The following is a 56,426-nucleotide window of genomic DNA, read 5'->3' on the forward strand; positions in this document are numbered from 1 at the left end:
GCTTCATCAGCCTTACAACCTGCTGAAGCGGGAGGCGAATCTTACAGCACTATGCGGCACTGTCAACCCCTTCCTCCGTCGCGCTTCGATCTGGACCGAAGCACCGGCAGCCTGCGCCGCCCTTCCACCGCCGCATCCTAGGATGCTTCCAACCACTCAACCCCTTGATCTACAAAGCGTTTTGCGTTGGCTACGCGCCGGAAGTGGTGCGCATTATAGGGGCCACGAAACTCACGTCAACGGTTTTTTGAACTTATTCGGCTTTATTGAGAACGATCCGAGCGAAAGCCTTCTTGCCGGCCTGGCACACGTGAGTCGCACCCAGCTTGAAAAGGAACTCGCGCCCGACCGGCTCGCCGTCGATACGCACACTACCTGCACCCAGCAGATCGCGCGCCATGGCCGCATTCTTCACAAGTCCAGCCTTATTAAGGACGGCAGAGATAGGCATGTCCTCGGAGAAAGCCAGCACTACTTCAGGCAGATCCTCCGGCAGCTCGCCCTCCTTCATGCGGTTCCCCGCAGAACGATGGGCGCTGGCCGCTGCCTCTTCGCCATGGAAGCGCGCGACGATTTCCTCAGCAAGCTTGATCTTGATGTCACGAGGATTGGCGCCCTGCTCCACATCAAGACGGAATGCATCAATCTCCTCCATGGAGCGGAAACTGAGGAGCTCGAAATAGCGCCACATGAGCGAGTCGGGCATGGAGACCAGCTTGTTGTACATCACGCCGGGCGTTTCTTGGATGCCCACGTAGTTGCCCAAGGACTTGGACATCTTCTTCACGCCATCCAAACCTTCCAGCAGCGGCATGGTGACGATGCACTGGGAAGACTGGCCGTAAGCGCGCTGTAGCTCACGCCCCATGAGAAGATTGAACTTCTGGTCCGTGCCACCGAGCTCCACATCCGCCCGCAGCGCCACGGAGTCATAGCCCTGCACCAACGGATAGAGGAATTCGTGGATCGCGATGGGCTGGCTGGAGGTGTAGCGCTTGTCGAAGTCGTCGCGCTCCAGCATCCGCGCCACGGTGTACTGGGACGCCAGGCGGATGAAGTCGGCCGGCGTCAGCGTATCCATCCAGGTGGAGTTAAAGGCGACTTCGGTACGCGCGGGATCGAGGATCTTGAACACCTGCGCCTTGTAGGTCTCGGCGTTCTCCAATACCTGATCACGCGTGAGGGGCGGTCGGGTCGCGCTCTTGCCACTCGGGTCGCCGATCATGCCGGTGAAGTCGCCGATCAGGAAGATCACCTGGTGGCCCAGCTCCTGGAACTGCCGAAGCTTATTAATAAGCACCGTGTGGCCAAGATGGAGATCCGGCGCGGTCGGATCGAAGCCAGCCTTGATGCGCAGCGGTTGCCCGCGCTCGAGCTTGCTGACCAGCTCGGATTCGACCAGGACCTCTTCGGCACCGCGCTTGATGAGCGCGAGCTGCTCTTCGACCGACTTCATGACGTTGCAACCATCGACAGACTGAAAAGGAACCAACCATACAAGATCGTTGACCAATTACAAGTTTTGCGCCTGCCGTTTGCTGCCAGATTGACGGTCAAACTTGCCTCACCTGGCTTTTGGTTATATTTTACCCAGTTATGTCATCTTCATTTTCACGTTCACAGTCATCTTCTTCTTCACTTTTTCTCAGTCACTTTCTCAGCCAAATCCATGACCCCTACCTCAAAAATTCCGCGTTACCCGAAGAGCCACATCGTGGCCGCAAGCGGCGTCGCCGCCCTCCTCAGCCTGGCCCTGCTGGTGTTTCCCTCCCGCGAAGTCGAGGCCAAGAAGACCTACATCAACCTGGAAATGGAAAACGACGCGGACGGCGCGCTCCGCGACAAGGATGACCTGCGACCGGATACCGTGATCGGTGACGAAGGCGATTCGCCCTTCGCCCGGATCGAAACGCCGGCCGAAGATACCCAGAACGCGACACAGGAGAAGCCGGTCGAGAAGCCGAAGGACGCACTCGCCAGCGGCGAGCCGGCCAAGCCTGCCGACCCCAGCCTGAAGTCCGTTCGCGTGGGTAATGGTGATACCCTTTCCACGCTGTTCAGCAAGGTCGGGCTTTCTTCCAATCAGTTGCATGACATGCTTGAGAGCAACAAGGACGCCAAGCAGTTCAGCAAACTGAAGATCGGCCAGGAGCTGCAGTTCACCTTCGCGACCAATGGCGACCTGCAATCATTGCGCTCCCAGCTCAGCGACCTGGAAACCATCAGCCTGACCAAGTCCGCCAAGGGCTACGACTTCAAGCGTGACCTGATCAAGCCGGACGTACGTGACACCTATGCCCGCGGCGTGATCAACAGCTCGTTGTTCACCAGCGCCAAGCGCGCCGGCCTCTCCCATGACCTCACCATGGACCTTGCCAACATCTTCGGCTACGACGTCGACTTCGCGCTGGATATTCGCGAGGGCGACGAATTTGAGCTGGTCTACGAGCAGAAGGTGGTGAAGGGCAAGCCGGTGGGCAGCGGCCAAATTCTCGCGGCACGCTTCACCAACCGCGGCAAGACCTTTACCGCGGTGCGCTACGTGGACAAGCAGGGCATTGCCAATTACTACCGGGCCGATGGCAGCAGCATGCGCAAGGCGTTCATCCGCACGCCTGTGGACTTCGCCCGCATCAGCTCGCGGTTCTCCATGGGCCGCTTCCATCCGGTCCTCAACAAAATCCGCGCCCACAAGGGCGTCGACTACGCGGCCCCGCGCGGCACGCCCATCAAGGCCACAGCCGACGGTCGCATCGCCTTCGCCGGGCGCCGCGGCGGCTACGGCAACGCGGTAGTCCTGCAGCATGGCAAGACTTACAGCACGCTCTATGGGCACATGCAGGGCTTCGCCAAGGGCATCCAGAGCGGGGGCAGCGTGAAGCAAGGCCAGATCATCGGCTATGTCGGCACCACTGGCCTGTCCACCGGGCCGCACCTCCACTATGAGTTCCAGGTCAACGGCACCCACGTGGACCCCCTCAGTGTGAAGCTGCCTATGGCCGATCCGCTGGCAGGCCCGGACAAGAAGCTGTTCCTGCAGCGGAGCCAGCCGATGATGGCGCGCATGGACCAGGAAAAGGCCACTCTGCTCGCGATGAACAAGCGCTGATCCCATGCTGCGCTACTTGGGCGTGATGTCCGGCACCAGCCTGGATGGGCTGGACATCGCGTTGATCGAACAGGGCCAGCAGACCCGTCTGCTGGCCACCCACTACCAGCCCATGCCGCCCGCCTTGCGGGAAGAGCTCCTGGCCCTGTGCAGCCCAGGCCCCGATGAGCTGGCCCGGGCCGCCCTGGCGGAACAGCGCTGGGTCACGGCGGTGGCTGAGGGCATCCAGGCGCTCTTGGCCGAACAACACCTCACGCCGGAAGCCATCCGGGCCATCGGCAGCCATGGCCAGACGGTTCGCCACGAACCCGTCCGCGGCTTCACTGTACAGATCGGCAACCCCGCACTACTGGCCGAACTCACCGGCATCACTGTGATAGGTGACTTCCGCCGCCGCGACGTTGCCGCCGGCGGCCAGGGCGCGCCCCTCGTACCGGCCTTTCACCAAGCGCTGTTCGCCGATTTGCAGACCCCATGCGCGGTGCTCAACATCGGCGGCTTCAGCAACCTCAGCCTGCTTGAACCGGAAGTCCCGGTGCGCGGCTTCGATTGCGGGCCCGGCAACATCTTGCTGGATGCCTGGATCCACGACCAGCGCGGCGAGCCCTACGATCGCGCCGGCGAATGGGCCGCCCGCGGCACGGTGCAACCCGCCTTGCTGAACGCCTTTCTGAGCGACGCGTTCTTCCAGGCCCGAGGCCCGAAGAGCACAGGACGCGAGCTGTTCAACCTAGACTGGCTCAAGGCCCACCTCGGGCGCCTTCCGGCGTACGCCCCCGAGGACGTGCAAGCGACCCTGCTGGAAATGACCGTGCGCAGCATGTGCGAGGCCCTACAGGCGGCCCAGCCGGATACCCGCACCCTGCTGGTCTGCGGCGGCGGCGCCCACAACACCACGCTGATGACGCGCCTGGCGCAGCGCCTGCCCGGCACCCGGGTGGACAGCACCGCCGCCCATGGCATTCCGCCGGACTGGGTGGAAGCGATGGCCTTCGCCTGGCTCGCGCACTGTTGCCTGGAAGGCATCCCTGCGAACCGGCCAAGCGTCACCGGGGCGAAGGGATTGCGGGTGCTCGGCGCGATCTACCCGGCCTGAAACGAAAACGCCGTGCGGAGCACGGCGTTCGCGGACAGCGGTAAACGGATTCAGATCGAGAAGGATTGCCCGCAGCCACAGGTGGTGGCGGCATTGGGGTTCTTGATCACGAAGCGCGACCCTTCCAAGCCTTCCTGATAGTCCACCTCGGAACCTGCCAGGTACTGGAAGCTCATGGGGTCGACTACCAGGCTCGCGCCGGCGCATTCGACGATGGTGTCGTCGTCAGCCACGTCCTCGTCGAACGTGAAGCCGTACTGGAAGCCGGAGCAACCACCCCCGGTGACGAACACCCGCAGCTTCAGACGCGGGTTGCCTTCTTCATCGATCAGGTTCTTCACCTTGCTCGCCGCGCCCTGGGTGAAGACCAAGGGGGTGGGAACGAAGGACTCGACGCTCATCTTGAAACTCTCCCGGCGTGATGCCGCCATAACCTGCAGAAAGACGCGGGCATTATCCGCTTGTCCTAGAAAATTGGTCAACTATTGAACGGTCTCTACGCTCGCCGGCAGCTCCAGCGGACGCGGGGCTTCCTTGACGGGGCACAACCGGCCCTCGATCTGCGCGCCCATGGCCATCTCCATCAACCCGTAGTGCAGGTTGCCGCGCACCCGGGCGCGGGCGCCCAGCTCGAGGTGCTCGCTGGCGAACACGTCGCCGATCACCTCGCCGTCGAGAATCACGTGGGGCGCGCGGATCTCGCCTTCAACCTGTCCCTCGATGCTGACCCGCACCAGCCCGTCCGCGGCGATCAGGTTTCCCTGCAGACGGCCATCCACCTGTACCGCGCCCTGGAAGCGCAATTCGCCCACCAGTTCCGCGCCGGCGGCGATCACGCTGGTCTTGCCGCTGAAGCGCTGCAGGTCCGCCTTGGGTTTGCCTTTCTTCCACATATCGCTCATTCCCCCTCCTTCCATTCGAATAGACGCTCCTGCGTTCCGCCCTTGCCCTCGACGTCGGCGCGGACCTTGACCTGGCGCGGCTCGAAGCCCGCCGGCAGGGTCAGCTCGGCGTAGCGGCCGGCCTCGGGAATCGCCTGAAAATGCTTGAAGCCGAACGGGATGGCCTTCTCCGCCAGGTCGGGCAGGCCCTGACTCAGGGGAGCCAGGTCCAGCTCGGTGTCCTTGCCGGCCTGCCGCCCGATCAGGGTGAGGCGCAGGCGGCCGGCCAGCGGCTTCTCGTCCGACCCCACCCGCCCCAGCATGACGCGGTAGCGGAAGCGCGCCGGCGTCTCGCCGGCATGCAGTTCGAAGGCGCCGATGCGCAGCCCTTCGCGGCGACTGTCCGGCGCCAGCACCCCCTGGTAGAAGGCCAGATCCTGCTGCAGCCGGAAGATCCGTTCCTCCAGGTCCTTGATGGTCTGCCGGTTCTGCTCGCCCGCCTGCCGGGCCAATTGCTCGCCGCTCTCCACCACGGCGAAGCGCTGGCGCAAGCGCTCCACCGTCCGCGCCTGCTCGATGGTCTGCCGCTCCAGCTGTTCGCGCTGCGCCTGCAACGTGCCGGCCTCGTGCAACTGCCAGCGCTGCCCGGCATAGAACGCCAGGGGCGGGCCGGCCAGCGCCACGACCAGCATCAGGCGCCGCAGGCGCTCGCGACGCGGGTCGTTGACGCGGACCTCCCACCGCATCAGGGCATCAGCGCGGCGTGGGACAGGCCATCACGCTCATCGAACCCGAAGAGGATGTTCATGTTCTGGATCGCCTGGCCGGACGCCCCTTTCACCAGGTTGTCGATCACCGAGAGCACCACCACCAGGTCGCCTCCCTGGGGCCGGTGTACGGCGATGCGGCAGACGTTGCCCCCCCGCACGCTGCGGGTCTCCGGATGGCTGCCGGCCGGCATCACGTCGACGAAGGGCTCGTCGGCGTAGCGCTTCTCGTAGAGCGCCTGCAGGTCGACAGCGGTATCCGCCACGGTGGCGTAGAGGGTGGCATGGATGCCGCGGATCATCGGCGTGAGGTGGGGGACGAAGGTCAGCCCTACCGGTCCGCCGGCCGCGCGACGCAGGCCCTGGGCGATCTCCGGCAGGTGCCGGTGCCCTTTCACCGCGTAAGCCATCAGGCTCTCGCTGGTCTCGCAGAGCAGCGAGCCGACCTTGGCGCCGCGACCGGCGCCGCTGACCCCGGACTTGCAGTCGGCGATCAGCCGGGACGGGTCGGCCAGGCCGGCCTCCAGCAGCGGCAGGAAGCCCAGCTGGGTGGCGGTGGGGTAGCAACCCGGAACGGCAATCAGGCGGGCTTGGCGGATGGCCTCGCGGTTCACCTCCGGCAGGCCGTAGACGGCTTCCGGCAGCAATGCCGGCGCACCGTGGGGCTGGCCGTACCAGCGCGCCCACTCCTCGGCGTCCTGCAGGCGGAAGTCGGCGGACAGGTCGATGAGGCGGGTACCGGTTTCCAGCAGCTCGCCGGCCAGGGCATGGGCGACGCCGTGGGGCGTGGCGAAGAACACCACGTCGCAGGCGCCGAGGGTGGCGCTGTCCGGCACGCTGAAGGCCAGTCCGTCGTAGTGGCCGCGCAGGTTCGGGTAGAGGTCGGCAACGCGGACGCCCGCCTCGGAGCGGGAGGTGATCACCGCCACCTCGGCGTGGGGGTGCTGGGCCAGCAGGCGCAGCAATTCGACACCGGTGTAGCCCGTGCCGCCGACGATACCGACCTTGATCATCACTTGCCCCTCGAACGAACCGACTGGAAAGGCGCGATGATAAAGCCGCATCGCCCCCCGGCCAACCGCCGCGGATGACGGCACTCCCCCGCGGCACTACTATCGGCGCACCGTGATGAGGAGATGACCCCCGATGCTCTACCTATGGATCAAGGCCCTGCACATCGTTGCCGTGGTCTGCTGGTTCGCCGGCCTGTTCTACCTGCCGCGCCTGTTCGTCTACCACGCCGCCAGCGAAGACCGCCCCAGCCAGGAACGCTTCTGCCTCATGGAGCGCAAGCTCTACCGCGGCATCATGCTGCCGTCGATGATCGTCACCCTGGTCTTCGGCATCTGGATGATCCTGCTCAACGGCGACCTCATGCGCCAGGGCTGGCTGCACGCCAAGCTGGTGCTGGTGGTCCTGCTGATCGGCTACCACCACGCCTGCGGCGCCATGCTCAAGCGCTTCGCCCGCGGCGAGAACCGCCGCAGCCACGTGTTCTACCGCTGGTTCAACGAAGTGCCGGTGCTGATCCTGGTCGCCATCGCGATCCTGGCCGTCGTCAAACCCTTCTGACCCTTCCGAGGAACCACCCATGTCCCTGCCCGCCCTGCTCGAAAACCGCCTGCGCCTGCCGCTGGTGGCCGCCCCGATGTTCCTGGTCTCCGGTCCCGAGCTGGTGCTCGCCTGCTGCAACCAGGGCGTGGTGGGCAGCTTCCCGGCCCTGAACCAGCGCGACAGCGCCGGCTTCCGCGGCTGGCTGGAGCAGATCGGCGCCGGCCTGCAGGCGGATGCCGCGCCCTACGCAGTGAACCTGATCGTGCACCCCAGCAACCCGCGCCTGCAGGCCGACCTGGCGATCTGCGCGGAGCAGCGGGTGCCCATCGTCATCACCAGCCTCGGCGCGGTGAAGGAAGTGGTGGATGCGGTGCACGGCTACGGCGGTCTGGTGTTCCACGACGTGACCACCCGCCGCCACGCGGAGAAGGCCGCCGAGGCCGGGGTCGACGGGCTGATCGCCGTGGGCGCCGGGGCCGGTGGCCATGCCGGCACCTGGAGCCCCTTCGCCCTGGTCGCGGAGATTCGCCAGTTCTTCGACAAGACCCTGCTGCTGGCCGGCTGCCTCAACCACGGCCACGAGATTCTCGCCGCCCGGGTGCTGGGCGCGGACCTGGCCTACATGGGCACCCGCTTCATCGGCACCCGTGAGAGCCAAGCCAGCGACGCCTACAAGCAGATGCTGACGGACGCCCGCGCCGCGGACATCGTCCACACCCCCGCCGTATCCGGCGTACCGGCGAGCTTCATGCGGCAGAGCCTGGAGCAGGCCGGCTACGACCTCGCCGCGCTGCGGGAAGCCTCCGCGGGCGGCCAGGGCCAGAAGCTCAAGCCGATCAACGACGAGGCCAAGGCCTGGAAGACCGTGTGGTCGGCGGGCCAGGGTGTCGGCGAGATACACGACCTGCCGCCGGTGGCGGAGCTGATCGCCCGCCTGGATGCCGAATACCGCCAGGCGCTGGCCGGCATCGCCCGGGGATGAAACGTCGCCACCTGCTGGGCGTTGGCGCCGCCGCGGGCCTGCTGGGCCTGTGGGGGCTGCGCCCGGCCGACCGTGGCAGCCCCTACAACGACTACTTCGCCGCGCTGAACCGCCTGCTGCGCCAGGAGGGCGGCGGCGTCGCCCAACTGGTGATCGACCTGGACCGCCTGGACGCCAACGCCGACCTGCTGCGCCGGCGCCTGGAAGGGCGCCTGTCCCTACGCCTGGTGACCAAGTCCCTGGCCTCCCTCGGCCTACTGGACTACCTCGGCCGCCGGCTGGGGCTGCAACGCTTCATGGTGTTCCAGGCCGCGCACCTACCGGCCCTGGCCCGGGCCTTCCCCGCCGGCGACCTGCTGCTGGGCAAGCCCCTGCCGGTGGCCGCCGCCCTGGGTTTCTACCAGCAGTGGCCGGCGGACCTGCCGTTCGAACCGGCCACCCAGCTGACCTGGCTGGTAGACAGCGTCGAGCGCCTGCGCCAATACGCCGACCTGGCACGGGCCTTGGGCCGCCGCCTGCAGGTCGCCCTGGAAATCGACGTTGGCCTGGGGCGCGGCGGCTTCGCCAGCCCGGAGACCCTGGGCGCGGCCCTGCAGGCCTGGCGTCAGGACGCGCCGCCGCTGCGCCTGCGTGGTCTGATGGGCTACGACGCCCAGGTGAGCGAGGCGCCCGTGTGGGTCGGCCAGGCCGACGCCCATGCCGCCAGCACGGCACGCTACCGCGCCTTCGCCGACGTGCTCAGCCTGTTTGCCGACCTGCGCCCGCCGCAGCCTCTGTTCAATGGGGGCGGCAGCCTGACCTACCCGCTGCACGCCGCCGGCGGCAGCCCCCTCAACGAAGTGGCGGTGGGCTCCGCCCTGCTCAAGCCACGGGCTTTCGACAGCGAAGCGCTGGCCGCCCACCAGCCGGCGCTGTGGATCGCCAGCCCGGTGCTGACGCTGCGCGACGGCCACGAACCGTTCCTGGAATCCCTGCAACCCGTCTGGCAGGCCTGGGACCCCAACCGCCAGCGCGCCCTCTACCTGGACGGCGGACGCTGGGACGCCGAGCCGGTCGCACCCGCCGGGCTCCAGCGGGACGCCCTGCCCACCCGCAGCATCGACCGGGAACGCCTGCTGGGTTCCGCGACCACTGCCCTGGAGGTGGAGGACTGGGTGTTCCTGCGCCCGGAACGTTCCGAAGGCTCCCTGGGCGAAGTGGGCGAGCTGCGCCTGCTGCGCAGGGGCCGCCTGGTAGGACGCTGGCAGCCACTGGGCAACGCCTGACCGGACGTCCCGCTCCGGATCGACTCCCCTGAGTCGGAGGCAGGGAGGCCGGTCCCCCCATGTGAGGGTGTGCAGGCCCTCGGCGGCGAAGTCTCCCTCTGCAAGGCAGCATCTGCCCTGCCCACGGTCCTCGCCGTCGATCACGATTCGGCCGCAAGCGCCCCGCCGACCGCCCGCGACACCGCGTCAGCGTTCGTCCGCGTCCGGTTGCCCGGTTTGTGCAATGGGTCCGCTGGCGGCGCTTGTGTCGTCCGGGCCGCCTCATTACTCTGCGTCACTCCGCCACCCTCACTGCTCCGCAGCCAAGGAAGCTCGCATGACCGACGCCCGCTACAAGATCGTCTTCGACGGCGAATTGATGCCCGGAGCCGCCCCCGATGCCGTCAAGGACAATCTGGCCCGGCTGTTCAAGAGCGATCGCGCGCGGATCGACGGCCTCTTCGGCCGGCGCGGCGTGGCCCTCAAGCGCGACCTGGGCAGCGACGAGGCGGACAAGTACCTCGAGGCCCTGCAACAGGCCGGCGCCAAGGTGCGCAAGGAAGCCGACCTGGCGGCGGCGCTGACCCTGGTGGCCGCCGAGGACGAGCCGAGCGTCGAGCCCTCGACCACCATGACCTGCCCCAAGTGCGGCCACCTGCAGCCCAAGTCCGCACAGTGCGATGCCTGCGGCATCGTCATCGAGAAGTACCTGGCGCGCCAGGCGCAACTGGCCGAGGCGCCCACCGCCCCCGTGGTCCAGGCCGCCTCCCCCTATGCGCCGCCCCAGGCGCAGGTGGGCGACGTGCTGCCGGATCATGGTGAGCTGAAGGTGTTCAGCGTGGAGGGCCGCATCGGCCGCCTGCGCTACCTGGCCTGGTACGTGACCCTGGCGCTGCTGACGATGCCGATCGCCTTCGTGCTGGCGTTCTCGGCCGCGCTGTCGCCCACCTTCGCCATGGTCCTGGGGGTGGTGGGCCTGGTGGCCTTCGTGGCCGTCAGCATCTGCATCGGCGCCCAGCGCCTGCACGACATCGGCTGGACGGGCTGGCTGCAACTGTTGCTGCTGGTGCCGATCGTCGGGGCTGTGTTCGGCCTGCTGATGATGATCATCCCGGGCAACGCCGACGCCAACCGCTACGGCCCGCCGCCGCCGCCCAACAGCCGCAGCGTGGTGGTCCTGGCCTGTGCCTGCATCCTGATGCCGATGCTGGTAGGCATCCTGGCGGCCATCGCCATCCCCGCCTACCAGACCTATGTCACCCGCGCCCACCAGACGGTGACGCCCGCCGCACCGGTCTCCCCCGCCCAGCCCTGAGTGGTTGCGGCGCCGCGCGAGCGGCGCCGCCCGGAGAGCCGCCATGTCCCGCTACGCCCTCGTCACCGGTGCCTCCAGCGGCATCGGCCTGGCCCTCGCCGAGGCCCTGGCCCGGCGCGGCCACAACCTGATCCTGGTGGCCCGCCAGCGCGAGGCCCTGGAAAGCATCGCCTGCGAGCTGGCCCAGCGCTTCGCGGTGGACGTGCTGTTCCTCACCTGCAACCTGGCCGAGCCGCGGCAGTTGAGCGGCCTGCTGCAGGAGCTGGAAGAAAGCGACCACGAGATCGACCTGCTGGTGAACAACGCCGGCCTCGGCACCTCGGGGCCGTACATCGAGCAGGACTGGGGCCGCGAGCAGCACCTCATCGAAGTGAACATGCTGGCCCTGGCGCGGCTCTGCCACGCCTTCGGCGGGCGCATGGCCGAGCAGGGCGGCGGGCAGATCCTCAACGTGGCCTCGGTGGCCGCGTTCCAGCCCGGCGCCTGGATGAGCAACTACAGCGCCAGCAAGGCCTATGTACTGAGCCTGTCCGAAGGCCTGCGGGAAGAGTTGCGCAGCCGCGGGGTGAAGGTCAGCGTGCTGTGCCCCGGCCCTACCCGCACCGCATTCTTCCGCGGCGCCGGCCTGCGCCTGGGGCGCCTGGAGCGCGGCACCCTGGTGATGGATGCCGAGCAGGTGGCGCGGATCGCCGTGCGGGGCCTTGAACGCAACCAGGCGATCATCGTGCCCGGCTGGCGCAACGCGCTGCTGGTCCTGGTTCACCGCCTGGCGCCACGCTGGCTGGTGCGCAAGGTCTCGGCCGCGATCAACCGCGCGGTGCTGCCGGTGGCGCCGCTGTAGGGCGCGTCAGTCGGCGCTGACCGTGCGCCCCCGGGCCCAGGCCCGCAACTCCCCCAACGCCTCGGCCATCACCACCGACAGCGGCGCGGTGGCGCCCAGCTGATTCAACAACAGCCCCTGATCCACCTGACCCTGGCGGGCCTGGGCGGCGTACAGCGCGCTGACGATGGCCTGCTCGATCTCCGCGCCGGAAAAGCCCTCGCTGGCCCGCGCCAGCACGTCCAGGTCGAAGGCCTCGGGCGCCAGCTCGCGCCGCGCCAGGTGGATGCGGAAGATGTCCGCGCGGACCGCCTCGCTCGGCAGGTCGACGAAGAACAGCTCGTCGAAGCGGCCCTTGCGCAGCAATTCCGGCGGCAGGCGGTGGACGGCGTTGGCGGTAGCCACCAGGAACACCGGCGACTTGCGCTCGGCCATCCAGGTCAGCAGGGTGCCCAGCACCCGCTGGCTCACGCCACCGTCCTGGTCGCCCTGGGCCAGGCCCTTTTCCATTTCGTCGAGCCACAGCACGCAGGGCGCCATCTGCTCGGCCAGGCGCAGGGCTTCGCGCAGGTTGCGCTCGGTCTCGCCGAAGTACTTGTTGTACAGGCAGGCGAAGTCCAGCCGCAGCAGCGGCAAGCCCCAGAGGCCGGCCACCGCCTTGGCTGCCAGGCTCTTGCCGCCGCCCTGCACGCCGACCAGCAGCACCCCGCGCGGGGTGTCGCGGCCCTCGCCGCCGAGAAAGGCGTGCTGCCGCTCGCCGAGCCAGCGCTTGAGGTTGGCCAGGCCGCCCACCTCGGCGAAGCGGGCGGTCTCGTACTCGAAGCCCAGCACGCCCTCCAGGTCCAGCAGCTTGAACTTGGTCTTGTTCAGCTCCGGCAGGTCTTCCTGGGTGATGGCGCCGTCGTCGCAGATGACGTTGCGCGCCAGGGCCCGGGCCTCGCCATGGCTGAGGCCGCGCAGGTTCTTCACCACCTGCTGCAGGGTGCGGTTGTCGGTGCGCACCCGCGCCCCGCGATTGCGCTCGCTCCAGCGAGTGGCCTCCTCGCGGACGATGGCCAGCAGCTCGTCCTCGCCGGGCAGCGACAGGCTGAAATGCGCGGCGTAGCGCTGTACTTCGGCCGGCAGGCGCAGCTGGTGCGACACCAGCACCACCGTGGGCCGCTGGACGCCCTCGGCCATGGCGATTTCCTTGAGCAGGCGGATCGGCTTGGGGTCGCCGGTGAGGAACGGGTGCAGGTCGCAGAGGACGTAGAGGCTGGACTGGGGATCGGCCTTGATCAGCCGCAGCGCGACGATGGGGTCGGTACTCTCGGCGTCCAGGGTGTCGCCGCCGAAGCCGAGGTGGCGGATGCCCTCGGTCACCGACCAGGTATACAGGCCGAGGCCACGCTTCACCGCGAGGCCAGTCAGGGTTTCCAGCACCCGGGGTTCGTCCCAGGACTCGATGACGATCAGCTTGACCTTCGAATCGAGCACCAGGCTGAGATCATGAATATCGTTCTTCACGGGACATCCTTGGCACGGGTAAAGGGACAGCGACACACGCTGCTACACTCGGGGGCGCCATCTTATCCGGAGAAGCGCCATGGACAACCTGTTCGCCAGGATCATCGCCCGCGAAATCCCTGCCACCATCCTCTACGAAGACGACCAGGTGCTGGCCTTCCAGGACGTTGCGCCTCAGGCGCCGGTGCATTTCCTGGTCATCCCGAAGAAACACATCGCCACCCTGAACGACCTGCAGGAGGCGGACAAGGCGCTGGCCGGCCACCTTCTGTACACCGCCCAGCGCCTGGCCCTGGAACTGGGCTGCGACGACGGTTTCCGGGTGGTGGTGAACTGCAAGGAGAAAGGCGGCCAGACCGTCCAGCACCTTCACCTGCACGTGCTCGGCCAGCGCGCCATGAGCTGGCCGCCGGGCTGATCGCGACACAGGCCCGGCCTGATGGTGACAGGGCCAGGCTGTCCGGGACTACCCGCCTGGGACTGCCCGTCCGGGACTCCCCGTCCGGGACAATCCGTCGCTGGGCCGAGGCCCGGGCGAATCCGGTACACTGCGGCGATCGACTTTCCCCGGAGCCCGGCCCTTGAGCACCGAACGCTACTACACCCCCGTCGACCGCCTGCTGCTGCAGGCCAACACCGCCCTGCGCACCTTGCTGCCGTTCTCCGGCCAGCCCTACCGCCCCTCTCCCGCCGACACCCGCGAAGACACCCCGCTGGCCGCCGACGAGGCCCGCCACGTGGCCGGCCTGATGCGCATCAACCACACCGGCGAGGTCTGCGCCCAGGCGCTCTACCAGGGCCAGGCGCTGACCGCCAAGCTGCCGGAAGTGCGGGCCGCCATGGAGCAGGCGGCCGAGGAGGAGATCGATCACCTGGTCTGGTGCGAGCGGCGCATCCGCGAGCTGGGCAGCCGACCCAGCGTGCTCAACCCGTTGTTCTACGGCCTGTCCTTCGGCGTCGGCGCGGTGGCCGGTCTGATCAGCGACAAGGTCAGCCTGGGCTTCGTCGCCGCCACCGAGGACCAGGTGTGCAAGCACCTGGACGAACACCTGGGGCAACTGCCGGCGGAGGACAGCAAGTCCCGGGCGATCCTCGAGCAGATGCGCGTCGATGAGGAACACCATGCCACCAACGCCCTGGAAGCCGGCGGCCTGCGCTTCCCGGCGCCGGTCAAGTTCGGCATGACCCTGCTGTCCAAGGTGATGACCAAAACCACCTACCGCCTCTGAGCGAATGGATCAAAAAAAGGGCGCCCGCGGGCGCCTTTTTTTTGAGAAGCCGGGTTCAGCGCGGCATGTTGCGGGCGTAGAAGATTTCCAGCATCTCGTGGCGCACCCGCGCCTCCACCTGCTGGCGCTGCTCCGTTGACAGCGAGCGGGTGGCGTCGCCGAACAGGTAGTTGTCCAGGTCGAAGTCCTTGAGCAGCATCTTGGTGTGGAACAGGTTCTCCTGGTACACGTTGACGTCGGTCATCTGGTACGCCGCCTGGGTGTCCTCGGAAAGGTAGTTCTGGATCGAGTTGATCGCGTGGTCGATGAAGTGCTTGCGCCCCTCCACGTCGCGGGTGAAGCCGCGCACGCGGTAGTCCACGGTGACGATGTCCGAGTCGAACTGGTGGATCAGGTAGTTGAGGGCTTTCAGCGGCGAGATCACGCCACAGGTGGAGACGTCGATGTCCACGCGGAACGTGGCGATGCCCTCCACCGGGTGGATTTCCGGGTAGGTGTGAACGGTGATGTGGCTCTTGTCCAGGTGCGCCAGGATGGTGTCCGGACGCGGCCCCGGCGATTCCTCGATCTGGCTCTCGGTGGGCGTCACCGGTTGCTCGGAGATCAGGATGGTCACGCTGGCGCCCTGGGGGTCGTAGTCCTGACGGGCGATGTTCAGGATGTTGGCGCCGATGATGTCCACGACATCGGTGAGAATCTGCGTCAGCCGCTCGGCGTCGTACTCTTCGTTAATGTACTGGACGTAGGCCTGCTGGTCTTCCGGCGTTTCCGCGTAGCAGATGTCATAGATGTTGAAGCTCAAGGTCTTCGTCAGGTTGTTGAACCCGTGGAGCTTGAGTTTGCTTTTCACCGTTGGAAACTCTCTTCTTCAGTGCGGCCACGCCGCGTGATCGAGCATGCCCGTCAGGTACGGGGTACCTGCGTAGGACGGTTTACACACCTCTTCGCATTGGCGATTGTGGTTGTCTGGTTGGGGGCACAGCGCCCCCGAAAGGCGGCGAATTATGCAGATCGCCGGGACCGACCGCCATAGCCTGGCGGTCTTTCGTGAATGCCATATGTCGCGGCCGCGCCGGGCGACGCAGCCAGCGGGACGAGGACTCAGGCGGGGAAGGCGGGCGCGTCCAGCTCGACGATCTCGTAGCTGTGACTGATGTCCACACCGCCGCGGCCGAGCATGATGGAGGCCGAGCAGTATTTCTCCGCGGACAGCTCCACGGCGCGCTTCACCTGGGATTCCTTCAGGCCGCGGCCCTTGACCACGAAGCGCAGGTGCACCCGGGTGAACACCTTGGGCTCGCTGTCGGCCCGCTCCGCCTCGAGGAAGGCCTCGCAACTCTCCACCGGCTGGCGGGCCTTCTTCAGGATGCTCATGACGTCGAAGCTGCTGCAGCCGCCCAGGCCGATGAGCACCATCTCCATGGGGCGGATGCCCAGGTTGCGCCCGCCGGCTTCCGGCGGCCCGTCCATGACCACGGCGTGACCGCTGCCGGACTCGCCGATAAACAGGGCGTCGCCCGCCCACTGGATGCGCGCTTTCATCGCAAGGCCTCCGTCGGAAAAAAAGTGGGCCAGCTTAGCACAGCGGACCGGCGAGACCCGGTGCTACCGTCCGGTCAGAAGTTCCCCGAGGACTGCTAGGCATGTCGCAAAATCGAACTGCCGACAGCGGACGGTCTGTTAAGCTGACCCGGCAGAAATGGCACACTAGCCGGATAACTATAAAAAATCGCCTGCTGGATAAGGCTTAACTTATTTTTTATTTCGGGACTCAGCATGGTCGCTATTACCCTTACCCCCAAGATCAAGAACCTCGACAAGATCCTTTCCCACTGCAACCGCCGCCGCTACACCGCCAAGAGCACCATCATCTACGCGGGCGATCGCTGCGAAACCCTGTTCTTCATCGTCAAGGGGTCGGTCACCATCCTCATCGAAGACGATGACGGCCGGGAAATGATCATCGGCTACCTGAACGCCGGGGACTTCTTCGGCGAGATGGGTCTCTTCGACAAGGAAGGGCTGGAGCAGGAACGCAGCGCCTGGGTCCGCGCCAAGACCGAGTGCGAAGTGGCCGAGATCAGCTACATCAAGTTCCGCGAGGTCACCCAGCAGGACCCGGACATCCTCCTCACCATCGGCGGCCAGCTGGCCGACCGCCTGCGCAAGACCACCCGCAAGGTGGGCGACCTGGCGTTCCTCGACGTGACCGGCCGGGTGGCCCGCACGCTACTGGACCTGTGCAAGCAGCCGGACGCCATGACCCACCCCGACGGCATGCAGATCAAGATCACCCGCCAGGAAATCGGCCGCATCGTCGGCTGTTCCCGGGAGATGGTCGGGCGTGTTCTCAAGGGCCTGGAAGAACAGGGCCTGGTGCACGTGAAGGGCAAGACCATGGTGGTCTACGGCACCCGCTGACACGACGCGTCACCTATGAAAAAGGCCGGCATCATGCCGGCCTTTTTCATGGGCGCCCGCCGCTCAGGGGAAGAACAGCCGCTTCAGCTCGACGCCAGGTTCCTCGGCGCGCATGAACGCTTCGCCCACCAGGAACGCCCGCACTTCGCTGACTTCCATCAGCTCCACGTCGGCGCGGTTGAGGATGCCGCTCTCGGTGACCACCAGGCGCTCGCGGGGAATCCGCGGCAGCAGGTCGAGGGTGGTTTCCAGGTCGACCTCGAAGGTGTGCAGGTTGCGGTTGTTGATGCCGATCAGCGGGGTGTCCAGGGTCGCCAGGGCGCGCTCCAGTTCCTCGCCGTCGTGCACTTCCACCAGCACGTCCAGGTTCGCCTGCCGCGCTACCGCGGCCAGCTCCTTCATGCGGCCGTCATCCAGCGCGGCGGCGATCAGCAGCACGCAGTCGGCCCCCAACACCCGGGATTCGACGATCTGGTAGGGGTCGATCATGAAGTCCTTGCGCAGCACCGGCAGCGCACAGGCCGACCGGGCCTGCTGCAGGTAGACGTCGGCGCCCTGGAAGAAGTCCACGTCCGTGAGTACCGACAGGCAGGTGGCGCCGCCCGCCTCGTAGCTCTGGGCGATCTGCGCGGGCAGGAACTCTTCCCGCAGCACGCCCTTGCTCGGGGAGGCCTTCTTCACTTCGGCGATCACCGCCGGTTCCTTGCGCTTGATCCGCTCCTGCAGCGCGGCGGCGAAACCGCGGGGCGCGTCGGTGCTGCGCAGCTGGGCCTCCAGCTCCGCCAGGGAGACCCGGGCGCGGCGTTCGGCGACTTCCTCGGCCTTGCGGGCGAGGATCTTTTCCAGCACGGTTGGGATGCTCACGCTTCATTCTCCTGACGAAACACAGCCGTAAAGGCCACCAGTTCTTCCAGTTTTTCCCGCGCCAGCCCGGTGTGCAACGCGTCGTGGGCGAGATGCACGCCCTCTTTCAGCGTAGCCGTGCGATCGGCGGCGTAGAGCGCCGCCCCGGCGTTCAGCACGATCATGTCGGCCGCCTTCTGCCCGGCTTCGGTCTTGCGCCGGCCTAACGCATCGCGGATGAGCTCAAGGGAAGCCTGCGGGCCTTCCACGGTCAAGCCGATCAGGGTCTGGCTCTTGATGCCCACGTCTTCCGGCTGGATGCGGTATTCGCTGACCGCGCCGTCCTTGAGTTCGGCGATATGCGTGGGCGCCGCCAGGCTGATTTCGTCCAGCCCGTCCAGCGCATGCACCACCAGCACGTGGCGGCTGCCGAGGCGCTGCAGCACCTCGGCCATGGGTCGGCACAGCGCCTGGCTGAATACGCCGATCACCTGGTGCACCACGCCGGCCGGGTTGGTCATCGGCCCGAGCATGTTGAACAGGGTACGCAAGCCCATTTCCCGGCGCGGGCCGATGGCGTGCTTCATGGCGCCATGGTGGGAGGGGGCGAACATGAAGCCGACTCCGACGGTCTCGACGCAGCGGGCCACCTGCTCCGGCGTCAGGTTCAGGTAGACCCCGGCGGCTTCCAGCAGGTCGGCGCTGCCGCTCTTGCCCGACACCGCACGGTTGCCATGCTTGGCGACCCGGCCGCCCGCCGCGGCCACCACGAAGGCGGCAGCGGTGGATACGTTGAAGATGTTCATGCCATCGCCGCCGGTGCCGCAGGTGTCCACCAGGTGGTCGCCGTCGATCCGCACCGGCGAGGCCAGTTCGCGCATCGCCTGGGCCGCGCCGACGATCTCGTCGATGGTCTCGCTCTTCATGCGCATGCCCATGAGGAATGCGCCGATCTGGGCGTCGCTGCACTGGCCGGTCATGATCTGGCCCATGACGGCGCGCATCTCGTCGGTGGTGAGGTCCAGCTGGCCGACGATACGGGTGAGTGCTTCGCGGATATCCATTTCAGCGCACCCCGCTCGCGTCGCGCTGCCCGCCCTGCTGGCGAAGGAAGTTCGCCAGCAGCTCGTGGCCCTGCTCGGTAAGGATCGATTCGGGGTGAAACTGCACCCCCTCCACATGCAGGGTGCGGTGGCGCAACCCCATGATCTCGTCCCGCTCGCCGCCCTCACGCTGGGTCCAGGCGGTCACTTCCAGGCACTCGGGCAGGGTGTCGTGACGCACCACCAGGGAGTGGTAGCGGGTGACGGTGAGGGGGTTGTTCAGGCCGGCGAACACGCCCTGGTCCTGGTGGAACACCGGGCTGGTCTTGCCGTGCATCACCTGGCGCGCCCGCACCACGTCACCGCCGAAGGCCTGGCCGATGCTCTGGTGGCCGAGGCAGACCCCGAGGATCGGCAGGACACCGGCGAAGTGGCGGATCACGTCGAGGGACACCCCTGCCTCGCTGGGCGTGCAGGGGCCGGGGGAAATCACGATGCGCTCGGGCCGCAGGGCCTCGATGTCGGCGATGGAAAGCTCATCATTGCGAACCACCTTCACCTCGGCACCCAACTCGCCCAGGTACTGAACGACGTTGTAGGTAAAGGAATCGTAGTTGTCGATCATTAACAGCATGGCGCTCAACCCTATGTTCTGTGGCGCTTATAACGATCCGGGGTGGTGGCCGCAGTCGCACCGCGGGGGCGGAACGGACACACATCGGCGGAAGGCAGTACGGAGGCCGGCAGGACGCCGGAGGGGGAACGGTCAGGCGCGCCAGCGCCAACGGGCGTGGGCCTTGATGAGGCGCATCAGAAGGGTGCTGGATGTCACGGAGAAGCATCTCGCTGGACGGCTGCCCCGAACAGTAGCCCAGGGAAGGGCCGCGATGCAATACGAAGTCGGCAGAAAGCCAGTATCGTCAAGAGATCGTGTACAGCGGCGAGCAGAATGCGTTAGCAGAAGAGATATGCGCCTGATACGTTAAAGTCAGCGCTATCGAATAAAGAACGAAGCCATACCACATACATATATAAAAAAGCCGGATGATTAAGCCGAGCTGACTTATTAAACGTTCATCAAATGTAAAGCCAGCCCCTATAAGAGGAGGCATCGCGTGTGCGATGCCTGGGGCCCACTCGAGTCAGGGATGACTCAATTTCGGCCGCCTTTGCGACCGGCTTCGGAGGCGCGCTCCCGGTCGTTCGCAAAGTTGCCGCCGCTGGCGTGACCACCCTTGCGGCCGGCTTCGGACGCCTTCTCACGATCATTGGCGAAGTTACCCGGGTTGCTATTGCCTTGACGGTTAGCCATGGGAGTTCTCCTTTAATATTGAGAAAGTTTCGTGGCGCGACAGTGCGTCCACGGTAACTGAGAAGTAATCCATGCCCCGGAGTTCTCGGGTCGAGACGAATGGTAGATGGCAACAAGCGGGCACTTCACCATCAGTCGATAGTGGCCCATTCGACTAAGCAGCTGTTCTGTCGCATTAATCGACTGGGTGGAAACTTCAGCTTAAGGACGAAATCTTTTCTCCAGATCCGTCGCACTTTCCTGGTGCGGACGTTCTCTAGGGAGGGAGGGTGCGCAAACCTGCCTCTTTTCCAAGAGTTCAACGACTCGCCTGAACTTCGCAAAGTAGAGTGTTTCTATTGATGACAAGCACCAGGAGAACCTTCATGGCCCGTGATGAACCTGCCGGCGCGACGCTCTCCACGCCCCCGAACCCGCCCGAGCGCAGCGCCCCCTCCCGATCCACAGACGACACCCGGCAACCCGCCCCGAACGTGCCCAAGCCGCGAATGACGTTCGGCCAGTTCGCCAAGAACCTGTCCGATTGGTGCGGTCGTGCCCGTACCTTCCAGCTGGCTATCGTCGCCATCGTTCTGTGGGCGTGCAGCGGGCCCTACTTCCACTTCAACGACACTTGGCAGTTGATCATCAACACCAGCACCACCATCATCACTTTCCTCATGGTGTTCCTGATCCAGAACACCCAGAACCGCGACAACGACGCCCTGCACATCAAGCTGGACGAGCTGCTGCGGGTCACCAAGGGTGCCCAGGATCAGTTGCTCAACCTGGAAAACCTGGACGCCCACCAGTTGAAGGCCTTGCGGGAGCAGTACGCGAAGATCGGCGAACTGGCGCGTCGGGAATGCAGCGAGGAAGAGCTGATCCCGGTGGCCATCACCCTCCATGAAGACGTCCCCGAGCAGGAGCCCCGCCAGGACGTGCGCCCCTGAGCTTCACCGAATTTTCATGGATCGAAGCCCTGCCGCTGCCTGTCTGAAACGAGGCGCCTCCGTGCCGTTCCGTGGACCGTCGACGTCGAAGCTCCGCGCGTCGCCCGGCCTTGCGGCATGGACAGCACGCGTGCCTCTTTTTTCATTCAGGACCTCTCCATGCCTCGTTCCGCCCTGCTCTGCCTTGCATTGTTGATGACGGGTTGTGCCTCGGTCACGGACACCACCCTGCCCAATGGCCGTGCGGCGGTCGATATCGATTGCTCCGGCCAGGCGCTGAAGTGGGATACCTGTTACGAGAAGGCTGCCGAAGTGTGCCCGACCCGCGGTTACCGGGTGCTCGGCACCAAAGGCGAGCCGGATGCCGAACCCTCCGAGGCGCCCCTGGGCATCGAGCCAGGGAAATTCGCCAGCCGAAGCATGGTGATCACCTGCAAGTGACCGGATAGCCACACGCACCACTCGCCCACCTAGTGAACCGCTTCGAACGCAAACGCTGCGTCGCTCCGGGCGATTGGCGCGTCTGGCCAGGTGAGCCCAGCCGGCACTTGGAGTATCCTCTCGCGTTTTTCACGCCCCGATCCGGTGCCCACGGGGCCGCGGGCAGGGAGCACTGGCGAGCGGACAAGGAGCCGACCCCATGGTGGATAACGCGCGCATGCGAGACGGGGCCGTGGCGGCCCTGTTCGCTTTCATCGGCCTCGCCTACCTGGCATTGACCATCGTCGGGACCTGGAACAATTACTCTTCCGTCCCGTTCTGGGACATGTGGAACGGCTACCTGGAGTTCTACGCCCATTCCTCCGAGGGCTGGGAACCCTGGTGGGCGCTGCACAACGAGCATCGCATCCTGCTCTCCCGGGCCATCTTCTGGGTGGACCTGCATGTCTTCCGCGGCTCGATGGTCCTGCTGTTCACCCTCAACGTGCTGTTCAGCGTCTGCATCTTCCTGTGCTTCTTCGCCACCCTGAGGCGGCTGGTGCCCGATGGGCAGCGGCGCATTACGGTGGCTGCCGCGGCGGGCCTGATCGCAGTGGCGAGCTTCTCCTGGATCCAGTCGGACAACTTCACCTGGGCGTTCCAGAGTCAGTTCTTCCTCGCCTACCTGGTGCCCTTGCTGTCCTTCTGCCTGCTGGCGTGGTCGGCCGAGCGCGATTCGCGCCCGCTGTTCGTCCTCGCGCTGCTGACCGGCATGCTGGGCGCCGCCACCATGGCCAACGGGGTGCTGGCCTCACCGGTGCTGGTGGTCCTCGGGCTGTTCCTGCGCCTGGGCTGGCGCCGTATCGTCGCCTTGCTGATAGCGGCGGCGATCGAACTGCTGGGATATTTCCACGACTTCAAGCTTCCACCCGATCACAGCACCCTGCTTGGGGTGCTCCATGGCATGCCCATGGACCTGCTGCGCTACTTGCTGATGTACCTGGGTGGGCCCTGGCACTTCGTTTTCCAGGGCAGGAGCCTGTGGTTCCCAGTCATCGGCGGACTGCTGTTGCTGACCGGGATCGTAGCCGTGGGCGTGAGCATGCTCCGGGCTCGGCGGGCCGCGCCGCTGCAATTGGCGTTGCTGGCCTTCCTGCTGTTCTTTGGCGGCACAGCTCTGGGCACTGCAGGCGGACGGGTAGCCATCGGCGTGGAGCAGGCCATGAGCAGCCGTTACCTGACCCCGCAATTGATGGCCTGGAGCGCGCTGCTGATTCTGCTGGTCAGTCAATTCCGCTCGTTCAGCAAGGCACTGCTGGTGGTCCTGGCGCTGTTCATACCCCTGGCACTCCTACGCTTCCAGCTGCTGACCCTGGAGCACCCGAGCAAGCTGTTCGACCACCAGGTGGCCGCCCTCGCCATCCAGATGAACGTGCGCGATCCCGACTATCTCGGGCGCGTGTATTTCAATGATCGACTGGTCTTTGACATGGCCGCGGAAGCCAGGCGCGACCATCTCTCGATCTTCGACGAGCCCCCTTATCGGGCCTATGCCCAGCACGCCGGCACGGTCATGCCACAGCCAGGCGCTGCCTGTCAGGGCTACCTGGACGACGCTGTGCCCCTCGCTTCGGACGGCACGGCTTATCGCATCACAGGCTGGCTGACCAAGGCGGACGACTTCGCCACGCCGGCCTTCCTGCTGGTGGCCGATGCGGATGGCCGGGTGATCGGCTCGGCACTCACCGGCATTCCGCGGCCGGACGTGGCCCAGGTCATCGACCCGAAGGCCGGCCAGTCCGGCTTCGTCGGCTACCTGGCCGGCGAAGGGCGCCCGCGCGGGCCGCTGACCCTGATCGGCCAGTCGCCCGCCTGCCAGGTCAGCGTGGAGCTGCCGGCCGCGCCATGATCGGCTTGAACGGTCGCCGGCCGGGCAACCCGCGCCGGCCTCACGCGACCCGCGGCGGATTCGGCGGCAGGTCGGCCGGGCCGTCCACGTCGGGGACACCGTCGTCCGGCGTCTCCGGACCGGGGTTGGGCCCGGGGCGGGGTTCGGGCTGGTCGGGCTCCTGGCGCGGGGGCGGCGGCACCGGCCAGTTGTCGGGGGTGTCCGGCAGCGGTGGGGTTCCGGTGTTGGGCATGGCGGTCGCTCCAAACGAGAAGGGGACTCCGCTTGGAGTCCCCTTCTCGCTCCGAAGTGCCGCTCGCGTCACGCCCGTGGCGACTGCTCGGCCAGGGCCACCGCGCGGAACATCGCCCGGCGCTTGTTGAGGGTTTCTTCCCATTCCAGGGCCGGCACGGAGTCGGCGACGATGCCGCCGCCCGCCTGGATGTGCAGCTCGCCGTCCTTGATCACCGCGGTGCGGATGGCGATGGCGGTGTCCATGTTGCCGTTCCACGCCAGGTAACCCACCGCGCCGCCGTAGATGCCGCGCTTGACCGGCTCCAGCTGGTCGATGATCTCCATGGCGCGGATCTTCGGCGCCCCCGACAGGGTTCCGGCCGGCAGGATCGCCCGCAGCGCGTCCATGGCGGTGAGCCCTTCGCGCAGCAGCCCGGTGACGTTGGAAACGATGTGCATCACGTTGGAGTAGCGCTCGATCACCATCTTCTCGGTGAGGCGCACCGAGCCGGTGGCGCTGACCCGACCGACGTCGTTGCGCCCCAGGTCGATGAGCATCAGGTGCTCGGCGATTTCCTTGGCGTCCGCCAGCAGTTCCTGCTCCAGGGCCAGGTCGGCCTCCTCGGTGACGCCCCGGGGACGGGTGCCGGCGATGGGGCGCACGGTGACCAGGTTGTCCTCGACCCGCACCAGCACCTCCGGCGAACTGCCCACCACGTGGAAGTCGCCGAAGTTGAAGAAGTACATGTAGGGCGTCGGGTTCTGGGTGCGCAGGCCGCGATAGAGGTCGATGGGCGCCACGCTGAAGTCGATGCTCATGCGCTGGGACGGCACCACCTGCATGCAGTCGCCGGCGAGAATGAATTCCTTGATGGTGTCTACCGCGCGCTCGTAGTCGCCGTGGCTGAAGCTGGAGCGGAACGTGGGCTCGGCCGGTGCGGCGGCGCCCAGGTCGAGGCCGCGGCGCGGCACGATGGGCTGGCGCAGCTGGTCCAGCAGGCCCGCCAGGCGCGCCTGGCCCTGCTCGTAGGCGTCCGCGTCGGCAGGGTCGGCGAGAACGATGGCGTGGAGCTTGCCGGCCAGGTTGTCGAACACCACCACGGCGTCGGACACCATCAGCAGGATGTCCGGGGTGCCCAGGGGGTCCGGGTTGGGGCATGGGCCCAGGCGTTTCTCCACGTAGCGCACGCAGTCGTAGCCGAAGTAGCCCACCAGGCCGCCGTCGAACCGCGGCAGGCCGGCCAGGGTCGGCACCCGGAAGCGCGCCTTGAAGGCCTCGACGAAGGCCAGCGGGTCCTCGCAGGTCTGCCGCTCCACCTCGACGCCATCGGTGAGCACCTGCACGTCGTGGCCATGGACCCGCAGCACGGTGCGGCACGGCAGGCCGATGATGGAGTAGCGCCCCCACTTCTCGCCGCCCTGCACCGATTCCAGCAGGTAGGTATTGGGCGCGTCGGCCAGTTTCAGGTAGAGGGACAGCGGGGTGTCGAAGTCGGCCAGGGTTTCGAAGGACAGCGGGATGCGGTTGTAGCCTTCAGCGGCCAGGCGCAGGAACTCGTCGCGGGTCATGATCAGCCTCGTGGCAAGGGCGGGAATCGGGTCGGGGGCAAACGGGGCCGCGGCGCGGCCGGAGATCGGTCAGGCGCGCCAGCGCCAACGCGCCATGGCTTTGATGACCTTGGTTCCGGCTGCGGTGAACCAGCGTTTGCAATTGACCACCACGATGCGATCTCTGTGCGGGGTGTCGTCGGGAAAGTCCGGCCACGTTAGCGCAGCGTCCCCGGTGGCGCAACCGGGCAGCAGCTGGCGCAGGTCGTCCACCACCAGGGCGGGGTTTTCCTCGCCGATGGGCCGGCCATGGTTGTAGCCGTACTGCAGCCCCACGCAGAGCACGCCGGCGGCGCTGGCCGCCAGCACGTCGTTGCGCGAGTCGCCGACGAACAGGGCGTCCGCCGCCTCGATGCCGGCCATGCGCATGACGAACAGCAGCGCCGCCGGGTCGGGCTTCTTCTGCGGCAGGGTGTCGCCGCCGATGATCCAGCGGAAGTAGCGGCCCAGTTTCATCTCGTCCAGCAGCGGCGCGACGAAGCGCTCCGGCTTGTTGGTGATCAGCGCCATCTCCACCTTCTGGCGCTTCAGCCAGCGCAGGGTGGCGTGCACCCCGGGGTAGACCTGGGTGCCGGCATGGTGGTCGGCATAGGCGTCCATGAAGATCTCCAGCGCCGCTTCTGCCTCGGCATCGTCCACCGCACTGTGCTCGAAGCTGTTGGCCAGGGCCCGGCGCACCAGTACCGGCGCGCCGTTGCCGATCCAGTCGCGGACCCGCTCGATGCCCGCCGGCGGCCGCCCCAGGGTCACCAGCATGTGGTCGATGGCGGCGGCGAGGTCCGGCACCGAATCCACCAGGGTGCCGTCCAGGTCGAACATCACCAGGCGCGGCAGGCGCCCGGGAAACAGCTGCTCGAAGCCGTTCATGGACGCGCCGACGCCAGGGCCTGGCGCATGGCGTCCAGTGCCCCGCGGTAGTCCGGCGCGTTGAAGATGGCCGAGCCGGCGACGAAGGTGTCGGCGCCCGCCTCGGCGATCTCGCGGATGTTCTTCACGTTGACCCCGCCGTCGATCTCCAGGCGGATGTCGCGCCCGGAGGCGTCGATCAGCGCCCGCGCCTCGCGCAGCTTGGCGAGGGTGCCGGGAATGAACGCCTGGCCGCCGAAGCCGGGGTTGACGCTCATCAGCAGGACCATGTCCACCTTGTCCATCACGTACTTCAGCACGTCCAGCGGGGTCGCCGGGTTGAACACCAGGCCGGCCTTGGCGCCGCCGGCGCGGATCAGCTGCAGCGAGCGGTCGATGTGCTCGGAGGCTTCCGGATGGAAGGTGATGTAGCTGGCCCCGGCGTCCAGGAAGTCGCCGATGATGCGGTCCACCGGCTTGACCATCAGGTGCACGTCGATGGGCGCGGTGATGCCGTACTTGCGCAGCGCCGAGCAGACCATCGGGCCGATGGTCAGGTTGGGCACGTAGTGGTTGTCCATCACATCGAAGTGGACGATGTCGGCACCCGCGGCGAGCACGTTGTCCACCTCTTCCCCCAGGCGGGCGAAATCGGCGGACAGGATGGACGGGGCGATGGCATAGGGTTGCATGGCGCACCTTCTGGCGTTCGAAATGCCGCGCATTGTACGCGCCCGCGCCAGGTGCGGGCAGGGCGAAACGCGTCCGCCCCGTCCGATGGGAATGGGACGCGCTGGCGCCCTCAGGCCGCGCGCTGCGACACACCGACGCGGCGGGGTGGCTCGACGGTATCGGCATCGGGCAGCGGCGCGCGCTCCAGGTCGGCCGCCGCCAGGTCCTTGGCGAAGGTGCCGTCGTTCTCGCCCTGGAAGAAGCGGCGCCCGTAGATCAGCAGGCACAGCACGATGCCGATGGCGAAGGCCCAGGTGGCGCCCTTGATCGCCAGCACCGCGGCGATCACCCCGGCGATGCCCAGGTCGCGCTGGCTACGTGCTTCCATCACCCCGAGACGCACGCTGACGTAGCCCTGGATCAGCAGGGTCAGGGCCAGGGCGACCCCGAGGATCGGCTGCACGAAGGTCACCACCGGCAACAGCAGCAGGCCGGTGTTGGTGCCCCAGCGGAACGAGCCGACGCCACCGTAGATGGACTTCATCGCCTTCGGCCCACCCTTGAAGCGCTCGGTGACCACCACCAGCATCGCCGCCCACTTCGGGCCGCACATGGCCACGTCGGGGCCGAACACGCTCATCAGCGCGTTGCGCGCGCCGAAGATCAGGTGCGAGCGGTTGGCGTCGAAGTCCACCTTCTCGTCCGGGCGGCTGCGCTCGGCGTCGTCCAGCAGCGCCTTGGCCGAGAGCACGTCGCCGAACACGATGATGTACACCGCCAGCACGGTGGGGATGGTGGTGAGGAACATCTGCAGCGACGGCAGGCCCAGGCCGAACACCGTGTACTGGGTCCACAGGGTGACGAAGTCCGGCCGGCTCAGGCCCCACTGGATCTGCGGCCAGGCCGCCTCGCCGAACAGCGGCGCGATCACCACGGCGAGAATGACGATGGGCAGGATGCCCAGCTTGGCGAAGCTCCACCAGAAGGCGTTGCGCGCCTTCAGCACCTGGAAGTGTCGGGAGAAGATCAGGTAGAAGGCGACGCCGATGGCAATCGAGATGGTCCAGGGAAAGGCGTCGAACTTGCCGCCCACGGCGAACACCGAGGTCACCGCCGAGAGCCCGGCGCCGATGATGATGCCGGACTTGATCGCCGCCGGGATGAAGCCGATCACCCGGCTCGCCAGCCCCGTGGCGCCGAGGAAGATCGACAGCGCCCCGAGCATCAACTGGAAGGCGATCAGCGCGTGCACCCGCTCCGGCCCCATGGGGAACTGCGAGCAGAAGGCGATCAGCAGCGGCACCGCCGGGGTGATCCAGCCGGGCACCACCGGGTCGCCCAGCAGGTGGTGCAGCAGGTACAGCAGGCCGTTGAGCATGACCACCGCCAGGGCCGCCTCGAAGGGCATGCCCAGCACCTCGGTCATCAGCGGGATCGCCGCCAGGTCGACGGCACACATCAGCAGGCCCTGCAGGTAGTCCGACAGCTCGAAGCGGTAGTGCAGGAACGGCAGGCGCAGCTTGAACGGGCCGAGGGGAATGTAGGGGGACTCGGACGGAGTCGGGGAAGCAGCCATGGGGATTACCTTTCTTATTGATTATTGAACGGCATGGAGAAGCCCGGGCGGGCCGTGCGCCAGGCACCGGCACCCGCCCGCGACGGGCACTCAGTAGGCGGCGCGGTAGATCCGCTCGATGTCCCGGGCGCTGAGCACCCGCGGGTTGTTGCGCATCAGCCGGTCGATCTTCGCGGCCTCCTCGGCCATGGCCGGCAGGGCGTCCTCCGGCACCTCGAAGTGCCGCAGCCCGGCGGGAATCTCCACCCGCGCGCAGAGCGCGGCCATGGCCTGCACCGCGCGCTCCGCCGCGGCGTGCAGGGAGAGCCCGGCCAGCGGCTCGCCCATGGCCTCGGCGATGTCGCGGAAGCGCTCGGGGCAGGCCAGGGCGTTCCAGGCCATCACATGGGGCAGCAACAGGGCGTTGCTGACGCCGTGAGCGATGCCGAAGCGGCCGCCCAGGGGATAGGCCAGGGCGTGCACCGCGCCGACGCCGGCGTTGCCGAAGGCCATACCGGCCATCAGGCTGGCGGTGGCCATGTCTTCCCGGGCACGCAGGTCGTTGGGGTTGGCGTAGGCCTTGGGCAGGGCGCCGGCGATCAGGCGGATGGCGCCGATGGCCAGGGCGTCGGTGATGGGCGAGGCATGCAGCGACAGGTAGGCCTCCACCGCGTGGACCAGGGCGTCGACGCCGCTGGCGGCGGTCACCCCGCGGGGGCAGGTGAGGGTCATGGCCGGGCTCACCAGGGCCACGTCCGGCAGCAGGTAGTCGGAGACGATGCCCTTCTTCAGCTGCGCCGCCTTGTCCGAAAGGATCGCCACGTTGGTGACCTCCGAACCGGTGCCGGCGGTGGTGGGAATGGCGATCAGCGGCGGGCCCTTGCGCGGCACCTGGTCGACGCCGAACAGGTCGGCCAGCGGGCCGTCGTAGCCGGCGAAAGCGGCCACGCTCTTGGCGATATCCAGGGCGCTGCCGCCGCCGACGCCGATCAGCCCGTCGTGGCCGCCTTCCCGGTAGGCCCGGGTGCAGGTCTCGACGATGGCGATCTCCGGCTCCGGCTGCACCTGGTCGAAGAGGCCGTGGGGCAGGTCGCCGAGGCGCTCCCGCACCTGGTCGACGGTGCCGGAACGCACCAGCACGGCATCGGTGACGATCAGCGGGTTGCTGACCTTGAGGCGCGCCAGCTCGCTGGCCAGCTGGTCCAGGGCGGCACGGCCGGTCATCAGCTTGTTGGCGATCTTGAAGGCAGAAACGGTCATCGGGCTCACCCTGATCTTGTTATGGAGGTGGGTCCGAGCCATAGCCAAAGCTGTGCCAGTTTGTCGCAGGCCGCGTGGCACTAGGGGTCGATGGGATAGGGAGGGTTTCGACCGAAGGGTCGCGATTGATCCGCGGATCGATTCGGGCGACAGCGATCAGGAATCTAATCGCTGCGCTCCCAGCGTTTCATCTTCTGCACCACGGTCGCCTGGCTCACGCCCAGGGCCTTGGCCGCCAGCCGGGTGGTCTTGTGGCGCTGCAGGGCGCGGCGGATGGCCTCGCGCTCGGTACGCTCCACCAATCGCCGCAGGTCCAGGTCGCCGCCCTCCCCGGCTGCCTCCAGGTGGGCGCGGCATTCCTCCGGCAGGTCGGTGCTTTCGATGCGCGCCCCGCCGCAGGTGACCACCAGGCGCTCCACCACGTTGATCAGCTCGCGGATGTTGCCGGGCCAGGCGTAGTCCAGCAGCAGGTCCAGCGCCTCCAGGCTCAACGCCAACTCGCGCCGGTGGCGGGCGTTGAAATGGGCCAGGTAGTAGTCCAGCAGCGGGCGGATGTCCTGGCGCCGCTCCCGCAGGGGCGGGATGGCGATGGGCACCACGTTGAGGCGGTAGTAGAGGTCGGCGCGGAAACTGCCGTCCGCCACCATCTGCCGCAGGTCGCGGTGGGTGGCGGTGACGATGCGCACGTCGACTTCCTTCAGTTCCAGGCCGCCCACCGGGATGAAGCGGTTCTCCTCCAGCACCTTGAGCAGCTTCACCTGCAGCGCCAGGGGCAGGTCGCCCACTTCGTCGAGGAACAGCGTGCCGTGGTTGGCCAGCTCCAGCAGGCCGCGCTTGCCCTTGGCCGAGGCGCCGGTGAAGGCCCCCGGTGCGTAGCCGAACAGCTCGGCCTCCACCAGGTGCTCGGGCAGCGCGCCGCAGTTGAGGGACAGGAAGGGCTCGGCGGCCCGCGGGCTGGCGCGATGGATGAACTGCGCCACCAGGGTCTTGCCGACCCCGGTCTCGCCCTGCAGCAGCACCTTGACGTCGCTGGCGGCCACCTGGCGGGCCAGGGCGAACACTGCGCCGGAGACCTCCTGCCCGGCCACCAGGGGCGACTGCAACAGGCCGTCCCGGGGCGCATGGAGCCGCGCGGTGCTGCTGCGCAACTGGCGCAGCTGCTGCAGGGCGTCGCGCTCGTGCTTCATCCGCAGCAGCTCGGTCATGTCGCGCACCGCGCTGACCACGTAGCGCACGCGCCCGTCGCCCTCGAGGATCGGCGAGGCGCTGACCAGCAATTGCTTGCCGTTGCCCAGGCTCTGGGTCACCGAGAACGGCCGGCCCTCCTTGAGCACCCGCAGGGAGGCAGACTGGGAGATCACCCCCTCCCGCACCAGGTCCTGCATGGAACGCCCCACCAATGCCTCGCTGCGCAGGCCGGTGAGGCGCTCGTAGGCGCGGTTGATCTTCAGGGTGCGGCCGGCGGCGTCGGTGATGTAGACGCCGTCGTGCAGGGCATCCAGCAGCTCGCCGAAGCTGGGGTCGTCGAAATCCATCGCCGCCCCCGCTCAGGCCGCCGGTGCGGCCCGGCGAGGCGGGAAAGCCCCGCCGGGGATGCCATGGCCGGTCTTCATTGAGGCGCGGCGGTGCGCAGTTTCTCGCTGCGCCCGCGCAACCACTCCAGCACCAGCAGCAGCACCACCGAGAAGGCGATCAGCAGGGTGGCGGCGGCGGCGATGGTGGGGCTGAGGTTCTCGCGGATGCCGCTGAACATCTGCCGCGGCAGGGTGGCCTGTTCGGGGCCGGCGAGGAACAGCGTCACCACCACTTCGTCGAACGAGGTGGCGAAGGCGAACAGCGCGCCGGAGATCACCCCGGGGGCGATCAGCGGCAGGGTCACCCGGAAGAACGCGGTGAGGGGCGGCGCACCGAGGCTGGCGGCGGCGCGCACCAGGTTGTAGTTGAAGCCCTGTAGGGTGGCCGACACGGTGATGATCACGAAGGGCACGCCCAGCACCGCGTGCACCAGGATCAGCGACAGGTAGCTGTTGCCCAGGCCCAGGGGGGCGAAGAACAGGTAGCTGGCGACGCCGACGATCACCACCGGCACCACCATGGGCGAGATCACCAGGCTCATCACCAGCGCCTTGCCGCGGAACTCGCCCCGGGTCAGGCCGATGGCCGCGAGGGTACCGAAGACCATCGCCAGCAGCGTCGCCACCGGGGCGACGATCATGCTGTTGGTGAGCGCCCGCACCCATTCCGCGGAGGTGAAGAAATCCTGGTACCAGCGCAGGGAGAAACCCTGCAGCGGGTACACCAGGAAGGTGCCGGAGTTGAACGACAGCGGCACGATCACCAGTACCGGCAGGACCAGGAACAGCAGCACCAGGGCGCAGAGGATGCGCAGGGTGTAGAACCAGACGCGTTCGATGGGGGACAGGTAGGGGTTCATCTCGTTCTCCTCAACCCAGGCGCAGGCGGCCGGCGCCGACCAGCTTGCCGTAGACGATGTACAGCAGCAGGGTGGCCGCCAGCAGCAGTCCGCCCAGGGCGGTGGCCATGCCCCAGTTGATGGTGGTGTTGGTGTAGAAGGCGACGAAGTAGCTGACCATCTGGTCGTTGGGGCTACCCAGCAGTGCCGGGGTGATGTAGTAGCCGATGGACAGGATGAACACCAGCAGGCAGCCGGCACCGACTCCGGCCACGGTCTGCGGGAAGTACACCCGCCAGAAGCTGGCGAACGGGTGGCAGCCCAGGGAGATCGCCGCGCGCATGTAGCTGGGAGAAATGCCCTTCATCACGCTGTAGATCGGCAGGATCATGAACGGCAGCATGATGTGCACCATGGAGATGTAGACCCCGGTGCGGTTGAACACCAGTTCCAGGGGCTGGTCGATCAGGCCGAGCTTGAGCAGCGCGCCGTTGATCAGCCCGCCGGACTGCAGCAGCACGATCCACGCCGCCACCCGCACCAGGATCGAGGTCCAGAACGGCAGCAGCACCAGGATCATCAGCAGGTTGCTCTTGCGCGTCGGCAGGTTGGCCAGCAGGTACGCCAGAGGGTAGGCCAGCGCCAGGCAGAGGGCGGTGATCACCAGGCCCATCCAGAAGGTGCGGGCGAAGATGTCCAGGTAGATCGACTGGTCAGGGGTGGCCGGGGCCAGTTCGCCCAGGTCGTCGATGCGGTGGTCCAGGGCCGCCAGCAGGTAGTAGCCGGTCAGGGCGCTGTCGTTGCGGCGGATCACCTGCCAGTAGGCGGGGTCGCCCCAGCGCTCGTCGAGGGCTTCCAAGGCGTCCTTGTAGGAGGCCGGCTCGCTGGCGAAGGGCAGCGCCCGGGCGGTCTTGGCCAGCAGGCTGCGGTAACCGGCCAGCTCCATGTTCAGGCGTTTCGAGAGGTCGCCGACACTCTGGTTGCGGCGCGCCTCGGCCAGGTCGAGGCTCAGGGCCTTGTAGACCGGCTCGCCGGGCAGGGCCTTGCCGTCCCAGGCGCCGATAGCTTGCACGGTGCGCGGCAGGGCGCCGACCACCTCGGGGTTGTTCACGCTGCGGTAGAGCAGCGCGCCGATGGGCACCAGGAAGGTCAGCAGGAGGAATACCAGCAGGGGCAGGATCAACGCCTGGGACTTCAGGCGGTTCACCCGCTCGGCGCGCGCCAGGCGCTGCTTCAGGGAACCGGTGGCCTCGGTGGGGGACACGGCGGCCTCGGTCAGGGGCACTGCGGCCATAGCGAACTCCGGAAAAACGGGAAACGTCTCCCCTACCCGCGCATGCGAGAGGGCCGTGGACGGAGGCTCGCGCCTCCGCCCGAACCCTCTCCCGGGCAGGGTGAGGGTCTACCGCTTCAGCGTGGGGTCACTTCGCCGCCCAGGCGTTGAAGCGCTGCTCCAGAGCCTCGCCGAAGTCGGCCCAGAAGCCCACGTCCATGGCCACCTGGTTGGCGATGTTTTCCGGCGTAGTGGGCAGGTCGGCGGCGACCTTGGCGTCCAGCAGGGCCACCGCGGACTTGTTGGCCGGGCCGTAGGCGATGTTCTCGGCATACACCTTCTGCTGCTCCGGCTGCAGGGTGTAGGCGATGAACTTCATGGCCTCGTCCTTGTTCTTCGCGCCCTTGGGGATGGCCCAGGCGTCGAAGTCGTAGATGCCGCCGTTCCACACCACCTTCAGGCTGCTGCCTTCCTTCTGGGTGGCGGCGATCCGGCCGTTGTAGGCGGAGCTCATCACCACGTCGCCGGAGGCCAGGTACTGCGGCGGCTGGGCGCCGGCTTCCCACCACTGGATGTAGGGCTTGAGCTGGTCGAGCTTCTTGAACGCGCGGTCCTGGCCGTCCTTGCCGGCGAGCACCTTGTACACGTCCTTGGGCGCCACGCCGTCGGCCATCAGGGCGAATTCCAGGGTGTACTTGGCACCCTTGCGCAGGCCGCGCTTGCCCGGGAATTTCTCCACGTCCCAGAAATCCGCCCAGCTGGCGGGCGCGCTCTTGAGCTTGTCGGCGTTGTAGGCCAGCACGGTGGACCAGACGAAGAAGCCGATGCCGCAGGTGCTCGCGGCCCCTGGCACGAAGGCGTTCTTGTCACCGATCACGCCGTAGTCCAGCTCTTCGAACATGTCCTCGTCGCAGCCGCGGGAGAGTTCCGGCGACTCCACTTCCACCAGGTTCCAGGACACGCTGTTGGTGTCCACCATGGCCTTCACCTTGGCCATCTCGCCGTTGTACTCGCCGGCGATGATCTTGCCCTTGCCGGCCTTTTCCCAGGGACCGTAGAAGGCCTTCTCCTGGGCGGTCTTGTTGGCCCCGCCGAACGACACCACGGTCAGGTCGGCCGCCATCGCCGGGGCGATGCAGGCCAGGCCGAGGCCGAGGGCGCCGAGCTGGCGGACACTGCGTTTGAAGAGCTGTGACATTGTTGTTATCTCCACACTGTGCGGGTTGGTTGGGTGCGCGGGCTCATTCCACGGCGAGCGGATCGAGCGCGCGGACATGCTCCACGTGCCAGCCGAGCGGCACCACGTCCCCCACCGTCAGGGCGGGGTCGAGTTCGGCGATCGGCTGCTTGACGAAGAAATCGGTCTGGCCGCAGACCTCCAGGCGAATGCGTACGTGGTCGCCGAGGTAGATGAACTCGGCCACGCGCCCGGAAAACCGGTTGGGGCAGCTTTCGCTGGCGCCGTTCAGGCGGACCCGCTCGGGGCGGATCGACAGGCTCACCGGCTCGCCCGGCTGGCCGACGTTGACCGCCAGGGCCTCCACCCGCTCGCCGCGCGGCAGGTTCACCAGGCAGCGCTCGCCGTCGCGGCTCAGCAGGTGCCCGGAGAGGCGGTTGTTCTCGCCGATGAAGTGGGCGACGAAGGTGTTGCGCGGCGACTCGTAGAGTTCCCGCGGCGGGGCGATCTGCTGGATCTCGCCCTGGTGGAACACCGCCACCCGGTCGGACATGGTCAGCGCCTCGCCCTGGTCGTGGGTGACGTACACCACGGTGACGCCGAGGCGCTCGTGGATGTGCTTGATCTCCATCTGCATGTGTTCGCGCAGTTGCTTGTCCAAGGCCCCCAGGGGCTCGTCCATCAGCACCAGCTGCGGCTCGAACACCAGCGCCCGGGCCAGCGCCACGCGCTGCTGCTGGCCGCCGGAGAGCTGCGCGGGGTAGCGCCCGGCGAAGGCCTCCAGCTGGACCATGGACAGGGCGCGCTTGACCCGCTCGGCGACGTCCGGCTTGGCGAAGCCGCGCACCGACAGCGGGAAGGCCAGGTTCTCGGCCACGGTCATGTGGGGGAACAGCGCGTAGTTCTGGAACACCATGCCGATGTCGCGCTTGTGGGGCGGCACGTTGTTGATGGAGCGCCCGGCGAGGAGGATTTCGCCGTGGGTGGGGGTCTCGAAGCCCGCCAGCATCATCAGGCTGGTGGTCTTGCCCGAGCCGGACGGCCCCAGCAGGGTGAGGAACTCGCCCTTGCGGATGTCCAGGTTGAGGTCCTTCACGATCAGCGTTTCGCCGTCGTAGCTCTTCTGCACGCCGCGAAAGCTGACCAGTACGTCGTTCGCCGCGGTTGTCGCATTCAGCTCGGCCATCACCACACCTTGTTGTTATCCATGCCGTTGACTCAAGCCTAGTGAAGCGCAGCGGGCAGGAAAATCGGGCGTCGGGAGAGATTGCTATCAGCCGGACCGAAACGTCGGTGTAGGAATCGCCCTACAAAGCGGTCGCATCCGGACAACTCCGGCGGCAGGCGCCGGCAGCGGTCCGATCGCACCGGGACGGGCGCGGCCGGACCTGCCTGAAAGCGACCTCAGTTACCGACCCAGGCGTCGAAGCGTTTTTCCAGGTCGGGGCCGTGGGTGGCCCAGAACGCCACGTCCATGCCGACCGCGCCGGCCATGTTCTGCGGCGCGGTGGGCAGCCCGGCGACCACCTTCGGGTCCAGCAGAGCGACCGCCTTGGTGTTCACCGGCCCGTAGGCGATGGCCTCGGCGAAGGCCTTCTGTTGCGGCGGCTGCACGGAGAAGGTGACGAAGTCCTGGGCCAGCTTGGCCTTCCAGGCGCCCTTGGGCTGCGCCCAGTAGTCGAAGTCGTAGATGCTGCCCTGCCAGCTCAGGCGCAGGCCCGGCTGCTCGGCCTGGGCGGCGGCGATGCGGCCGTTGTAGGCCGAACTCATGGCCACGCTGCCCTCGGCCAGGGCGCGCACCGGCTCGGCACCGGCCTTCCACCAGACGATGCTGGACTTGATCTCGTCCAGCTTGTGGAAGGCCCGGTCGACCCCGGCGGGGCTCGACAGCACCTGGTAGACGTCCTTGGGCGCGACGCCGTCGGCCATCAGCGCGAATTCCAGGGTGTACTTGGCGCCGTGGCGCAGGCCGCGCTTGCCGGGGAATTTCTTCAGGTCCCAGAAATCCGTCCAGCCGCTGGGGGTGCCCTTGAGCGTGTTGGCGTCGTAGGCCAGCACCGTCGACCAGACGAAGATGCCGACGCCGCAGGGCTGGATGGCCCCCGGCACGAAGTCCGCCGGATCGCCCAGGGTGCTGACGTCGAGCTTCTCGAACATCCCTTCGGCGCAGCCCCGGGCCAGTTCCGGCGACTCCACCTCCACCACGTCCCAGGACACGTGGCTGATTTCCACCATCTGCTTCAGCTTGGCCAGGTCCCCGTTGTAGGAACTGCGGACCACCGCGGTGCCGGTCGCGGCCTTGAACGGCTTGTAGAACGCCGCCAGTTGCGCGTCCTTGTTGGCTCCGCCGAACGACACCACCGTGACGTAGTCCGCCCAGGCCGGCAGCGCGCCGCCCAGCATCGCCACCGCCACACCACCTTTCAACAGCTTGCACATTCTTGTTATCCCCTCCCTTGGGCAATCGTCGCCCCGGCTCAATGGCCTGGAACAGGCGCCCCAGACCTCCGAAGGCCCCCGCCATGGCGCGGGCCCGACATACTCGGCCGTTCTTCTGTGCGCCACAAGTCCGTCGCCGGCAAATTGGCGTAAAAATGACGCTAGCCCCGCGGGGGCGGCACCAGCCGGTGGGCCATGGCGTAGCGCACCAGGTCGGCCACCGAGCCGGCGCCCAGCTTCTGCATCAGCCGCGCCTTGTGGGTGCTGACGGTCTTGCCGCTCACCGCCAGGTGCTGGGCGATCTCGTTGACACCTTCCCCCTGCACCAGGCGCTCGAACACCGAGAACTCCCGCTCCGAGAGCAGCGCGTGGGGCGGCCGCGCATCGGTCAGGCCCACCTCGAAGACCATCCGGTCGGCCAGCTCCGGGTCGATGTAGCGCCCGCCGGCGGCCACCTTGCGGATCGCCGTGAGCAGCAGCGACGGGTCGCTGTCCTTGGTGGCGTAGCCGGCGGCGCCGCTCTTCAGGGCGCGGGCGGCCATCTGCGCCTCGTCGTGCATGGACAGCACTAGGATCGCCGGCGCGTCGGCCAGGGCGCGAATCCGCGGGATCGCCTCCAGGCCGTTCATGCCGGGCATGGAGATATCCAGCAGGACCACCTCGCAGGGCGTGTGCCGCAGGGCCTCCAGCAGGCCTTCGCCGTGGCTGGCCTCGCCCACCACCTGGAGATCGCGGGCCAGCCCGATCAGTTGCTTGATACCTTCGCGGACGATGGTGTGGTCTTCCGCCACCAGGACCCGGATCATCGCGCCCCCTCCCCTTCTGCAATGGCGCCCGCCCCGGTGGCGGGTCCTGGTTCGGGCAGCGTCGCCCGGTTCATCAGCGGCACCCGCACGCTGAGCAGCGTGCCTTCACCGGGCTGGCTGTCGAGGGTCAGCCGGCCGCCCAGGGCCAGCACCCGCTCCTGCATGCCCACCAGGCCGAACGACTGGCCACGGCGGCAGATGCGCTCGTCGAAGCCACGGCCGTCGTCGCCGATGCTCAGGCACAGCTCGCCCTGCTCCAGGGCCAGCCCCACCTGCACGCTGTGGGCCTCGGCGTGGCGCATGACGTTGGTCAGCGCCTCCTGCAGCACCCGGAACAGGCCGATGGCCTTGGCGTCGGAGAGTACCGGGACTTGCTCGGGGACTTCCACCAGGCAGGGTATGCCGGTGCGTGCTTCAAATCGTCGCGCCTGCCACTCGATGGCCGACGCCAGGCCGGCGTCGAGGATCGGCGGACGCAGCGCGCTGGCCACGTCGCGCACCAGCTGGAAGAGCTGGGCGATCAGCCGCTTCATGCTGCCCAGGCGCTCGCGCAGGCCCGGATCGAGCTCGGCGAAGGCCAGCTCGCACATGGACGTCTCCAGCTTCAGCACGGTGAGCACCTGGCCCAGTTCGTCGTGCACCTCCCGGGCGATGCGCGCCTTTTCTTCCTCGCGCACGCTCTCCAGGTGGGCCGACAGCTCCCGCAGCTGGGCGCGGGAATCCGCCAGGGCCAGCTCGATCTGCTTGTTCTCGCTCATGTCCCAGACGATGCCGTCCCACGCCACCACGCCATCGTCCAGGCGCCGCGCCGAGGCGCGAATGTCGGCCCAGCGCTGACGGCCGTCGCGGGTGAGGATACGGCCCTGCCAGTGCCAGTCGCGGTCGGCGGCGAGGGCGGCGTCCTGGCTGGCGTGGTAGGACTCGCGGTCATCCGGGTGGACCAGGCTGCGGATGCCGAAGTCGGCGGCCATCACGGTCGCCGGCGGGTAGCCCACCAGGCTCTCGCTGCCCTCGCTGATGTAGGCGAAGTCCGGCGGCGCGCCCGGGTGCGGGCGCTCCAGGCGGAACACCAGGCCCGGCACGTTGGCGGCGATCCCCTGCAGGCGCGCTTCCCGCTCCCCCAGCTCGGCCCGGGCCCGGCGCCGCTCGGTGACATCGGTGAGGAACACCACCAGGTACTCCGCCTTGCGAAAGCGCAGGAAGCTCAGGGATACGTCCACCGGCAGGCTGCCGCCGTCGGCCCGGCGCACCTCGGTCTCCACGTTCAGCGGGCCCTCCTCCTGGTTGCGCGCGCGGCGCCAGAGGGTCAGCCAGCGGTCCATGTGCAGGCCCGGCTCGAATTCCACCAGGGGCCGGTCCACCAGCTCGCCCATGCCCAGCCCGAGCATCTGCTCGGCGGCGCGGTTGGCGTAGCGGATGTGGCTGTCCCAGTTGACCCAGAGGATGCCCACCGGGCCGTGGTCGAGGGACGACTGGGTGAGCTGCAGCGCCTCCTCGGCCGCCTCGCGACGAGCCAGGTCCTGGCGCGCCGCCAACAGCTGCTGCTCCAGGGCGTGGCGCTGCCGGCGCAGGGAGAAGCCCAGCACCAGGGCCACCGCCAGCAGCACCCCCAGCAGCAGGCAGAGGTTCTGCCAGAACCCGGTGGACTCGCCGAGGCGCGGGTACTTGGGCTTCAGCCAGCGCGCCTGCAACTGCTCCAGGTCCTTGGGCGGCAGGCTGCGCAGGGCGCCGTCCACCAGCTCCGCCAACTGCGGCCAGTCGCTGCGGGTGCCGATGCGCAGCAGGGTCGGCAGGCCCACGTCGCCCACCACGGCGAGGTCGGCGAACTGCGGGTCGAGGGACAGCCGGGTCAGCTGCGCCTCGTCGATCACCGCGTAGCGCGCCCGTTGGGTCAGCAGGCGCTGCAACGCCTGGCGATCGCTGGCGGCGGGCTGCAGGTTGAGGTTGCTGTAGGTGCCGCGCAGGTAGTCGGCGGCGGCGCTGGGCACCCGCAGCGCCAAGGGGTCGCGGGCGCCGAGGTTGTCCAGGTCCACCGCGCCGGCACCGTTGCGCTCGCCCACCACCAAGTGGGCGACCCGCATGTAGGGGTCGGAGAACAACCACAGGCGCAGCCCGGCGGGGGTCTGGGCGAGGCCCGGGGCCAGGTCCACCTGGCCGGCGCGCACGGCGCGTTCCAGGTCGGGCACATCGGCGTAGTGCTGCCAGAGCAGCTCCACCCCCAGGCTGCGGCCGACCCAGGTCATCAGCTCGACGTTCACCCCGGACAGCTGCTGCAGGCGCTGGTCGTACTGGGCATAGGGCGCCTGCAGCACCACCCCGACCCGCAACTGCGGGTGCTCCGCCAGCCAGGCCCGCTGGCCGGTATCCGGGGCCGGCGCGGCCACGGCGGCACCGGCCAGCCACAGCAGCAGGGTAACGATCACGAGCAACGGGCGATTCATGGGCGACAGCTCATCCAGTGGCTGGGATTGCCCCGGCGAAGACCGGCCTACCATACTCCAAGCGGCACGGCCCGGCACGGCCTGACAAACCCCGGGCGAGCGATTAGGCTGCGGGTATCCCCGACCTTCCGGAGCGTGCCGATGACCCGTCCCGCCCTGTCGCGCCTGCGCCTGCGCCTCGCCTGCGTCGGCGCCAGCCTGCTGATCGCCTGCGCCGCCCAGGGCGACGACCCCGCGCCGCCCGCCGATGCCGCTGCGCCCCCGGCCACCGACAGCGCGCCGCCGCCGGTGCGCGCGCCCCTGGAGGAGCGCAGCGTCGAGGACGCCAGCAGCCTGGAACGGCAGCTGCCGCTTCCCGTCCAGCAGACCCTCAAGGCCGGCGACGAGAGCTTCCTCGCCCTCTGGCAGGCGGCCAACGTCGGCGACCCCAGCGGCCTGGTGATCCTCGTCCCCGGCGACGGCGAGAGCGCCGACTGGCCGGTGGTCATCGCGCCCCTGCGCACCAAGCTGCCCGACGCCGGCTGGAGCACCCTCAGCGTGACCCTGCCGGACCCCCAGGACACCGTTCCGCCGCGCCCGGCGGAAGTGGCGCCGGCCGCCGCGGCGGACGCGCCAGCCGGCGACGCCAAGCCCGAGGAAAAGGCCGAGGGCACACCTGCGGAAGCGGCCACGGAGGCGACTCCCCCGGCCACGGCGCCGGCCGAAGCGCCCCCGGACCCGGAAACCCTGCGCACGATCCGCGAGCAACGGGTGCTGGCCCGCCTGGATGCTGCCCTCGGCTTCGCCAAGGCGCGGCAGGCCAAGCGCATCGTCCTGCTGGGCCATGGCAGCGGTGCCTGGTGGGCGGCCCACTACCTGGCCGCCCACAAGTCCCCGGAGCTGGGCAACCTGCTGATGGTGTCCGCCGCGGTGCCAGACGGCTACGTGCCGCCCCTGGAAGACCTGGTCCCGGGCCTGGGCGTGCCCACCGGCGACTACTTCTACAAGGACCTGGCCACGGAGCGCGAGGCTGCCCTCAAGCGCTTGCAAGCGAGCAAGCGCGCCAAGCACCCGGCCTACGAGCAGATCGCCCTGAAGGCCCTGCCGGGCAACCGGGATATCGAGCAGGAGCAGCTGTTCCGCCGCATCAAGGGCTGGCTCAGCGCCCCGCCCACGGGCATCGCTCCGGCGGCGCCGCCCGGCGTGCCGGGCGGGTCACCGGCAGGTCAGGACTGAGCCTCAGCGGAAGCCGCGGCGGGCGCGGATCAGGTCGTAGGCCGCGTGCAGCTCGCGGGTCCGCTCGGTGGCCTCGCGAACCCGCGCCGGGCTGGCGCCGCTGCCGGCCAGCTTGTCCGGGTGGGACTGGCTGAGCAGCCGCCGGTAGGCCTGCTTGATGGTGGCCGGCTCGCTGTCGGCCGCCACCCCCAGCAGCCGCAGTGCCGCCTTGTAGGGCGTCCCCGCGGCTACCGGGGAAGGCACCTTCTTCGGCTGGAACTCGGCCCCCAGCGCTTCCACTTCGGCCGCCTCGCGTCCCAGCCAGGCGCCCCACTGGAGGATCAGCGCCCGCTCGCGCATGCCGATCTGCCCATCCACCGCGGCCATCCGCCAGCAACTGCGCAGCAGCGCCTGGGCCTGGGCGACATCGCCCCGCAAGCGGCGCAGCGGGGTGCGTGGCGACACCTCGTCCTGCTTGCCCCGGTTGAAGGCGTCGATGGCCCGGCGCCGCTCCGCCTCGTCCAGGTTGAGCCGCTGCATCTCGCTGCGGGCCTGGCGGATGTGCACCTCCAGCACCCGCCCCTCGCTCTTGGCCAGGCGGCCCAGCAGCACGAACAGCAATTCGTCCCGGGCCGGCAAGCGCCGCCCGGTGACCAGCGCCACCAGAGCGTCCCAGGAATCCAGGCCGAGACGGCGATCCGCCAGTTGGCCCAGCAGACCGCCCAGCAGCGCGCCGGGGATGCTCGCCACGGCGAAGCCGGCGACCGCGCCCAGCACCGTCAGCGGCCAGTACACCTCAGCGCCCCGCCGCCAGCAGGCGTTCGACCTCGGCGAGCCGCTCGACGGTGCCCACGTCCACCCACTGGCCGGCGAAGCGCTCGCCGCTCACCTGGCCGGCGGCCATGGCCCGCACCAGCAGCGGTGCCAGCTTGAAGGCGCCCGCCGTGCAGCCGTCGAACAGCCGCGGGTGCAGCACCGACAGGCCGCTGTAGGTGAAGCGCGGCGCATCGCCCTCGGCGCGCACCCGCCCTGCCCCGTCCAGGTGGAAATCGCCCCCCGGGTGGTGGGCCGGGTTGTCCACCAGCACCAGGTGGGCGAGGCCCGGCAGCGGGCGCCGCAGGGTGGCGAAGGAGTAGTCGGTCCAGATGTCGCCATTCACCACCAGGAACGGCTCGTCCCCCAGCAGCGGCAGCGCGCGGAACAGCCCGCCGCCGGTTTCCAGCGGCTGGTCCTCCGGCGAATAGCGCAGCGCCAGGCCGAAGCGCGCGCCGTCCCCCAGGTGCGCCTCGATCTGCTCGCCGAGCCAGGCGTGATTGATCACCACCTCGCGGAAGCCGGCGGCGGCCAGGGCCCGCAGGTGGTACTCGATGAGCGGCACGCCGGCGGCGCGGATCAGTGGTTTGGGCGTGTGCAGGGTCAACGGGCGCATCCGCTCGCCCTTGCCCGCCGCCAGGATCATCGCCTTCATGGCTGCGGCGCGGCGGCGGGCGGCAGGTCGCCCAGCAGGCGGGCCAGGGCCGACAGCTCCGGCCGGCGCGCCAGTACCGCCTCTATATAAGAGAAGAAGCGCGGCACGTCCGCCAGGTAGCGGGGCTTGCCGTCGCGGTGGCAGATGCGCGCGAAGATGCCGATCACCTTGAGGTGGCGCTGCACCCCCATCAGGTCGCTGGCCCGCAGGAAGTCCTCGAACTCGTCATGCACCGCGATCCCCCGTTGCCGCGCCCGTGCCCAGTAGGTTTCGAGCCAGCCGCGTACCCGCGGTTCGGGCCAGCTGACGAAGGCGTCCTTGAACAGGCAGGTGACGTCATAGGTGACCGGGCCATAGACCGCGTCCTGGAAGTCCAGCACGCCGGGGTTGGGCTCGCTGAGCATCAGGTTGCGCGGCATGTAGTCGCGGTGCACCAGCACCCGCGGCTGGGCCAGGGCGCTGTCCACCAGCCGGTCGCAGGCCTCGCGCCAGGCCGCCAGCCGTTCGCCGTCCAGTTCCAGCTGCAGGTGGCGCTGCAGGTACCACTCGGGGAACAGCTGCAGCTCGCGCCGCAGCAGGGCCTCGTCATAGGCGGGCAGCGGGGCGTCCGTGGGGGCGGCTTGCTGGATGTCCAGCAGGGTGTCGAAGGCGGCGTCGAACAGCGCGTCGGCGTTGTCCGCGTCGAGTACGTCCAGGTAGGTCTGGCGGCCCAGGTCGTCCAGCAGCAGGAAGCCCTGATCGAGGTCCGCGGCGAGGATACCCGGCACGTGAGCACCGGTGGCCGCCAGCAGCTCGGCCACCTGGACGAAGGGCCGGCAATTCTCCTGGGGCGGCGGCGCGTCCATGACGATCAAGCTGCGGCCGTCGCCTTCCCAGCGGAAATAGCGGCGGAAGCTGGCGTCGCTGCTGGCCGGGCTGAGGCGCCCGGGTGGCGGTGCGCCCCAACCCTGGCGGTGGAAATGCGCGGGCAGGACGTGGGCCAGCCAGTCGTTCAGGTGCTGCAGACGTACATCATGTTCGGGCATTGCAGGGGGTCTCCGACGGCGCTAGCCGTTGCGCGGGTCATGCTTTATTATCCAGCATCTTTTTCAGCCCATCGAGAGGCGTGCGGCCCCTGCGGGGCGATAGCGCGCAGGAAGCCCGGACTAACAAGATGGCAGTAAAATCACCCGTATTCCGTAGAAAGTTCCCTCTGCTGGTCACTGGCAGTCTGTTGGCCCTGCAACCTTTCGCCACCCCCTTCGCCCTCGCAGCCGACCAGTTCGACTGCCAGGCCTCCGCCACCGGCGGCTGGGCCTGCGCGCCGAAGACCAGCAACGCTCCCCTGCCGCCGCGTCCGGTGCACAGCGAAAGCGCGGTGAGCTCCAGCGGCTCGGCGCCGGCGGTCGACGGCTCCGGCGAACCGGTCCGCGCCGGTGCCCAGCCCGGTCCCACCCTGGTCACCGAAAGCGGCGGCAAGGCGCTCAAGTCCCGCAGCGCCGACTACAGCCACCTCGACTGGGTCCCGCGCAACAAGCTCAATTCCGCCCAGCTGGCGGAGATCGGCCCCTACTGCGCCGGCACCTACGTCGAGCCGTGGCGCCCGGGGATGGACGACAAGACGCCCAAGGACCAAGCCCCGCTCTACGTGTCCGCGAAGGCCTCGCGCTACGAGGAAGACCAGCAGGTCGCCACCCTCGCCGGCGACGTGGTCCTGCGCCAGGGCAGCATGCAGGTGGAGGCCGACGAGGCCAACCTGCGCCAGGCGGAGAACAAGGGTGAGCTGGTGGGCAACGTGCGCCTGCGCGACAACGGCGCCCTGGTGGTAGGCGACCGCGCCGAGCTGCAACTGGATAACGGCGAGGCGCAGATCGACAACGCCGAGTACGTGCTGCACCAGAGCCAGGTCCGCGGCAACGCGCTGTACGCCAAGCGCCAGGAAGACGCGATCATCCGCCTGAAGGACGGCACCTACACCCGCTGCGAGCCGGGCAGCAACGCCTGGAACCTCAAGGGCAACAACATCAACCTGAACCCGGCTACCGGGTTCGGTACGGCCACCAATGTGACCCTGCGGGTGAAGGACATTCCGGTCTTCTACACCCCCTACATCTATTTCCCGATCGACGACCGTCGCCAGTCGGGCTTCCTGGTACCGACCATCGGTTCCAGCACCGACACCGGCCTGATGCTGGTGACGCCCTACTACTTCAACCTGGCGCCCAACTTCGATGCCACCCTCTACCCGCGCTACATGAGCAAGCGCGGGCTGATGATGGAAGGCGAGTTCCGCTACCTCACCCGCAGCAGCGAGGGCCAGTTCGGCGCGGCCTACCTGAACGACGAGGACGACAAGCGCAAGCAGCAGTCCGAGTACCAGGACCAGCGCTGGATGTACAGCTGGCAGCACAAGGGCGGCCTGGACTCGCGCCTGATGAGCGAGGTGGACTACACCCGCATCAGCGACCCGTACTACTTCCAGGACCTGGACACCGACCTGGGCATCGACACGCCCAGCTACGTGAACCAGCGCGGCACCCTGACCTACCGCGGCGACACCTACAACGCGCAGTTGAACGTGCACGCCTACGAGATGGCCACCATCTCCGACGTGACCCCGTACGATCGCCTGCCGCAGCTGACCCTGGACGGGGCGCTGCCCTTCCAGCCGGGCGGCCTGAACTTCACCTACGGCACCGAGTTCGTGCGCTTCGACCGCGACCTGCGGACCGGCGACTTCATCAACGAAGACGGCCTGCCGGCGCCCTGGTACGACAACAACATCACCGGCCTGGCCCGCGCCAACGGTGACCGTCTGCACCTGGAGCCGGGCGTCAGCCTGCCGCTGAACTGGACCTGGGGCTTCGTCAAGCCCAGCGTCAAGTACATGTACACCCGCTACGACCTGAGCCTCGACCGGCGCGGCAAGAACACCCTGGCCGCCGACCAGACCTTCGACAGCACCCAGGATCGCAGCGTCCCGGTAGCCAGCATCGACAGCGGCCTGTACTTCGACCGCGACACCCAGTGGTTCGGCAAGAACTACCGGCAGACCCTGGAGCCGCGCCTGTTCTACCTCTACGTGCCGGAAGAGGACCAGGACGACATTCCGGTGTTCGACACCACCGAGAGCACCTTCAACTACTCGTCGCTGTTCCGCGAGAACCGCTTCTCCGGCAAGGACCGCATCGGCGACGCCAACCAGGTGTCCCTGGGCGTGACCAGCCGCTGGATCGAGAGCAACGGCTTCGAGCGCCAGCGCGTCAGCGTCGGCCAGGCGTTCTACTTCGAGGACCGCAAGGTCCAGCTGCCGGGCATCGACTGGCGCGAGAGCGCGTCGGCCACCTCCGACACCTCGCCCTACGCGCTGGAGTACATGTACCGCTTCAACCGCGACTGGCGCCTGAGTGCGGACTTCAACTGGGACCCCGAGACCCACAGCACCCGGTCCGGCAGCACCATGTTCCACTACCAGCCGGAAGACAACCTGAACAAGGTGGTCAACCTGGGCTTCCGCTACCGCAACGACACCAACCGCTACAACCCGTCCACCGGGCGTTGGGAGTTCGGCGGTGGCGACTACGTCGACCCGCGCACCGGCAAGGTGATCAAGGACTACTACAAGATCGAGCAGCACGACTTCTCGACTATCTGGCCCATCGTGCCGCAGTGGAGCGCCATCGCCCGCTGGCAGTACGACTACAACCGCAGCCGCACGCTGGAGGCGTTCGGTGGTTTCGAATACGACAGTTGCTGCTGGAAGCTGCGCCTGATCAACCGCTACTGGGTCGACTACGACGAGTTCGATCTGAACCCGAGCGACAAGGCCGACCGTGGCATCTTCCTGCAGATCGTCCTGAAAGGACTCGGCGGCATCGTCGGCGGCAAGGTCGACAGTTTCCTCGGCCAAGGCATTCAAGGTTACCGTGAACGTGAAGACCAAGCTCTCTGATCGTCTGCGCCCGCTGCTGGCGGGCGCCCTGCTCCTCGGCGCGATCGCCCACGCCGACGTGCGTCCCCTGGACCGCGTCGTCGCCATCGTCGACAACGACGTGATCATGCAAAGCCAACTGGACCAGCGTGTCCATGAGGTCCAGCAGACCCTGGCCAAGCGCGGCGCCGCGCTGCCGCCGGAACACGTCCTGACCCAGCAGGTGCTGGAACGCCTCATCACCGAGAACCTGCAGCTGCAGATCGGCGAGCGCTCCGGCATCCGCGTCAGCGACGAGGAACTCAACCAGGCGGTGCAGACCATCGCCCAGCGCAACGGCATGGGCCTCGAGCAGTTCCGCGCCGCCCTGAGCCGCGACGGCCTGTCGTTCGACGACGCCCGCGAGCAGGTGCGCCGGGAGATCGTCATCAGCCGCGTGCGCCAGCGCCGGGTCGCCGAGCGGGTGCAGGTGAGCGAGCAGGAAGTGCGCAACTTCCTCGCCTCCGACCTGGGTCGCATGCAGCTGTCCGAGGAGTTCCACCTGGCCAACATCCTCATCCCGGTTCCGGACGGCGCCTCCTCCAGCGCCATCCAGGCCGCCGAACGCCAGACCCAGGACATCTACCAGCAACTGCGCCAGGGCGCCGATTTCTCCCAGCTGGCGGTATCCCGCTCCGCCGGCGAGAACGCCCTGGAAGGCGGCGACCTCGGCTGGCGCAAGGCGGCGCAGATGCCGGCGCCGTTCGACAGCATGATCAGCGCCCTCGCCCCCGGCCAGGTCACCGAACCGGTGCGCACCCCCAGCGGCTTCATCATCGTCAAGCTGCTGGAAAAGCGCGGTGGCGAGACCCAGGTCCGCGACGAGGTGCACGTGCGCCACATCCTGCTCAAGCCGAGCGAAATCCGCAGCGAGGCGGACACCGAGCGGCTGGCCGAGCGCCTCTACCAGCGCATCACCGCGGGCGAGGACTTCGCCGAGCTGGCGAAGAACTTCTCCGAGGACCCGGGCTCCGCCCTCAACGGCGGCGACCTCAACTGGATCGACCCGGGCGCCCTGGTGCCGGAGTTCCGCGATGTGATGGCCAAGACCCCCGCCGGGGAGCTGTCCAAGCCGTTCCGCAGCCAATACGGCTGGCACGTGCTGGAAGTCCTCGGTCGCCGGGCCACCGACAGCAGCGAGAAATTCCGCGAGCAACAGGCGCTGTCGCTGCTGCGCAACCGCAAGTATGACGAGGAGCTGCAGTCCTGGCTGCGGCAGATCCGCGACGAGGCCTACGTCGAGATCAAGCTCTGAGCGACCTGGCGGTACGCTCCCGAAAAGCCCGGCTCCCTGCCGGGCTTTTTCGTTTCCCAGTGCCGCCGCGGTAGAGTGTCGGCATTTGCCGGGAGCGCCACCATGACCCCTTCACTCGTTTACGCCCTCACACCCGGCGAGCCCGCCGGCATCGGCCCGGACCTCTGCCTGCTGCTGGCCGCCGACGCCCAGCCACAGGCCCTGGTGGCCATCGCCAGCCGCGCCCTGCTGACCGAGCGTACCGCCCTGCTGGGCCTGGATGTCAGCCTGCTGGACGTGAACCCCGGCGCCTGGCCCCGGGTGCCTGCCCCGGCGGGCGCGCTGTACGTCTGGGACACGCCCCTGCGGGCGCCGGTGCAGCCCGGCCGGCTCGACCCGGCCAACGCCGCCTATGTACTGGAAACCCTCACCCGTGCAGGCCAGGGCTGCCTGGACGGCACCTTCGCCGGGATGATCACCGCCCCGGTGCACAAGGGCGTGATCAACGACGCCGGCATCGCCTTCTCCGGGCATACCGAATTCCTCGCCGACCTCACCGGCACGCCCCAGGTGGTGATGATGCTCGCCACCCAGGGGTTGCGGGTGGCCCTGGTCACCACCCACCTGCCCCTCAAGGACGTCGCCGCCGCCCTGCAGCCCGAACGCCTGGAGCGGGTGGCGCGCATCCTCCATGCCGACCTGCGGGACAAGTTCGGCATCCCGGCGCCACGTATTCTGGTCTGCGGCCTGAACCCCCATGCTGGGGAAGGTGGCCACCTGGGCCGCGAGGAAATCGAGGTGATCGAGCCCGTGCTGGCGCGCCTGCGGGACGAGGGCCTGGACCTGGTGGGCCCGCTGCCGGCCGACACCCTGTTCACCCCCAAGCACCTGGACCACTGCGACGCGGTGCTGGCCATGTACCACGACCAGGGCCTGCCGGTGCTCAAGTACAAGGGCTTCGGCGCCGCGGTGAACGTCACCCTGGGCATGCCCATCGTGCGCACCTCGGTGGACCACGGCACCGCCCTCGACCTGGCCGGCAGCGGCCGGATCGACAGCGGCAGCCTGAAGGTGGCCCTGGACACCGCCTACCGGATGACCGCCCGCCGCCCCTGAGGCCCGGCCGCACGCGCGCCGACCGGTGCCGGGCCGTCCCGCGGCAATGCTGGTAAACTGCGCGCCTTTCCACGAGCCCGCCCCCGCGGCGGGCTCGCGCTGCGCCTCCTGGAGTTCGCCATGACCGACTACACGCACCGTGCGCGCAAGCGCTTCGGCCAGAATTTCCTGCACGATGCCGGGGTGATCCACCGCATCCTGCGGGCCATCCATGCACGGGACGGCGAGCACCTGGTGGAGATCGGCCCGGGCCAGGGCGCCCTCACCGAGGGGCTGCTGGACAGCGGCGCCTGGCTGGACGTGATCGAGCTCGACCTGGACCTGATCCCGCTCTTGCAGCAGCGTTTCGGCCAGCGGCCGAACTTCCGCCTGAACCAGGGCGACGCGCTGAAATTCGACTTCGCCCGCCTCGACCCGGCGCCTCACGGGCTGCGGGTGGTGGGCAACCTCCCCTACAACATCTCCACGCCCCTGATCTTCCACCTGCTGGAGCATGCCGGGCAGATCCGCGACATGCATTTCATGCTGCAGAAAGAAGTGGTGGAGCGCCTGGCCGCCCAGCCCGGCGGCGGCGACTGGGGACGGCTGTCGATCATGGTCCAGTACCACTGCCAGGTGGAGCACCTGTTCAACGTCGGCCCCGGCGCCTTCAACCCGGCGCCCAAGGTGGACTCGGCCATCGTCCGGCTGGTGCCTCACGCCCAGCCGCCGCATCCGGCGAAGGACCCGCGGCAGCTGGAGCGGATCGTCCGCGACGCCTTCAACCAGCGCCGCAAGACCCTGCGCAACACCCTCAAGGGCCTGCTGGACGCCGAGGCCATCGAAGCCGCCGGCGTCGACGGCGGCCTGCGCCCCGAGCAGCTGGACCTGGCGGCCTTCGTCCGCCTCGCCGACCAGCTGAGCGCGCGCCAGCCCCGGGATGGCGAGCAGACAAGCGACCGCTGACGCCCTAGACTGGCTCTTTGTCCCCGCAGAGAGCCCCCGCGCGTGCACGATCCCCGCTATCAGGTCGACGTCAGCGTCGCCACCCGCTACCTCCCGGAGCAGTCCGAGCCGGAACAGGAGCGTTTCGCCTTCGCCTACACCATCACCCTGCGCAACGCCGGCGCCCTGCCGGCCCAGCTGCTGACCCGCCACTGGCTGATCACCGACGGCGACGGCCAGGTGCAGGAGGTGCGCGGCGCCGGCGTGGTGGGCCAGCAACCGCTGCTGCCGCCCGGCGGGCAGCACACCTACACCAGCGGCACGGTGCTCGCCACCCGGGTCGGCACCATGCAGGGCAGTTACCAGATGGAGGCCGACGACGGCCACCGCTTCGACGCGCCGATCCCGCCGTTCCGCCTCGCCGTTCCCGGCGCCCTGCATTGAAGGAGGCCGCATGACCGTCTATGCGGTGGGCGACCTCCAGGGCTGCCTCGACCCCCTCAAGTGCCTGCTGGCCGACGTCGCCTTCGTCCCCGCCCGGGACCGCCTGTGGCTGGTGGGCGACTTGGTCAACCGCGGCCCGCAGTCCCTGGAGACCCTGCGCTTCCTCTACGGCATGCGCGACGCTCTGGTCTGCGTGCTGGGCAACCACGACCTGCACCTGCTGGCGGTGGCCCACAACGTCGAGCGGCTGAAGAAGAACGACACGCTGCAGGAAATCCTCGACGCGCCGGACCGCGACCCCCTGCTCGACTGGCTGCGCCGGCAGAAGCTGCTGCACTACGACGAGGCGCGCGGGGTGGCCATGGTCCACGCCGGCATCCCGCCGCAATGGACCCTGCGCAAGGCGCTGCAGCGCGCCGCCGAAGTGGAGGACGCGCTGCGGGACGACGTGCGCCTGCCGCTGTTCCTGGAGGGGATGTACGGCAACGAGCCGGCCACCTGGAACAAGCGCCTCACCGGCATGCCGCGGCTGCGGGCGATCACCAACTACTTCACCCGCATGCGCTTCTGCCGTGCCGACGGCACCCTCGACCTGAAGAGCAAGGAAGGCATCGACAAGGCGCCCCAGGGCTTCGCTCCGTGGTTCGCCCACCCCCAGCGCAAGACCCGCGGGCTGAAGATTCTGTTCGGCCACTGGGCAGCCCTGGAGGGCCGGGTCGACGAGCCCGATGTCTGGGGCCTGGATACCGGTTGCGTGTGGGGCAACGGCATGACCCTGCTGAACCTCGACACCGGCGTCCGCCACCGCTGCGACTGCGACGACCATGGCCGGCCCAAGGGCCGCTGACCGCGCCACCTTTCCCGGAGTACCGAACATGACCGACTTCAAGCGCATCTCCCCCCAGGACGCCCACCAGCTGCGCCGCGACGGCGCCGTGGTGGTGGACATCCGCGATCCCCAGAGCTTCGCCACGGCCCACATCAGCGGCTCCCAGCACCTGGATAACGTCTCCCTGGCGGACTTCATCGCCCATGCCGACCTGGACCAGCCGCTGATCGTCGCCTGCTACCACGGCAACTCCAGCCAGGGCGCGGCCGCGTACCTCGCCGGCCAGGGCTTCAGCGACGTGTACAGCCTGGATGGCGGAATGGAGGCCTGGCGCGGACTGTACCCGGAAGACGTGGAGCAGGGCGTCGCCGAATAAATTTTTCCGCCGCCCCCGAGGCCGCGCCACGCCTGGCCTGGCGGCCTGCGCCGGTGAGCGGTCGCGCGCCCTGTGCACGCTCCCTGCCTTGACCTGCGGGATTCCCGACTACTCTTACCCCTAGGCCATCCATAACCGGGGAGAGCCGGCAGACCGGTTTTCGGCCGTCGCGGGGCGACATCTTCTGTCTTGGGGGAACGTATCGGGGGCTCCTCGCCCGCTTCGGCGGGCCAACCGCCCGCACCCGTCCCTCCTGTCCGACGACCACGTCCCCGACACCGATTCCGCACGGCTCCGAGTATCGAGCGAGGTGACGTCATGAGTATTTTCAGCCACTTCCAACAACGCTTCGAGGCGACCCGCCAGGAGGAAATGTCCCTCCAGGAGTACCTCGAACTGTGCAAGGAGGACCCGAGCGCCTACGCCACCGCCGCCGAGCGCATGCTCATGGCCATCGGTGAGCCGGAGCTGCTGGACACCTCCAGCAATTCGCGGCTGTCGCGGATTTTTTCCAACAAGGTCATCCGCCGCTACCCGGCCTTCGCCGACTTCCATGGTATGGAGGAATGCATCGACCAGATCGTGTCGTACTTCCGCCACGCGGCCCAGGGCCTGGAAGAGAAGAAACAGATTCTCTACCTCCTGGGGCCGGTGGGCGGCGGCAAGTCGTCCCTGGCGGAGAAACTCAAGCAACTGATCGAGAAGGTGCCGTTCTACGCCATCAAGGGCTCGCCGGTGTTCGAGTCGCCCCTGGGGCTGTTCAACCCCACCGAGGACGGGCAGATCCTCGAAGAGGACTTCGGCATCCCGCGCCGCTACCTCACCACCATCATGTCGCCCTGGGCCACCAAGCGGCTCTCCGAGTTCGGCGGCGACATAAGCCGCTTCCGGGTGGTCAAGCTGTACCCCTCGATCCTCAACCAGATTGCCGTGGCCAAGACCGAGCCAGGCGACGAGAACAACCAGGATATCTCCGCCCTGGTGGGCAAGGTGGACATCCGCAAGCTGGAGGAATACCCGCAGAACGACGCCGACGCCTACAGCTACTCCGGGGCGCTGTGCCGGGCCAACCAGGGCCTGATGGAATTCGTCGAGATGTTCAAGGCGCCCATCAAGGTGCTGCACCCGCTGCTCACCGCCACCCAGGAAGGCAACTACAACAGCACCGAGGGCCTGGGGGCGATTCCCTTCAACGGCATCCTGCTGGCCCACTCCAACGAATCGGAATGGCACACCTTCCGCAACAACAAGAACAACGAGGCGTTCATCGACCGCATCTACATCGTCAAGGTGCCGTACTGCCTGCGCATCTCCGATGAGATCCGCATCTACGACAAGCTGCTGGTGAACAGCTCCCTGGCCGAGGCCCATTGCGCGCCGGATACCCTGAAAATGCTGGCGCAGTTCTCCACCCTGTCGCGCCTGAAGGAGCCGGAGAACTCCAACATCTATTCGAAGATGCGCGTCTACGACGGCGAAAACCTCAAGGACACCGACCCCAAGGCCAAGTCGATCCAGGAGTACCGCGACACCGCGGGCGTGGACGAAGGCATGAACGGCCTGTCCACCCGCTTCGCCTTCAAGATCCTCTCCAAGGTATTCAACTTCGACCCCCACGAGGTGGCCGCCAACCCGGTGCACCTGCTCTACGTGCTGGAACAGCAGATCGAGCAGGAGCAGTTCCCCGCCGAGATACGCGAGCGCTACCTGCGCTACATCAAGGAGTACCTGGCGCCGCGCTACATCGAGTTCATCGGCAAGGAGATCCAGACGGCGTACCTGGAGTCCTACAGCGAGTACGGGCAGAACATCTTCGACCGCTACGTGCTGTATGCGGACTTCTGGATCCAGGACCAGGAATACCGGGACCCGGAGACCGGGGAAATCCTCAACCGCGTCGCCCTCAACGAGGAGCTGGAGAAGATCGAGAAGCCGGCCGGCATCAGCAACCCGAAGGATTTCCGCAACGAGATCGTCAACTTCGTGCTGCGCGCCCGGGCCAACAACAACGGCAAGAACCCCACCTGGCTTAGCTACGAGAAACTGCGGGTGGTGATCGAGAAGAAGATGTTCTCCAACACCGAGGACCTGCTGCCGGTCATCAGCTTTAACGCCAAGGGCAGCAAGGACGAGCAACAGAAGCACAACGACTTCGTCAAGCGCATGGTCGAGCGCGGCTACACCGAGAAACAGGTTCGCCTGCTGTCCGAATGGTATCTGCGGGTCCGCAAATCGCAGTGAAGGCGGTAACGGCCGGCGGGTCGGGGCGGCGCGTGCGACGGGTACGTCGCGCGACGCCGTCGCGTCCCCTGGCCTGAGCTCCCGGAGGGGCCTATGAGCTATGTCATCGACCGGCGTCTGAACGGCAAGAACAAGAGCACGGTGAACCGCCAGCGTTTCCTGCGGCGGTACCGCGACCACATCAAGAAGGCCGTCGAGGAGGCGGTCAGCCGGCGCTCCATCACCGACATGGAGCACGGCGAACAGATCAGCATCCCCGGCCGCGACATCGACGAGCCGGTCCTGCACCACGGCCGCGGCGGCCGTCAGACCGTGGTCCACCCCGGCAACAAGGAATTCACCACCGGCGAACGCATCCCGCGGCCTCAGGGGGGCGGCGGCGGAGGCAAGGGCAGCGGCAAGGCCAGCAACTCCGGCGAGGGCATGGACGACTTCGTCTTCCAGATCACCCAGGAGGAATTCCTCGACTTCATGTTCGAGGACCTGGAGCTACCCAACCTGGTGAAGCGCCACCTGACCGGTACCGACACCTTCAAGACCGTGCGCGCCGGCATCAGCAACGAAGGCAACCCGTCGCGGATCAACATCATCCGCACCTTGCGCTCGGCCCACGCCCGGCGTATCGCGCTGTCCGGCAGCAGCCGCGCCAAGCTGCGCGCCGCCCAGGCCGAACTGGAACGGCTGCGGCGGGAGGAACCGGACAACTTCGGCGACATCCAGGACACCGAGGCGGAGATCGAGCGCCTGCGCGCGCGGATCAACCGGGTACCGTTCCTCGACACCTTCGACCTCAAGTACAACCTGCTGGTGAAGCAGCCCAACCCCAGTTCCAAGGCGGTGATGTTCTGCCTGATGGACGTGTCCGGTTCCATGACCCAGGCCACCAAGGACATCGCCAAGCGCTTCTTCATCCTGCTGTACCTGTTCCTCAAGCGGAACTACGACCGTATCGAGGTGGTATTCATTCGCCACCACACCAGCGCCCGCGAGGTGGACGAGGAAGAGTTCTTCTACTCCCGGGAGACCGGCGGCACCATCGTCTCCAGCGCCCTCAAGCTGATGCAGGAGATCATGGCCGAGCGCTACCCGGTGAGCGACTGGAACATCTACGCCGCCCAGGCCTCCGACGGCGACAACTGGAACGACGATTCGCCCATCTGCCGGGAAATCCTCACCAAGCAGATCATGCCGTTCGTGCAGTACTACACCTATGTCGAGATCACCCCGCGTGAGCACCAGGCGCTCTGGTTCGAATACGAACAGGTGCGCGAGGCGTTCTCCGAGACCTTCGCCCAGCAGCAACTGGTCTCGGCCGGCGACATCTACCCGGTGTTCCGCGAACTCTTCCAGCGCAGGCTCGCCACATGAACACGTCTCCCGATACCTCCCGTGACACGAAGCGCCAGCCGCTTTCCACCGGTTCGGAATGGACATTCGAACTGGTCCAGGCGTACGACCGCGAGATCAGCCGGATCGCCGAGCGCTACGCCCTGGACACCTACCCCAACCAGATCGAGGTGATCACTGCCGAGCAGATGATGGATGCCTATGCCTCCGTGGGCATGCCCCTGGGCTACCACCACTGGTCCTACGGCAAGCATTTCCTCAGCACCGAGAAATCCTACAAGCGCGGGCAGATGGGCCTGGCCTACGAGATCGTGATCAACTCCGATCCGTGCATCGCCTACCTGATGGAAGAGAACACCATGTGCATGCAGGCCCTGGTGATCGCCCACGCCTGCTATGGCCACAACAGCTTCTTCAAGGGCAACTACCTGTTCCGCACCTGGACCGATGCCAGTTCCATCATCGACTACCTGGTGTTCGCCAAGCAGTACATCATGCAGTGCGAGGAACGCTACGGCATCGATGCCGTGGAGGACCTGCTGGATTCCTGCCACGCCCTGATGAACCACGGCGTGGACCGCTACAAGCGGCCCTACCCCATCTCCGCGGAAGAGGAGCGGCAGCGGCAGAAGGACCGCGAGGAACACCTGCAGCGCCAGCTCAACGACCTCTGGCGGACCATTCCCCGCAGCGCCGAGAAACACGACGAGCAGGACGTGCGGCGTTTCCCCGCCGAGCCCCAGGAGAACATCCTCTATTTCGTCGAGAAGCACGCGCCGCTGCTGGAGCCCTGGCAGCGCGAGGTGGTGCGCATCGTGCGCAAGATCGCCCAGTACTTCTATCCGCAGCGCCAGACCCAGGTGATGAACGAAGGCTGGGCCACCTTCTGGCACTACACCCTGATGAACGACCTGTACGACGAGGGGCTGGTCACCGACGGCTTCATGCTGGAGTTCCTCCAGTCCCACACCAACGTGGTCTACCAGCCCAGCTTCGACAGCCCCTATTACAACGGCATCAACCCCTACACCCTGGGGTTCGCCATGTACACCGACATCCGCCGCATCTGCGAGCACCCCACGGAGGAGGATCGCCGCTGGTTCCCGGACATCGCCGGCAGCGACTGGCTGTCCACCCTCAAGTTCGCCATGAGCAGTTTCAAGGACGAGAGCTTCATCCTGCAGTTCCTCTCGCCCAAGGTGATCCGCGACCTCAAGC

At 67.7% G+C, this 56,426-nt stretch carries 52 protein-coding genes and 1 pseudogene (1 of these 53 running past the window's edge); 24 read left to right on the top strand and 29 right to left on the bottom strand.

The genetic code is table 11. The annotated features are described in order from the left end of the window. Positions 1–253: 253 nt before the first annotated feature. Positions 254–1,456 (bottom strand): tyrosine--tRNA ligase, encoded by a 1,203-nt coding sequence (gene tyrS, locus FM069_RS07980; RefSeq protein WP_143487774.1) that lies wholly within the window; start codon positions 1,454–1,456, stop codon positions 254–256. Between the two features lie 213 nt (positions 1,457–1,669). Here tyrS and FM069_RS07985 point away from each other — a divergent pair, with 213 nt between their 5' ends. Both FM069_RS07985 and FM069_RS07990 read left to right on the top strand, forming a co-directional pair. Then, positions 1,670–3,109 carry a peptidoglycan DD-metalloendopeptidase family protein gene (locus FM069_RS07985; RefSeq protein ID WP_143488052.1) on the top strand — a complete coding sequence of 480 codons (1,440 nt, stop codon included), beginning with the start codon at positions 1,670–1,672 and terminating at the stop codon, positions 3,107–3,109. A 4-nt stretch (positions 3,110–3,113) separates the two neighbouring features. Continuing rightward, positions 3,114–4,205: an anhydro-N-acetylmuramic acid kinase gene (locus tag FM069_RS07990; protein ID WP_143487775.1), complete on the top strand. Its 1,092-nt coding sequence runs from the start codon at positions 3,114–3,116 to the stop codon at positions 4,203–4,205. Positions 4,206–4,255: 50 nt separating this feature from the next. Here FM069_RS07990 and erpA read toward each other — a convergent pair whose 3' ends face one another. The 4 genes from erpA to argC form a co-directional block, all read right to left on the bottom strand. After that, positions 4,256–4,606, bottom strand: coding sequence for an iron-sulfur cluster insertion protein ErpA (gene erpA, locus FM069_RS07995; RefSeq protein ID WP_143487776.1), 351 nt, complete (start codon positions 4,604–4,606; stop codon positions 4,256–4,258). Between the two features lie 81 nt (positions 4,607–4,687). Then, complete coding sequence (locus FM069_RS08000; protein ID WP_143488053.1) at positions 4,688–5,098, bottom strand: bactofilin family protein; 411 nt, start codon at positions 5,096–5,098, stop codon at positions 4,688–4,690. Between the two features lie 5 nt (positions 5,099–5,103). Continuing rightward, a complete protein-coding gene (locus tag FM069_RS08005; RefSeq protein ID WP_143487777.1) occupies positions 5,104–5,832 on the bottom strand; it encodes a DUF6776 family protein in 729 nt (242 codons plus the stop codon). Further along, a complete protein-coding gene (gene argC, locus FM069_RS08010; protein ID WP_143487778.1) occupies positions 5,832–6,866 on the bottom strand; it encodes an N-acetyl-gamma-glutamyl-phosphate reductase in 1,035 nt (344 codons plus the stop codon). Before argC ends, FM069_RS08005 begins: the two co-directional genes overlap by 1 nt. 133 nt (positions 6,867–6,999) lie before the next feature. On the opposite strand from argC, the gene hemJ reads away from it, so the two are divergent. From hemJ to FM069_RS08035, 5 genes are all read left to right on the top strand, one after another. After that, a complete protein-coding gene (gene hemJ / locus FM069_RS08015; protein WP_143487779.1) occupies positions 7,000–7,425 on the top strand; it encodes a protoporphyrinogen oxidase HemJ in 426 nt (141 codons plus the stop codon). Between the two features lie 19 nt (positions 7,426–7,444). Further along, positions 7,445–8,389, top strand: a complete 945-nt coding sequence (locus FM069_RS08020) for an NAD(P)H-dependent flavin oxidoreductase (protein WP_143487780.1) — start codon at positions 7,445–7,447, stop codon at positions 8,387–8,389. Next, the gene (locus tag FM069_RS08025; protein WP_143487781.1) at positions 8,386–9,654 is read left to right on the top strand and encodes an alanine racemase; all 1,269 of its coding nucleotides are present in this window, start codon (positions 8,386–8,388) and stop codon (positions 9,652–9,654) included. Before FM069_RS08020 ends, FM069_RS08025 begins: the two co-directional genes overlap by 4 nt. A 316-nt stretch (positions 9,655–9,970) precedes the next feature. Continuing rightward, the gene (locus FM069_RS08030; RefSeq protein ID WP_143487782.1) at positions 9,971–10,948 is read left to right on the top strand and encodes a DUF805 domain-containing protein; all 978 of its coding nucleotides are present in this window, start codon (positions 9,971–9,973) and stop codon (positions 10,946–10,948) included. Positions 10,949–10,991: 43 nt separating this feature from the next. Then, a complete protein-coding gene (locus FM069_RS08035) occupies positions 10,992–11,789 on the top strand; it encodes an SDR family NAD(P)-dependent oxidoreductase (RefSeq protein WP_143487783.1) in 798 nt (265 codons plus the stop codon). A 6-nt stretch (positions 11,790–11,795) separates the two neighbouring features. Here FM069_RS08035 and FM069_RS08040 read toward each other — a convergent pair whose 3' ends face one another. After that, positions 11,796–13,274 (bottom strand): AAA family ATPase, encoded by a 1,479-nt coding sequence (locus FM069_RS08040; protein WP_143487784.1) that lies wholly within the window; start codon positions 13,272–13,274, stop codon positions 11,796–11,798. A gap of 79 nt (positions 13,275–13,353) precedes the next feature. Here FM069_RS08040 and FM069_RS08045 point away from each other — a divergent pair, with 79 nt between their 5' ends. Together FM069_RS08045 and coq7 are read left to right on the top strand one after the other, a co-directional pair. Then, positions 13,354–13,692, top strand: a complete 339-nt coding sequence (locus FM069_RS08045) for a histidine triad nucleotide-binding protein (RefSeq protein ID WP_143487785.1) — start codon at positions 13,354–13,356, stop codon at positions 13,690–13,692. 163 nt (positions 13,693–13,855) lie between these two features. After that, positions 13,856–14,503 carry a 2-polyprenyl-3-methyl-6-methoxy-1,4-benzoquinone monooxygenase gene (gene coq7 / locus FM069_RS08050; protein ID WP_143487786.1) on the top strand — a complete coding sequence of 216 codons (648 nt, stop codon included), beginning with the start codon at positions 13,856–13,858 and terminating at the stop codon, positions 14,501–14,503. Between the two features lie 55 nt (positions 14,504–14,558). On the opposite strand, the gene speD is transcribed toward coq7, so the two are convergent. Both speD and FM069_RS08060 read right to left on the bottom strand, forming a co-directional pair. Continuing rightward, a complete protein-coding gene (gene speD / locus FM069_RS08055) occupies positions 14,559–15,353 on the bottom strand; it encodes an adenosylmethionine decarboxylase (protein ID WP_143487787.1) in 795 nt (264 codons plus the stop codon). Positions 15,354–15,604: 251 nt separating this feature from the next. Then, positions 15,605–16,045 (bottom strand): OsmC family protein, encoded by a 441-nt coding sequence (locus tag FM069_RS08060; RefSeq protein WP_143487788.1) that lies wholly within the window; start codon positions 16,043–16,045, stop codon positions 15,605–15,607. A 234-nt stretch (positions 16,046–16,279) separates the two neighbouring features. Here FM069_RS08060 and crp point away from each other — a divergent pair, with 234 nt between their 5' ends. After that, positions 16,280–16,924, top strand: coding sequence for a cAMP-activated global transcriptional regulator CRP (gene crp, locus FM069_RS08065; protein WP_143487789.1), 645 nt, complete (start codon positions 16,280–16,282; stop codon positions 16,922–16,924). Between the two features lie 63 nt (positions 16,925–16,987). Here the strand turns inward: crp and trpC are convergent, their stop codons facing one another. The 4 genes and pseudogenes from trpC to FM069_RS08085 form a co-directional block, all read right to left on the bottom strand. Continuing rightward, the gene (gene trpC / locus FM069_RS08070; protein WP_143487790.1) at positions 16,988–17,788 is read right to left on the bottom strand and encodes an indole-3-glycerol phosphate synthase TrpC; all 801 of its coding nucleotides are present in this window, start codon (positions 17,786–17,788) and stop codon (positions 16,988–16,990) included. Then, a complete protein-coding gene (gene trpD / locus FM069_RS08075; protein ID WP_143487791.1) occupies positions 17,785–18,831 on the bottom strand; it encodes an anthranilate phosphoribosyltransferase in 1,047 nt (348 codons plus the stop codon). Before trpD ends, trpC begins: the two co-directional genes overlap by 4 nt. Before the next feature lies 1 nt (position 18,832). Continuing rightward, a complete protein-coding gene (locus FM069_RS08080) occupies positions 18,833–19,444 on the bottom strand; it encodes an aminodeoxychorismate/anthranilate synthase component II (RefSeq protein ID WP_143487792.1) in 612 nt (203 codons plus the stop codon). A gap of 519 nt (positions 19,445–19,963) precedes the next feature. Continuing rightward, a pseudogene (locus tag FM069_RS08085) lies at positions 19,964–20,098 on the bottom strand (general stress protein); the annotation flags it as partial. A 512-nt stretch (positions 20,099–20,610) separates the two neighbouring features. Here FM069_RS08085 and FM069_RS08090 point away from each other — a divergent pair. The 3 genes from FM069_RS08090 to FM069_RS08100 all read left to right on the top strand — a co-directional run bounded on the left by FM069_RS08090 (position 20,611) and on the right by FM069_RS08100 (position 23,383). Then, positions 20,611–21,054 (top strand): low affinity iron permease family protein, encoded by a 444-nt coding sequence (locus FM069_RS08090; RefSeq protein ID WP_143488054.1) that lies wholly within the window; start codon positions 20,611–20,613, stop codon positions 21,052–21,054. A gap of 159 nt (positions 21,055–21,213) precedes the next feature. Further along, positions 21,214–21,495 carry a hypothetical protein gene (locus FM069_RS08095; protein WP_143487794.1) on the top strand — a complete coding sequence of 94 codons (282 nt, stop codon included), beginning with the start codon at positions 21,214–21,216 and terminating at the stop codon, positions 21,493–21,495. A gap of 199 nt (positions 21,496–21,694) precedes the next feature. Continuing rightward, entirely contained in the window at positions 21,695–23,383 is a 1,689-nt protein-coding gene (locus FM069_RS08100) for a hypothetical protein (RefSeq protein WP_143487795.1), read from the top strand. A gap of 40 nt (positions 23,384–23,423) precedes the next feature. Here the strand turns inward: FM069_RS08100 and FM069_RS08105 are convergent, their stop codons facing one another. From FM069_RS08105 to FM069_RS08170, 14 genes are all read right to left on the bottom strand, one after another. Then, positions 23,424–23,615, bottom strand: a complete 192-nt coding sequence (locus FM069_RS08105; RefSeq protein WP_143487796.1) for a hypothetical protein — start codon at positions 23,613–23,615, stop codon at positions 23,424–23,426. A gap of 68 nt (positions 23,616–23,683) precedes the next feature. Beyond that, positions 23,684–25,165 carry an anthranilate synthase component I gene (gene trpE, locus FM069_RS08110; RefSeq protein ID WP_143487797.1) on the bottom strand — a complete coding sequence of 494 codons (1,482 nt, stop codon included), beginning with the start codon at positions 25,163–25,165 and terminating at the stop codon, positions 23,684–23,686. Positions 25,166–25,234: 69 nt separating this feature from the next. Further along, positions 25,235–26,071: a phosphoglycolate phosphatase gene (locus FM069_RS08115; protein ID WP_143487798.1), complete on the bottom strand. Its 837-nt coding sequence runs from the start codon at positions 26,069–26,071 to the stop codon at positions 25,235–25,237. Further along, positions 26,068–26,742, bottom strand: coding sequence for a ribulose-phosphate 3-epimerase (rpe, locus tag FM069_RS08120; RefSeq protein ID WP_143487799.1), 675 nt, complete (start codon positions 26,740–26,742; stop codon positions 26,068–26,070). Before rpe ends, FM069_RS08115 begins: the two co-directional genes overlap by 4 nt. 110 nt (positions 26,743–26,852) lie before the next feature. Then, the gene (locus FM069_RS08125) at positions 26,853–28,298 is read right to left on the bottom strand and encodes a hypothetical protein (protein WP_143487800.1); all 1,446 of its coding nucleotides are present in this window, start codon (positions 28,296–28,298) and stop codon (positions 26,853–26,855) included. A gap of 90 nt (positions 28,299–28,388) precedes the next feature. Beyond that, on the bottom strand, positions 28,389–29,537 hold the full coding sequence (locus tag FM069_RS08130; RefSeq protein WP_143487801.1) for an iron-containing alcohol dehydrogenase: 1,149 nt from the start codon (positions 29,535–29,537) through the stop codon (positions 28,389–28,391). A gap of 164 nt (positions 29,538–29,701) precedes the next feature. Beyond that, positions 29,702–31,072 (bottom strand): sigma-54 interaction domain-containing protein, encoded by a 1,371-nt coding sequence (locus tag FM069_RS08135; RefSeq protein ID WP_143487802.1) that lies wholly within the window; start codon positions 31,070–31,072, stop codon positions 29,702–29,704. A 74-nt stretch (positions 31,073–31,146) separates the two neighbouring features. After that, a complete protein-coding gene (locus tag FM069_RS08140) occupies positions 31,147–31,971 on the bottom strand; it encodes an ABC transporter permease (RefSeq protein WP_143487803.1) in 825 nt (274 codons plus the stop codon). Between the two features lie 10 nt (positions 31,972–31,981). After that, positions 31,982–33,244, bottom strand: a complete 1,263-nt coding sequence (locus tag FM069_RS08145; protein WP_143487804.1) for an ABC transporter permease — start codon at positions 33,242–33,244, stop codon at positions 31,982–31,984. A 127-nt stretch (positions 33,245–33,371) separates the two neighbouring features. Further along, a complete protein-coding gene (locus FM069_RS08150) occupies positions 33,372–34,421 on the bottom strand; it encodes an ABC transporter substrate-binding protein (RefSeq protein WP_143487805.1) in 1,050 nt (349 codons plus the stop codon). A 43-nt stretch (positions 34,422–34,464) separates the two neighbouring features. Beyond that, positions 34,465–35,586 (bottom strand): ABC transporter ATP-binding protein, encoded by a 1,122-nt coding sequence (locus tag FM069_RS08155; protein ID WP_143487806.1) that lies wholly within the window; start codon positions 35,584–35,586, stop codon positions 34,465–34,467. Positions 35,587–35,804: 218 nt separating this feature from the next. Beyond that, a complete protein-coding gene (locus FM069_RS08160) occupies positions 35,805–36,839 on the bottom strand; it encodes an ABC transporter substrate-binding protein (RefSeq protein ID WP_143487807.1) in 1,035 nt (344 codons plus the stop codon). 161 nt (positions 36,840–37,000) lie between these two features. After that, complete coding sequence (locus FM069_RS08165) at positions 37,001–37,645, bottom strand: response regulator (protein ID WP_143487808.1); 645 nt, start codon at positions 37,643–37,645, stop codon at positions 37,001–37,003. Further along, complete coding sequence (locus FM069_RS08170; RefSeq protein ID WP_143487809.1) at positions 37,642–40,086, bottom strand: PAS domain-containing sensor histidine kinase; 2,445 nt, start codon at positions 40,084–40,086, stop codon at positions 37,642–37,644. Before FM069_RS08170 ends, FM069_RS08165 begins: the two co-directional genes overlap by 4 nt. Before the next feature lie 141 nt (positions 40,087–40,227). On the opposite strand from FM069_RS08170, the gene FM069_RS08175 reads away from it, so the two are divergent. Further along, on the top strand, positions 40,228–41,301 hold the full coding sequence (locus FM069_RS08175; protein WP_178106691.1) for an alpha/beta hydrolase family protein: 1,074 nt from the start codon (positions 40,228–40,230) through the stop codon (positions 41,299–41,301). 3 nt (positions 41,302–41,304) lie between these two features. Here the strand turns inward: FM069_RS08175 and FM069_RS08180 are convergent, their stop codons facing one another. The 3 genes from FM069_RS08180 to FM069_RS08190 are packed head-to-tail and all read right to left on the bottom strand — an operon-like array spanning position 41,305 to position 43,773. Beyond that, positions 41,305–42,075 carry a TerB family tellurite resistance protein gene (locus FM069_RS08180; protein ID WP_143487810.1) on the bottom strand — a complete coding sequence of 257 codons (771 nt, stop codon included), beginning with the start codon at positions 42,073–42,075 and terminating at the stop codon, positions 41,305–41,307. Position 42,076: 1 nt separating this feature from the next. Then, the gene (murU, locus tag FM069_RS08185; RefSeq protein WP_143487811.1) at positions 42,077–42,748 is read right to left on the bottom strand and encodes an N-acetylmuramate alpha-1-phosphate uridylyltransferase MurU; all 672 of its coding nucleotides are present in this window, start codon (positions 42,746–42,748) and stop codon (positions 42,077–42,079) included. Next, a complete protein-coding gene (locus FM069_RS08190; RefSeq protein WP_143487812.1) occupies positions 42,745–43,773 on the bottom strand; it encodes an aminoglycoside phosphotransferase family protein in 1,029 nt (342 codons plus the stop codon). The genes murU and FM069_RS08190 overlap by 4 nt, the downstream gene beginning before the upstream one ends. A gap of 128 nt (positions 43,774–43,901) precedes the next feature. Between FM069_RS08190 and FM069_RS08195 the strand changes: the two genes are divergently transcribed. From FM069_RS08195 to FM069_RS08240, 10 genes are all read left to right on the top strand, one after another. Continuing rightward, positions 43,902–46,679, top strand: a complete 2,778-nt coding sequence (locus FM069_RS08195; RefSeq protein WP_143487813.1) for an LPS-assembly protein LptD — start codon at positions 43,902–43,904, stop codon at positions 46,677–46,679. Beyond that, a complete protein-coding gene (locus FM069_RS08200; protein ID WP_143487814.1) occupies positions 46,660–47,952 on the top strand; it encodes a peptidylprolyl isomerase in 1,293 nt (430 codons plus the stop codon). Before FM069_RS08195 ends, FM069_RS08200 begins: the two co-directional genes overlap by 20 nt. Before the next feature lie 102 nt (positions 47,953–48,054). Next, on the top strand, positions 48,055–49,047 hold the full coding sequence (gene pdxA / locus FM069_RS08205) for a 4-hydroxythreonine-4-phosphate dehydrogenase PdxA (protein WP_143487815.1): 993 nt from the start codon (positions 48,055–48,057) through the stop codon (positions 49,045–49,047). 120 nt (positions 49,048–49,167) lie between these two features. After that, the gene (gene rsmA / locus FM069_RS08210; RefSeq protein ID WP_143487816.1) at positions 49,168–49,992 is read left to right on the top strand and encodes a 16S rRNA (adenine(1518)-N(6)/adenine(1519)-N(6))-dimethyltransferase RsmA; all 825 of its coding nucleotides are present in this window, start codon (positions 49,168–49,170) and stop codon (positions 49,990–49,992) included. 42 nt (positions 49,993–50,034) lie between these two features. Then, the gene (apaG, locus tag FM069_RS08215; protein WP_143487817.1) at positions 50,035–50,415 is read left to right on the top strand and encodes a Co2+/Mg2+ efflux protein ApaG; all 381 of its coding nucleotides are present in this window, start codon (positions 50,035–50,037) and stop codon (positions 50,413–50,415) included. Between the two features lie 10 nt (positions 50,416–50,425). Next, positions 50,426–51,262: a symmetrical bis(5'-nucleosyl)-tetraphosphatase gene (locus FM069_RS08220; RefSeq protein ID WP_143487818.1), complete on the top strand. Its 837-nt coding sequence runs from the start codon at positions 50,426–50,428 to the stop codon at positions 51,260–51,262. A gap of 28 nt (positions 51,263–51,290) precedes the next feature. Next, entirely contained in the window at positions 51,291–51,620 is a 330-nt protein-coding gene (gene glpE / locus FM069_RS08225) for a thiosulfate sulfurtransferase GlpE (RefSeq protein WP_143487819.1), read from the top strand. A gap of 318 nt (positions 51,621–51,938) precedes the next feature. Next, a complete protein-coding gene (locus tag FM069_RS08230) occupies positions 51,939–53,861 on the top strand; it encodes a PrkA family serine protein kinase (protein WP_143487820.1) in 1,923 nt (640 codons plus the stop codon). A 93-nt stretch (positions 53,862–53,954) separates the two neighbouring features. Continuing rightward, on the top strand, positions 53,955–55,229 hold the full coding sequence (locus tag FM069_RS08235; RefSeq protein WP_143487821.1) for a YeaH/YhbH family protein: 1,275 nt from the start codon (positions 53,955–53,957) through the stop codon (positions 55,227–55,229). Continuing rightward, positions 55,226–56,426, top strand: the 5' portion of a protein-coding gene (locus FM069_RS08240) for a SpoVR family protein (RefSeq protein WP_143487822.1). Its footprint extends 380 nt past the window's final position; the window shows 1,201 of its 1,581 coding nt (coding positions 1–1,201); it begins with the start codon at positions 55,226–55,228; its stop codon lies beyond the right edge, outside the window. The genes FM069_RS08235 and FM069_RS08240 overlap by 4 nt, the downstream gene beginning before the upstream one ends.

It is taken from the genome of Pseudomonas mangiferae (assembly GCF_007109405.1).
Classification (GTDB): Bacteria; Pseudomonadota; Gammaproteobacteria; order Pseudomonadales; family Pseudomonadaceae; genus Pseudomonas_T; species Pseudomonas_T mangiferae.

What these genes read in the sequence shown, in the direction of transcription:
- tyrS (WP_143487774.1), bottom strand. Translation starts at nt 1,456, where the DNA reads ATGAAGTCGGTCGAAGAGCAGCTCGCGCTCATCAAGCGCGGTGCCGAA.
- FM069_RS07985 (WP_143488052.1), top strand. Translation starts at nt 1,670, where the DNA reads ATGACCCCTACCTCAAAAATTCCGCGTTACCCGAAGAGCCACATCGTG.
- FM069_RS07990 (WP_143487775.1), top strand. Translation starts at nt 3,114, where the DNA reads ATGCTGCGCTACTTGGGCGTGATGTCCGGCACCAGCCTGGATGGGCTG.
- erpA (WP_143487776.1), bottom strand. Translation starts at nt 4,606, where the DNA reads ATGAGCGTCGAGTCCTTCGTTCCCACCCCCTTGGTCTTCACCCAGGGC.
- FM069_RS08000 (WP_143488053.1), bottom strand. Translation starts at nt 5,098, where the DNA reads ATGTGGAAGAAAGGCAAACCCAAGGCGGACCTGCAGCGCTTCAGCGGC.
- FM069_RS08005 (WP_143487777.1), bottom strand. Translation starts at nt 5,832, where the DNA reads ATGCGGTGGGAGGTCCGCGTCAACGACCCGCGTCGCGAGCGCCTGCGG.
- argC (WP_143487778.1), bottom strand. Translation starts at nt 6,866, where the DNA reads ATGATCAAGGTCGGTATCGTCGGCGGCACGGGCTACACCGGTGTCGAA.
- hemJ (WP_143487779.1), top strand. Translation starts at nt 7,000, where the DNA reads ATGCTCTACCTATGGATCAAGGCCCTGCACATCGTTGCCGTGGTCTGC.
- FM069_RS08020 (WP_143487780.1), top strand. Translation starts at nt 7,445, where the DNA reads ATGTCCCTGCCCGCCCTGCTCGAAAACCGCCTGCGCCTGCCGCTGGTG.
- FM069_RS08025 (WP_143487781.1), top strand. Translation starts at nt 8,386, where the DNA reads ATGAAACGTCGCCACCTGCTGGGCGTTGGCGCCGCCGCGGGCCTGCTG.
- FM069_RS08030 (WP_143487782.1), top strand. Translation starts at nt 9,971, where the DNA reads ATGACCGACGCCCGCTACAAGATCGTCTTCGACGGCGAATTGATGCCC.
- FM069_RS08035 (WP_143487783.1), top strand. Translation starts at nt 10,992, where the DNA reads ATGTCCCGCTACGCCCTCGTCACCGGTGCCTCCAGCGGCATCGGCCTG.
- FM069_RS08045 (WP_143487785.1), top strand. Translation starts at nt 13,354, where the DNA reads ATGGACAACCTGTTCGCCAGGATCATCGCCCGCGAAATCCCTGCCACC.
- FM069_RS08060 (WP_143487788.1), bottom strand. Translation starts at nt 16,045, where the DNA reads ATGAAAGCGCGCATCCAGTGGGCGGGCGACGCCCTGTTTATCGGCGAG.
- crp (WP_143487789.1), top strand. Translation starts at nt 16,280, where the DNA reads ATGGTCGCTATTACCCTTACCCCCAAGATCAAGAACCTCGACAAGATC.
- trpD (WP_143487791.1), bottom strand. Translation starts at nt 18,831, where the DNA reads ATGGATATCCGCGAAGCACTCACCCGTATCGTCGGCCAGCTGGACCTC.
- FM069_RS08080 (WP_143487792.1), bottom strand. Translation starts at nt 19,444, where the DNA reads ATGCTGTTAATGATCGACAACTACGATTCCTTTACCTACAACGTCGTT.
- FM069_RS08090 (WP_143488054.1), top strand. Translation starts at nt 20,611, where the DNA reads ATGACGTTCGGCCAGTTCGCCAAGAACCTGTCCGATTGGTGCGGTCGT.
- FM069_RS08095 (WP_143487794.1), top strand. Translation starts at nt 21,214, where the DNA reads ATGCCTCGTTCCGCCCTGCTCTGCCTTGCATTGTTGATGACGGGTTGT.
- FM069_RS08100 (WP_143487795.1), top strand. Translation starts at nt 21,695, where the DNA reads ATGGTGGATAACGCGCGCATGCGAGACGGGGCCGTGGCGGCCCTGTTC.
- FM069_RS08105 (WP_143487796.1), bottom strand. Translation starts at nt 23,615, where the DNA reads ATGCCCAACACCGGAACCCCACCGCTGCCGGACACCCCCGACAACTGG.
- trpE (WP_143487797.1), bottom strand. Translation starts at nt 25,165, where the DNA reads ATGACCCGCGACGAGTTCCTGCGCCTGGCCGCTGAAGGCTACAACCGC.
- FM069_RS08115 (WP_143487798.1), bottom strand. Translation starts at nt 26,071, where the DNA reads ATGAACGGCTTCGAGCAGCTGTTTCCCGGGCGCCTGCCGCGCCTGGTG.
- rpe (WP_143487799.1), bottom strand. Translation starts at nt 26,742, where the DNA reads ATGCAACCCTATGCCATCGCCCCGTCCATCCTGTCCGCCGATTTCGCC.
- FM069_RS08125 (WP_143487800.1), bottom strand. Translation starts at nt 28,298, where the DNA reads ATGGCTGCTTCCCCGACTCCGTCCGAGTCCCCCTACATTCCCCTCGGC.
- FM069_RS08130 (WP_143487801.1), bottom strand. Translation starts at nt 29,537, where the DNA reads ATGACCGTTTCTGCCTTCAAGATCGCCAACAAGCTGATGACCGGCCGT.
- FM069_RS08135 (WP_143487802.1), bottom strand. Translation starts at nt 31,072, where the DNA reads ATGGATTTCGACGACCCCAGCTTCGGCGAGCTGCTGGATGCCCTGCAC.
- FM069_RS08140 (WP_143487803.1), bottom strand. Translation starts at nt 31,971, where the DNA reads ATGAACCCCTACCTGTCCCCCATCGAACGCGTCTGGTTCTACACCCTG.
- FM069_RS08145 (WP_143487804.1), bottom strand. Translation starts at nt 33,244, where the DNA reads ATGGCCGCAGTGCCCCTGACCGAGGCCGCCGTGTCCCCCACCGAGGCC.
- FM069_RS08150 (WP_143487805.1), bottom strand. Translation starts at nt 34,421, where the DNA reads ATGTCACAGCTCTTCAAACGCAGTGTCCGCCAGCTCGGCGCCCTCGGC.
- FM069_RS08155 (WP_143487806.1), bottom strand. Translation starts at nt 35,586, where the DNA reads ATGGCCGAGCTGAATGCGACAACCGCGGCGAACGACGTACTGGTCAGC.
- FM069_RS08160 (WP_143487807.1), bottom strand. Translation starts at nt 36,839, where the DNA reads ATGTGCAAGCTGTTGAAAGGTGGTGTGGCGGTGGCGATGCTGGGCGGC.
- FM069_RS08165 (WP_143487808.1), bottom strand. Translation starts at nt 37,645, where the DNA reads ATGATCCGGGTCCTGGTGGCGGAAGACCACACCATCGTCCGCGAAGGT.
- FM069_RS08170 (WP_143487809.1), bottom strand. Translation starts at nt 40,086, where the DNA reads ATGAATCGCCCGTTGCTCGTGATCGTTACCCTGCTGCTGTGGCTGGCC.
- FM069_RS08175 (WP_178106691.1), top strand. Translation starts at nt 40,228, where the DNA reads ATGACCCGTCCCGCCCTGTCGCGCCTGCGCCTGCGCCTCGCCTGCGTC.
- murU (WP_143487811.1), bottom strand. Translation starts at nt 42,748, where the DNA reads ATGAAGGCGATGATCCTGGCGGCGGGCAAGGGCGAGCGGATGCGCCCG.
- FM069_RS08190 (WP_143487812.1), bottom strand. Translation starts at nt 43,773, where the DNA reads ATGCCCGAACATGATGTACGTCTGCAGCACCTGAACGACTGGCTGGCC.
- FM069_RS08195 (WP_143487813.1), top strand. Translation starts at nt 43,902, where the DNA reads ATGGCAGTAAAATCACCCGTATTCCGTAGAAAGTTCCCTCTGCTGGTC.
- pdxA (WP_143487815.1), top strand. Translation starts at nt 48,055, where the DNA reads ATGACCCCTTCACTCGTTTACGCCCTCACACCCGGCGAGCCCGCCGGC.
- rsmA (WP_143487816.1), top strand. Translation starts at nt 49,168, where the DNA reads ATGACCGACTACACGCACCGTGCGCGCAAGCGCTTCGGCCAGAATTTC.
- FM069_RS08220 (WP_143487818.1), top strand. Translation starts at nt 50,426, where the DNA reads ATGACCGTCTATGCGGTGGGCGACCTCCAGGGCTGCCTCGACCCCCTC.
- glpE (WP_143487819.1), top strand. Translation starts at nt 51,291, where the DNA reads ATGACCGACTTCAAGCGCATCTCCCCCCAGGACGCCCACCAGCTGCGC.
- FM069_RS08230 (WP_143487820.1), top strand. Translation starts at nt 51,939, where the DNA reads ATGAGTATTTTCAGCCACTTCCAACAACGCTTCGAGGCGACCCGCCAG.
- FM069_RS08235 (WP_143487821.1), top strand. Translation starts at nt 53,955, where the DNA reads ATGAGCTATGTCATCGACCGGCGTCTGAACGGCAAGAACAAGAGCACG.